51 protein-coding genes and 1 pseudogene (2 of these 52 only partly in view) are annotated in these 56,684 nt (G+C 71.0%); 31 read left to right on the top strand and 21 right to left on the bottom strand.

The annotated features are described in order from the left end of the window. Positions 1–562, bottom strand: the 5' portion of a protein-coding gene (locus Aph01nite_RS13055) for an SIS domain-containing protein (RefSeq protein ID WP_204041102.1). 395 nt of this gene lie to the left of the window's left edge; only the first 562 of its 957 coding nucleotides appear in the window; the start codon lies at positions 560–562; the stop codon falls past the left edge of the window. A 17-nt stretch (positions 563–579) separates the two neighbouring features. After that, positions 580–1,389: a hypothetical protein gene (locus Aph01nite_RS13050; RefSeq protein ID WP_204041101.1), complete on the bottom strand. Its 810-nt coding sequence runs from the start codon at positions 1,387–1,389 to the stop codon at positions 580–582. A gap of 385 nt (positions 1,390–1,774) precedes the next feature. On the opposite strand from Aph01nite_RS13050, the gene Aph01nite_RS13045 reads away from it, so the two are divergent. Genes Aph01nite_RS13045 through Aph01nite_RS13035 form a run of 3 tightly spaced genes read left to right on the top strand, consistent with a single transcriptional unit; the run spans position 1,775 to position 4,468 of the window. After that, a complete protein-coding gene (locus Aph01nite_RS13045; RefSeq protein ID WP_239161638.1) occupies positions 1,775–2,668 on the top strand; it encodes an ABC transporter permease in 894 nt (297 codons plus the stop codon). Beyond that, positions 2,661–3,437, top strand: coding sequence for an ABC transporter permease (locus Aph01nite_RS13040; protein WP_204041100.1), 777 nt, complete (start codon positions 2,661–2,663; stop codon positions 3,435–3,437). The genes Aph01nite_RS13045 and Aph01nite_RS13040 overlap by 8 nt, the downstream gene beginning before the upstream one ends. Then, positions 3,434–4,468 carry an ABC transporter ATP-binding protein gene (locus Aph01nite_RS13035; protein ID WP_204041099.1) on the top strand — a complete coding sequence of 345 codons (1,035 nt, stop codon included), beginning with the start codon at positions 3,434–3,436 and terminating at the stop codon, positions 4,466–4,468. Before Aph01nite_RS13040 ends, Aph01nite_RS13035 begins: the two co-directional genes overlap by 4 nt. Before the next feature lie 43 nt (positions 4,469–4,511). On the opposite strand, the gene Aph01nite_RS13030 is transcribed toward Aph01nite_RS13035, so the two are convergent. Then, positions 4,512–5,177: a TetR/AcrR family transcriptional regulator gene (locus Aph01nite_RS13030; RefSeq protein WP_204041098.1), complete on the bottom strand. Its 666-nt coding sequence runs from the start codon at positions 5,175–5,177 to the stop codon at positions 4,512–4,514. Between the two features lie 210 nt (positions 5,178–5,387). On the opposite strand from Aph01nite_RS13030, the gene Aph01nite_RS13025 reads away from it, so the two are divergent. The 4 genes from Aph01nite_RS13025 to Aph01nite_RS13010 all read left to right on the top strand — a co-directional run bounded on the left by Aph01nite_RS13025 (position 5,388) and on the right by Aph01nite_RS13010 (position 9,638). Beyond that, positions 5,388–6,656, top strand: a complete 1,269-nt coding sequence (locus Aph01nite_RS13025; RefSeq protein WP_239161637.1) for an NAD(P)/FAD-dependent oxidoreductase — start codon at positions 5,388–5,390, stop codon at positions 6,654–6,656. Positions 6,657–6,692: 36 nt separating this feature from the next. Continuing rightward, a complete protein-coding gene (locus Aph01nite_RS13020) occupies positions 6,693–8,090 on the top strand; it encodes an aminobutyraldehyde dehydrogenase (protein ID WP_204041096.1) in 1,398 nt (465 codons plus the stop codon). Between the two features lie 148 nt (positions 8,091–8,238). After that, entirely contained in the window at positions 8,239–8,934 is a 696-nt protein-coding gene (locus Aph01nite_RS13015; protein WP_204041095.1) for a TetR/AcrR family transcriptional regulator, read from the top strand. Further along, positions 8,931–9,638: a DNA alkylation repair protein gene (locus Aph01nite_RS13010; RefSeq protein ID WP_239161635.1), complete on the top strand. Its 708-nt coding sequence runs from the start codon at positions 8,931–8,933 to the stop codon at positions 9,636–9,638. The genes Aph01nite_RS13015 and Aph01nite_RS13010 overlap by 4 nt, the downstream gene beginning before the upstream one ends. A gap of 46 nt (positions 9,639–9,684) precedes the next feature. Here Aph01nite_RS13010 and Aph01nite_RS13005 read toward each other — a convergent pair whose 3' ends face one another. From Aph01nite_RS13005 to Aph01nite_RS12985, 5 genes are all read right to left on the bottom strand, one after another. Beyond that, the gene (locus Aph01nite_RS13005) at positions 9,685–11,103 is read right to left on the bottom strand and encodes a cellulose binding domain-containing protein (RefSeq protein ID WP_239161634.1); all 1,419 of its coding nucleotides are present in this window, start codon (positions 11,101–11,103) and stop codon (positions 9,685–9,687) included. A gap of 35 nt (positions 11,104–11,138) precedes the next feature. Further along, a complete protein-coding gene (locus Aph01nite_RS13000) occupies positions 11,139–12,428 on the bottom strand; it encodes a beta-N-acetylhexosaminidase (RefSeq protein ID WP_204041093.1) in 1,290 nt (429 codons plus the stop codon). 18 nt (positions 12,429–12,446) lie between these two features. Then, positions 12,447–13,271: a carbohydrate ABC transporter permease gene (locus tag Aph01nite_RS12995; protein WP_204041092.1), complete on the bottom strand. Its 825-nt coding sequence runs from the start codon at positions 13,269–13,271 to the stop codon at positions 12,447–12,449. Next, on the bottom strand, positions 13,268–14,236 hold the full coding sequence (locus Aph01nite_RS12990) for a carbohydrate ABC transporter permease (RefSeq protein WP_204041091.1): 969 nt from the start codon (positions 14,234–14,236) through the stop codon (positions 13,268–13,270). Before Aph01nite_RS12990 ends, Aph01nite_RS12995 begins: the two co-directional genes overlap by 4 nt. A 79-nt stretch (positions 14,237–14,315) precedes the next feature. Next, positions 14,316–15,584 (bottom strand): extracellular solute-binding protein, encoded by a 1,269-nt coding sequence (locus Aph01nite_RS12985; RefSeq protein WP_204041090.1) that lies wholly within the window; start codon positions 15,582–15,584, stop codon positions 14,316–14,318. Positions 15,585–15,718: 134 nt separating this feature from the next. Here Aph01nite_RS12985 and Aph01nite_RS12980 point away from each other — a divergent pair, with 134 nt between their 5' ends. Next, the gene (locus Aph01nite_RS12980; protein WP_239161633.1) at positions 15,719–16,453 is read left to right on the top strand and encodes a GntR family transcriptional regulator; all 735 of its coding nucleotides are present in this window, start codon (positions 15,719–15,721) and stop codon (positions 16,451–16,453) included. A gap of 11 nt (positions 16,454–16,464) precedes the next feature. Here Aph01nite_RS12980 and Aph01nite_RS12975 read toward each other — a convergent pair whose 3' ends face one another. Next, entirely contained in the window at positions 16,465–16,836 is a 372-nt protein-coding gene (locus Aph01nite_RS12975; protein ID WP_204041089.1) for a RidA family protein, read from the bottom strand. 166 nt (positions 16,837–17,002) lie between these two features. Between Aph01nite_RS12975 and Aph01nite_RS12970 the strand changes: the two genes are divergently transcribed. Beyond that, entirely contained in the window at positions 17,003–18,556 is a 1,554-nt protein-coding gene (locus tag Aph01nite_RS12970; RefSeq protein ID WP_204041088.1) for a glycosyl hydrolase family 18 protein, read from the top strand. Between the two features lie 165 nt (positions 18,557–18,721). Beyond that, positions 18,722–19,597: a LuxR C-terminal-related transcriptional regulator gene (locus Aph01nite_RS12965; RefSeq protein ID WP_204041087.1), complete on the top strand. Its 876-nt coding sequence runs from the start codon at positions 18,722–18,724 to the stop codon at positions 19,595–19,597. Between the two features lie 102 nt (positions 19,598–19,699). Here Aph01nite_RS12965 and Aph01nite_RS12960 read toward each other — a convergent pair whose 3' ends face one another. Next, positions 19,700–21,976 (bottom strand): peroxidase family protein, encoded by a 2,277-nt coding sequence (locus Aph01nite_RS12960; RefSeq protein ID WP_204041086.1) that lies wholly within the window; start codon positions 21,974–21,976, stop codon positions 19,700–19,702. Between the two features lie 233 nt (positions 21,977–22,209). On the opposite strand from Aph01nite_RS12960, the gene tmk reads away from it, so the two are divergent. Next, positions 22,210–22,806 carry a dTMP kinase gene (gene tmk, locus Aph01nite_RS12955; protein WP_204041085.1) on the top strand — a complete coding sequence of 199 codons (597 nt, stop codon included), beginning with the start codon at positions 22,210–22,212 and terminating at the stop codon, positions 22,804–22,806. A 3-nt stretch (positions 22,807–22,809) separates the two neighbouring features. Here tmk and Aph01nite_RS12950 read toward each other — a convergent pair whose 3' ends face one another. Together Aph01nite_RS12950 and Aph01nite_RS12945 are read right to left on the bottom strand one after the other, a co-directional pair. Then, on the bottom strand, positions 22,810–23,496 hold the full coding sequence (locus Aph01nite_RS12950) for a response regulator (RefSeq protein WP_204041084.1): 687 nt from the start codon (positions 23,494–23,496) through the stop codon (positions 22,810–22,812). Next, positions 23,483–25,102 (bottom strand): ATP-binding protein, encoded by a 1,620-nt coding sequence (locus tag Aph01nite_RS12945; RefSeq protein WP_204041083.1) that lies wholly within the window; start codon positions 25,100–25,102, stop codon positions 23,483–23,485. Before Aph01nite_RS12945 ends, Aph01nite_RS12950 begins: the two co-directional genes overlap by 14 nt. Positions 25,103–25,278: 176 nt before the next feature. Between Aph01nite_RS12945 and Aph01nite_RS12940 the strand changes: the two genes are divergently transcribed. The 8 genes from Aph01nite_RS12940 to Aph01nite_RS12905 all read left to right on the top strand — a co-directional run bounded on the left by Aph01nite_RS12940 (position 25,279) and on the right by Aph01nite_RS12905 (position 32,972). Further along, positions 25,279–26,247 carry a tripartite tricarboxylate transporter substrate binding protein gene (locus Aph01nite_RS12940; RefSeq protein WP_204041082.1) on the top strand — a complete coding sequence of 323 codons (969 nt, stop codon included), beginning with the start codon at positions 25,279–25,281 and terminating at the stop codon, positions 26,245–26,247. After that, entirely contained in the window at positions 26,247–26,777 is a 531-nt protein-coding gene (locus Aph01nite_RS12935) for a tripartite tricarboxylate transporter TctB family protein (RefSeq protein WP_204041081.1), read from the top strand. The genes Aph01nite_RS12940 and Aph01nite_RS12935 overlap by 1 nt, the downstream gene beginning before the upstream one ends. After that, complete coding sequence (locus Aph01nite_RS12930; protein ID WP_204041080.1) at positions 26,778–28,262, top strand: tripartite tricarboxylate transporter permease; 1,485 nt, start codon at positions 26,778–26,780, stop codon at positions 28,260–28,262. It abuts the gene before it with no gap. A gap of 57 nt (positions 28,263–28,319) precedes the next feature. Beyond that, a complete protein-coding gene (locus Aph01nite_RS12925) occupies positions 28,320–29,666 on the top strand; it encodes an alkaline phosphatase D family protein (protein WP_275419221.1) in 1,347 nt (448 codons plus the stop codon). A 73-nt stretch (positions 29,667–29,739) separates the two neighbouring features. Next, entirely contained in the window at positions 29,740–31,233 is a 1,494-nt protein-coding gene (locus tag Aph01nite_RS12920) for a glycoside hydrolase family 3 protein (RefSeq protein ID WP_204041078.1), read from the top strand. Positions 31,234–31,474: 241 nt separating this feature from the next. Beyond that, positions 31,475–31,732, top strand: coding sequence for a hypothetical protein (locus tag Aph01nite_RS12915; RefSeq protein ID WP_204041077.1), 258 nt, complete (start codon positions 31,475–31,477; stop codon positions 31,730–31,732). A gap of 59 nt (positions 31,733–31,791) precedes the next feature. After that, a complete protein-coding gene (locus Aph01nite_RS12910; protein WP_204041076.1) occupies positions 31,792–32,055 on the top strand; it encodes a hypothetical protein in 264 nt (87 codons plus the stop codon). 95 nt (positions 32,056–32,150) lie between these two features. Next, a complete protein-coding gene (locus Aph01nite_RS12905; RefSeq protein ID WP_204041075.1) occupies positions 32,151–32,972 on the top strand; it encodes an ATP-grasp domain-containing protein in 822 nt (273 codons plus the stop codon). Here the strand turns inward: Aph01nite_RS12905 and Aph01nite_RS12900 are convergent. After that, a complete protein-coding gene (locus Aph01nite_RS12900; protein ID WP_204041074.1) occupies positions 32,958–33,719 on the bottom strand; it encodes an SDR family oxidoreductase in 762 nt (253 codons plus the stop codon). The two genes, Aph01nite_RS12905 and Aph01nite_RS12900, sit on opposite strands and share 15 nt — an antisense overlap. Before the next feature lie 139 nt (positions 33,720–33,858). Here Aph01nite_RS12900 and thrS point away from each other — a divergent pair, with 139 nt between their 5' ends. From thrS to Aph01nite_RS12875, 5 genes are all read left to right on the top strand, one after another. Further along, positions 33,859–35,145: a threonine--tRNA ligase gene (thrS, locus tag Aph01nite_RS12895; RefSeq protein WP_204041073.1), complete on the top strand. Its 1,287-nt coding sequence runs from the start codon at positions 33,859–33,861 to the stop codon at positions 35,143–35,145. 89 nt (positions 35,146–35,234) lie between these two features. Next, a complete protein-coding gene (locus Aph01nite_RS12890; RefSeq protein ID WP_239161631.1) occupies positions 35,235–36,470 on the top strand; it encodes an aspartate aminotransferase type Ic in 1,236 nt (411 codons plus the stop codon). A 456-nt stretch (positions 36,471–36,926) separates the two neighbouring features. Continuing rightward, a complete protein-coding gene (locus tag Aph01nite_RS12885) occupies positions 36,927–37,682 on the top strand; it encodes a GntR family transcriptional regulator (RefSeq protein ID WP_204041071.1) in 756 nt (251 codons plus the stop codon). Positions 37,683–37,949: 267 nt separating this feature from the next. Beyond that, positions 37,950–38,567: a GNAT family N-acetyltransferase gene (locus Aph01nite_RS12880; RefSeq protein WP_204041070.1), complete on the top strand. Its 618-nt coding sequence runs from the start codon at positions 37,950–37,952 to the stop codon at positions 38,565–38,567. A 62-nt stretch (positions 38,568–38,629) separates the two neighbouring features. Further along, on the top strand, positions 38,630–39,307 hold the full coding sequence (locus tag Aph01nite_RS12875) for a copper homeostasis protein CutC (protein ID WP_204041069.1): 678 nt from the start codon (positions 38,630–38,632) through the stop codon (positions 39,305–39,307). Here the strand turns inward: Aph01nite_RS12875 and Aph01nite_RS12870 are convergent. The 5 genes from Aph01nite_RS12870 to Aph01nite_RS12850 all read right to left on the bottom strand — a co-directional run bounded on the left by Aph01nite_RS12870 (position 39,293) and on the right by Aph01nite_RS12850 (position 47,382). Further along, positions 39,293–40,444: a DUF6986 family protein gene (locus Aph01nite_RS12870; protein ID WP_204041068.1), complete on the bottom strand. Its 1,152-nt coding sequence runs from the start codon at positions 40,442–40,444 to the stop codon at positions 39,293–39,295. The genes Aph01nite_RS12875 and Aph01nite_RS12870 overlap by 15 nt on opposite strands. A 24-nt stretch (positions 40,445–40,468) precedes the next feature. Continuing rightward, complete coding sequence (locus Aph01nite_RS12865; protein ID WP_204041067.1) at positions 40,469–41,611, bottom strand: helix-turn-helix transcriptional regulator; 1,143 nt, start codon at positions 41,609–41,611, stop codon at positions 40,469–40,471. Further along, positions 41,611–42,036: a hypothetical protein gene (locus Aph01nite_RS12860; RefSeq protein WP_204041066.1), complete on the bottom strand. Its 426-nt coding sequence runs from the start codon at positions 42,034–42,036 to the stop codon at positions 41,611–41,613. Before Aph01nite_RS12860 ends, Aph01nite_RS12865 begins: the two co-directional genes overlap by 1 nt. Positions 42,037–42,103: 67 nt before the next feature. Then, entirely contained in the window at positions 42,104–46,045 is a 3,942-nt protein-coding gene (locus Aph01nite_RS12855; RefSeq protein ID WP_204041065.1) for an nSTAND1 domain-containing NTPase, read from the bottom strand. Next, complete coding sequence (locus Aph01nite_RS12850) at positions 46,042–47,382, bottom strand: FAD-dependent oxidoreductase (protein WP_204041064.1); 1,341 nt, start codon at positions 47,380–47,382, stop codon at positions 46,042–46,044. The genes Aph01nite_RS12855 and Aph01nite_RS12850 overlap by 4 nt, the downstream gene beginning before the upstream one ends. 135 nt (positions 47,383–47,517) lie before the next feature. Here Aph01nite_RS12850 and Aph01nite_RS12845 point away from each other — a divergent pair, with 135 nt between their 5' ends. The 3 genes from Aph01nite_RS12845 to Aph01nite_RS12835 all read left to right on the top strand — a co-directional run bounded on the left by Aph01nite_RS12845 (position 47,518) and on the right by Aph01nite_RS12835 (position 50,736). Continuing rightward, positions 47,518–48,030 (top strand): hypothetical protein, encoded by a 513-nt coding sequence (locus Aph01nite_RS12845; RefSeq protein ID WP_239161630.1) that lies wholly within the window; start codon positions 47,518–47,520, stop codon positions 48,028–48,030. A gap of 194 nt (positions 48,031–48,224) precedes the next feature. After that, positions 48,225–48,908: a hypothetical protein gene (locus Aph01nite_RS12840; RefSeq protein WP_204041063.1), complete on the top strand. Its 684-nt coding sequence runs from the start codon at positions 48,225–48,227 to the stop codon at positions 48,906–48,908. Positions 48,909–48,996: 88 nt separating this feature from the next. Continuing rightward, entirely contained in the window at positions 48,997–50,736 is a 1,740-nt protein-coding gene (locus Aph01nite_RS12835) for a proline--tRNA ligase (RefSeq protein ID WP_204041062.1), read from the top strand. A gap of 45 nt (positions 50,737–50,781) precedes the next feature. Here Aph01nite_RS12835 and Aph01nite_RS12830 read toward each other — a convergent pair whose 3' ends face one another. Genes Aph01nite_RS12830 through Aph01nite_RS12820 form a run of 3 tightly spaced genes read right to left on the bottom strand, consistent with a single transcriptional unit; the run spans position 50,782 to position 52,049 of the window. Next, complete coding sequence (locus tag Aph01nite_RS12830; RefSeq protein ID WP_204041061.1) at positions 50,782–50,967, bottom strand: DUF4236 domain-containing protein; 186 nt, start codon at positions 50,965–50,967, stop codon at positions 50,782–50,784. Between the two features lie 34 nt (positions 50,968–51,001). After that, on the bottom strand, positions 51,002–51,475 hold the full coding sequence (locus tag Aph01nite_RS12825; RefSeq protein WP_204041060.1) for a ferritin-like domain-containing protein: 474 nt from the start codon (positions 51,473–51,475) through the stop codon (positions 51,002–51,004). 7 nt (positions 51,476–51,482) lie between these two features. Next, positions 51,483–52,049: a hypothetical protein gene (locus tag Aph01nite_RS12820; RefSeq protein WP_204041059.1), complete on the bottom strand. Its 567-nt coding sequence runs from the start codon at positions 52,047–52,049 to the stop codon at positions 51,483–51,485. A gap of 106 nt (positions 52,050–52,155) precedes the next feature. Here Aph01nite_RS12820 and rimP point away from each other — a divergent pair. The 4 genes and pseudogenes from rimP to infB all read left to right on the top strand — a co-directional run. After that, a pseudogene (gene rimP, locus Aph01nite_RS12815) lies at positions 52,156–52,650 on the top strand (ribosome maturation factor RimP); the annotation flags it as partial. Between the two features lie 107 nt (positions 52,651–52,757). Then, a complete protein-coding gene (gene nusA, locus Aph01nite_RS12810; RefSeq protein WP_204041057.1) occupies positions 52,758–53,747 on the top strand; it encodes a transcription termination factor NusA in 990 nt (329 codons plus the stop codon). Continuing rightward, positions 53,731–54,018: a YlxR family protein gene (locus Aph01nite_RS12805; RefSeq protein ID WP_204041056.1), complete on the top strand. Its 288-nt coding sequence runs from the start codon at positions 53,731–53,733 to the stop codon at positions 54,016–54,018. Before nusA ends, Aph01nite_RS12805 begins: the two co-directional genes overlap by 17 nt. A gap of 163 nt (positions 54,019–54,181) precedes the next feature. Continuing rightward, positions 54,182–56,684, top strand: partial view of a translation initiation factor IF-2 gene (infB, locus tag Aph01nite_RS12800; protein ID WP_204041055.1) — the 5' portion only. It continues 704 nt past the right edge of the window; only the first 2,503 of its 3,207 coding nucleotides appear in the window; the start codon lies at positions 54,182–54,184; its stop codon lies beyond the right edge, outside the window.

Raw genomic sequence — 56,684 nt, 5'->3', positions numbered from 1 at the left:
CCTCCAGCCACGCGCCGCGCCGGTCGAGCAGATCGGCGCTCGCCTCCGCCGCCCGCCGCACAAGTCCCGAAATATCGGTATCTGTGCCGGTCAGGTGGTCGGCGAGCCCCAGGAGCAGGGCCAGCGTGTGCTGGAATGTCCGGCAGGCGACGCCGCCGTCCTCGGGCCCGGCCAGCATCGGCAGCACGGCGTCCGCGCCCTCGGTCACGGCGGAGCCGTCCTTGTTGGTCAGGGCGACCACCCGCGACCGGCCCCGGTACCGCTCGACCGCGTCCAGCGTCTCCCGGCTGCCCCCGGAGGCCGAGATCGCCACGACCAGGGTCTCCGGATCGGCGGGATAGCTCGCCGCCGCCGACGCGTACTCGGCCACGGCGTCGATGCCGGCCGACCGCAGCCGCAGCGCCGCCACTCCGGCCGCGTACCGCGAGCTGCCCATGCCCAGGAAGAGCACCCGCCGGGCGGTGGCGGGCACCTCGGCGTACAGGCCGTGCAGCGCGTCGGCCAGCCCGGCGAGCGCCTCCGGCTTCGCCTCCAGATCCGCCAGGTACAACGCCGCGTCCATCCCCACACCCTTTCGACTCAGAACCAGGTCCGCAGCACGCCCATGGGCGCGTACCGCCAGCGCGGCAGATGCCGGCCCGCGTAGATCAGCTCACGGCACAGCTGCTCGACCTCGAACGGCCGCAGCAGCGACCGGTCCAGCAGCTCCGAACGCCCCGCCTCCGCCAATGTCCCGACATAAGCGGCTTCGAGGGCTTCTCGCGTCGTCCACGCCCAGGCCGCCATCGCCTGCGGATCGGCCCCGCGCCGCTTCACGGCCACCTGCGCCACATGCTCCAGACTCGTGGTCAGCTGCGCGAGATCCCGAGCCGCCGGCTGGTACGGCGCCGCCCCCGGAACCGTCGGATTCCCGTCGAAGTCGATGATCGCGAAGCCGTCCCGCCACCGGAGCACCTGCCCCGCGTGGAGGTCCCCGTGAATGCGCAGCACCGGCGTGTCCCCGGCCACCTCGAGCGGCGCGAGTTCCCGCCGCAGATCCGCCTCGTGCGCCGCCAGCCAGGCGGAATCCTCGGCGTCCTCCGTGAGGCGCAGCGCCTCCGCCAGCGCCTCGGCCGCCCGGCCGCTCCACGCCGGCGCCGCCGTCCGTACGGGTTCCGGCAGCACGCGCGAGGGCGTCGCCATGGCCAGGTGCAGTTCCGCCGTCATGCGCCCGAGTTCGGCGGCGAAAGCCGTACCGCCGGAGACGGCCTCGTCGACGCACCACTGCCAGCCGTCCACGGCCTCGGGCAGGTAGGCGGTCACCAGCGCCAGCAGGTCCTCCCCGCGGAACACCGCCGCGTACGGCCGGGCGATCCGCTCGAACCCCACCTCCGCCAGGTGCGCGAACACCTCAGGAGCCGGCGAATCCCCAGAAGGCCTCTCAAACCACTTAACCACTACGGTTTCGCCTACGATCACCGAGTGGTTGGTCTGATCGGCTTCAATCACCCGTTCTCCGGCCGGAACCGGTGGAAGGGGACGCATCCTCTGTACCTTAAAGGGCTCCGGCGCGTCGGCAAGGGCGCGCAGGAGCGATTCCGAGAGCCCCGGTTCGATCGGGAGCCCCGGGATCAGGGTGGCCGTCGCCGACAGCCGCCACTGCGGAGTGTCCACGTCTACTCCTGAACGTCGCTTCAACAAGAAACACAAATGTAAAGCTCACCGTGCCCGGCAAAGTCTTGTCTAAGTTGAGTTCTCCTGCAACACTCGCGAATCATCAGGAAGGGAGCGCCGCTTGTCCGGAAACCTCACGAAGGCTTCTGAGACGTCCCGGAGGCCGCGTGGCTGGGGCAGGGCCGCGGCCGCGGCGTTCTTTCTCACGCCTGGGCTGATCGCGCTGATCGTGCTGGCCATCGTGCCCATGATCTTGATGCTCACGTACATGTTCTTCCCGCGCGGACGCTTCGGGGGGGTCGTCTACGAGTTCACCCTGGAGAACTTCGAACGCCTCAGTGACCCCCTCTACCTGGGCGTCATCGGGGACTCCTTCGTCATCGCCGGCACGGTCACCCTGCTCGCGCTGCTCATCGGCTACCCGGCCGCGTACGCGATCGCGCAGCTGCCGCCGCGCTGGAAGACCATCGCCCTGCTCGCGATCATGCTGCCGTTCTGGACCAACTTCCTGATCCGCATCTACGCCTGGATCGTGCTGCTGTCCGGCCCAGGACTGGTCAACGGCGCGCTCACCGGCATCGGCCTGATCGACGAGCCGCTCGACCTCCTCTACAACGAGGGCACGATCGTGCTCGGCCTGCTGTACGGCTACCTTTCGCTCATGATCCTGCCGATCTACTCGGCCGTGGAGAAGCTCGACCCCCGGCTGCGGGAGGCCTCCGCCAACCTGGGCGCGAGCCCGGCCCGCACGTTCTTCAGCGTGACGCTGCCGCTCACCCTGCCCAGCGCGCTGATCGGCGCGGTGCTGGTGTTCGTGCCGAGCTTCGGCAACTACGTGGTGCCCGAACTGCTGGGCGGCGGCAAGGCGATCATGCTCGGCAACATGATCAGGGACCAGTTCCTGAAGGCCCGCGACTGGCCGTTCGGCGCGACGCTCTCCCTGGTCATGATCGTGATCACGTTCATCCTGCTCATCGCCCAGGCGGTGGCCTCCAGGAGGGTGCGCAATGCGTAGGCGGAACCGGGCGATCTACGCGCCGCTCTGGCTCACGTACCTGTTCTTCTACGTGCCCATCGCGGTCATGGTGGTGATGTCGTTCAACTCCAGCGACGCGCCGTTCAGCTTCGAGGGCTTCAGCCTGAAGTGGTACGGCACGCTCGCCCAGAACGACAACGTGCTGCAGGGCCTGGTCAACACGCTGATCGTGGCCGTGTCCACCACGGTGATCGCCACCGTGGTCGGCACCATGCTCGCGGTCGGCCTGGCCCGCTACACCCGCTCCAAGATCCTGGAGGCGCTGGGCACGCTCCCCGCCATCCTGCCGGAGCTCATGCTGGCGGTCGGGCTGATCATCTTCTACTCCACCGTGCAGTTCACCCTGGGCCTGCACTCGGTGCTGCTGGCCCACCTGACGTTCGGCATCCCGCTGGTGGCCGTCGTCGTCCGGGTGCGCCTGGCCTCCATGGACATGTCCCTCGAAGAGGCCTCCCGCGACCTGGGCGCGGGCGCGGTCGCCACCTTCCTGCGGATCACGCTGCCCGGCCTGATGCCGGGCGTGGCCGCCGGAGCCCTGCTGGCCTTCACGTTCTCCCTCGACGAGTTCGTGCTGGCCTTCTTCACCGCCGAGCCGACCCAGCCCACCCTGCCGATGGTGATCTACTCGATGATCCGGTTCGGCGTGACCCCCGACATCAACGCCCTGGCGACGATCCTGCTGGTGGTCAGCTTCACCGCCGTGATCGCCGTCCAGCGGATGACCCGACTGACGGAGTCTTTCAGATGACGCTGCTTTCCATCGAGGGAGTTTCCCGGAAGTTCGGGGACGTGGTGGCCCTGGACCAGGTCAGCCTCGACATCCGGCAGGGTGAGTTCTTCGCCCTGCTCGGGCCGTCCGGCTGCGGCAAGACCACGCTGCTGCGCATCCTGGCCGGCTTCGAGTGGCCGGACCGCGGCGCCGTCCGCCTCGACGGCGCCGACCTGCTGCGCCAGCCCCCGCACCGGCGGCCGGTCAACCTGATGTTCCAGTCCTACGCCCTGTTCCCGCACATGACGGTGGCCAGGAACGTCGCGTACGGCCTGGAGCGCGAGGGCCTGCCCAAGGACGAGATCAGGACCAGGGTCGGCGAGGTGCTGGAGAAGGTCGGCCTGGACACGATGGCCGGCCGGCGGCCCGGCCAGCTGTCCGGCGGCCAGCAGCAGCGCGTCGCGCTGGCCAGGGCCATCGTCAAACGCCCCCGCATGCTGCTGCTGGACGAGCCGCTGTCCGCGCTGGACAAGAAGGTCCGGGCCGAGATGCAGTTGGAGCTCAAGCGGCTCCAGCACGAGGTCGGCATCACCTTCGTGGTCGTCACGCACGACCAGGAGGAGGCCATGTCGCTGGCCGACCGGATCGCGGTCATGGACAACGGCAGGATCGAGCAGATCGACGCCCCCATCGCCCTGTACGACCGTCCGCGCACCCGCTTCGTGGCCGACTTCATCGGGGCCAACAACCTCTTCACCGGCACGGTCACCGCGACCGGCTTCGAGGTGCCCGGCCTCGGCCCGCTGCCGTGCAAGCCCGACCTGCCGAACGGGCTCGCGGTGCTGGCCGTCCGCCCCGAGCGGGTCAGGCTCGGCGAGCCCGGCCGGGGAGCGGCCGACGGGACCGTGGTGGACGTGAGCTTCTTCGGCGGCGTCTCGCACATCGCGGTGGACGTGCCGGGGCACGACCGCAAGGTGCTGGCGGCCACCCAGGGGCCCGCCAGGATCGCCCCGGGCGCGCCCGTCGGGCTGTTCTGGAACCCCGACGACGCCGTGCTCGTGCCCGCCTGAGAAATCCCCCGGGGTCGCCTCTTCTCGGGGCGCCCCCGGGGTTTCAGGCGCTCTGGACGCGCGGCACGGACGGCCTGCGGGTCGCCGTGGTGCGGTGCGGGACGGCCGCCTTGAGCGGGTGGCCGGTGGCCATGCGGGCGTAGCCGAGGATCAGCTCCACGGCCTCGTCGGCGCCGATGGTGTGGTGCCGGGCGATGATGCGGTAGCCGTACGCGTCTTCGAGGGCGACCAGGTTGCGGCCGATGGTCTCGGAGTCCTGGGCGAGGGTGAAGGCGTTCTGGGCGGCCCCGACCTCCAGGATGGTCTGGTACATGGCCACCTGGCGGTCGTACAGGGTGGTGAGGAGTGTGCCGTAGACGCGGTTGCGGCCGGCCGCGCCGCCGAGCTCGCAGAGCAGGCGCACGCCCGCGTCGTCGGGGCCCTGGGGGAGGCCGGAGCGGATCGTCACGATGAGCTTCTGGGCCGGGTCCGCGATACCGTTGATCTTCTTCATGCGCTGCTCGTAGAAGCGCTCCATGCCCGCGTGGTGCGCCTCGATCAGCAGGTCACGAAGGTCGGGATAGTGGTAGAGGACCGCGCCCGAGGTCAGCCCCGCCTCCTCCGCGATCTGGTTCAGATGCACACCCTCCGCACCGTGCTGGATCATCGCGCGCCGCGCCGCGTCGATCAGCTCGATCCGCCGATCGGCCTTGCTCTTGCGCTGAGTCATGACACCCGCCCCGGTCTGAACGATCTCACAACTAGTCTCGCAGGTCTTGACGTAGGAACTCGATGGGTATTTGAATCACGATTCAACAAACATGGGTGGAAAGGAGACGCGGTGATCAAGGATGCGGCTCCCCGGGTCTTCTGGACGGATGGCCAAACTCCTGCGGCATACCCACCTTTGCACGGCCGTACTACTGCGGATTTGCTCATCGTGGGCGCGGGTTTTACGGGACTGTGGGCCGCGGTGCTCGCCAAGCGCGAGAACCCGGCCTGCGACGTGGTGCTGGTGGACGCGCACACGGCCGGGTTCGGGGCCAGCGGCCGCAACGGCGGCTTCATCTCCGACTCGCTGACCCACGGCCTGACCCACGGCGCGCACCGCTGGCCGGGGGAGCTGGAACTGCTGCTGGCGCTCGGCAGGGAGAACCTGGCGGAGATCGCCGCGTTCGTGGCCGAGCACGGCATCGACGCCGACCTGCGCCTGGTCGGCAAGACCAGCGTGGCCGTCGCGCCGCACCAGGTGGAGGACCTCCGCCGGGCCGAGAAGCTCCACCGCGAGTACGGCGAGGACGTCACTTTCCTCGGCCCCGAGGAGATGCGCGCCGACGTGGCCTCGCCGACGTATCTGGCGGGGCTGCGCATCCGGGGCAACGGCGGCCTGGTCGATCCGGCCGGACTCGCGTACGGCATGCGCCGGGTCGCCGGCGACCTGGGCGTACGCGTCTACGAGAACACCCCGGTGACCGGGCTGACCCAGGCCGGCGCGGCCGTACGGGTGAGCACCCCGGGCGGCGTCGTGACGGCCCGCCAGGTCCTGCTGGCCACCAACGCGTTCCCGGCCCCGCTGCGCCGGCTGCGCAACTTCGTCCTGCCGGTCTGGGACTACGTGCTCGTCACCGAACCGCTGGACGCCGGGCAGCGGGCCTCCCTGAACTGGCCGGAGGCGCAGGGCGTCACCGACGGCGGCAACCAGTTCCACTACTACCGCCTCACCCGCGACCAGCGCATCCTCTGGGGCGGCTACGACGCCGTCTACAACTTCCGCGGCGCCGGAACCGAGCAGCGCCCGGAGTCGCACCAGCTCCTGGCCCGCCACTTCTTCGACACCTTCCCCCAGCTGCGGGGCCTGCGCTTCACCCACCGCTGGGGCGGCATGATCGACTCCACCAGCCGTTTCACCCCGTTCTTCGGCACCGCGCTCGGCGGGCGGGTGGCGTACGCGCTGGGCTACACCGGCCTCGGCGTCGGGGCGTCCCGCTTCGGGGCGCTGGTCGGGCTGGACCTGCTCGCCCGCAGGGACACTCCCAGGACGGGTCTGCGCATGGTCCGGCGGCATCCCGTGCCGTTCCCGCCGGAGCCGCTGCGCTGGCCGGTGGTCGAGTTCACCCGCCGCGCGCTGGCCCGCGCCGACCAGAACGAGGGCCGCCGAGGGCCCTGGCTGCGCGTTTTGGACCGATTCGGCATCGGTTTCGACAGTTGAACGTCAGAACCTTGAACCAGGTAAGGAACCACCCGGATGACCATCCTCATCAACCCCGCCACCGGAGAACCCGTCGACGAGGTCCCTGACAGCACTCCCGCGGAAGTCTCGGCGGCGGTCCGCGCCGCCCGCGCCGCCTTCGAGGAGTGGCGGCACACCACCCCCGCCGAACGGGCCAGGCTCCTGCTGCGCCTGGCCGACCTGGTGGAGGCCGACGCCGAGGAGCTCACCCGGCTGGAGGTCGAGGAGACCGGCAAACCCGCCGCCGTCTTCCGCGACGGCGAACTCCCCTTCGCCGTCGACAACCTGCGCTTTTTCGCCGGCGCGGCCCGCTCCCTGGACGGCACCGGCGCGGGCGTGCTCAGCGCCGGCTACACCTCCGCCCTCATCCGCCGCCCGATCGGCGTGGTCGGCTCGATCGCGCCGTGGAACTTCCCGTTCATCATGGGGGTCTGGAAGGTCGGCCCCGCCCTCGCCGCCGGCAACGCCGTGGTGATCAAGCCGGCGCCCGCGACCCCGCGCACCACCCTGCGGCTGGCCGCCCTGCTGGCCGAGGCGGGCGCCCCCGGGAACCTCCTCCAGGTCGTCACCGGCGGCGCCGAGGTCGGCCAGGCCCTGGTCACCGACCCCGGCGTGGACATGGTCGGCGTGACCGGCTCCACCGCCACCGGCAAGGCCGTGATGAGCGGCGCCGTGGACGGCCTCAAGCGCGTACACCTCGAACTCGGCGGCAAGGCCCCGGCCATCGTCTTCGAGGACGCCTCCCTGGCGGACATGGCCTTCGGCGTGACCATGGGCGCCACCTACAACACCGGCCAGGACTGCACCGCCGCCACCCGCGTCTACATCGCCAGATCCCGGTACGACGAGGCCGTCGAAGCCCTCCACGCCGCCATGCGGCAGGTGCGCCCCGGCGACCCCTGGTCCGAGGAGACCGACATCGGCCCGCTCATCTCGGCCGCCCACCGGGACCGCGTGCACGGTTTCGTCAGCCGCGCCTCCGGCCGCGTCCTGCTCGGCGGCAAGCCCATCGACGGTCCCGGCTTCTTCTACCCGCCCACCCTGATCGCCGATGCCGACCAGTCCAGCGAGATCGTCCAGGGCGAGATCTTCGGCCCGGTCCTGGTCGCCCTCCCCTTCGACACCGAGGACGAGGCCGTACGCCTGGCCAACGACACCCCCTACGGCCTGGCCTCCTCCGTCTGGTCCACCGACGTGGCCCGCGCCCTCCGCGTCGCCCACCAGCTGGACGTCGGCGTCACCTGGATCAACGACCACCTGCCCATCGCCTCCGAGGCCCCCCACGGCGGCGTCAAGGGCAGCGGCTTCGGCAAGGACATGAGCCAGGAGGCCGTCCAGGAGTACTCCGTCGTCCGCCACCTGATGATCAAACACGCCGCCCCCGAGGCCCGCGACTCCTTCCGCCCGGCCTGACGTACGGAGGTCGCGCGACCGGTTCCGGGACCGGTCGCGCAGAACCTTGTTCCGTTTGTTAGCAAGCGCTTGGTCAGGCATGGAACATGGCATGAGCAGGCGACTCGTCGTTGGGTTGCGTGAACAAGCCGTTGTTCGGAGGCTCATAATGGAGGGCGTGAATCAGCGAAAGAACGCCGGCATGACCGCCCCGGTGAGGCGGCAGGGTGGTGGGCGGCGGGGGGCCGGGGCGGCGGGGTCGGCCTCGGAGCGACGGGATCATCTGGTGCGGCTCGCGGCGGAGCTGTTCGCCCGCAAGGGCTTCCAGGCCACCACCGTGCGCGAGATCGCTGAGGAGGCGGGCATCCTGTCCGGCAGCCTCTACCACCACTTCGACTCCAAGGAGTCGATCGTCGACGAGGTGCTGCGCACGTTCCTGGAGGACCTGGTCTCGCGCTACCGGGCCGCGCTCCACTCCGACGCGGACCCGCGCGCGGTGCTGTCGGAGATGGTGCGGATCGGGTTCGCCACCCTCGAACCGCACCGGGCCGCGATCACCGTCATGCAGAACGACTGGAACTACCTGCGCACCCTGCCCGGCGGCCGGTTCGACTACCTGGTGAAGGCCGAGGACGAGGTCGAGCGCATGTGGGTGGAGCAGATCAAGCGCGGCCAGGCCGTCGGCCAGTTCCGCGGCGACGTCGACCCGAAGCTGACCTACCGCATGATCCGCGACACCATCTGGGTGGCGGTGCGCTGGTTCCGCACCGGCGGGCGGCTCAACCCGGCCGGGCTGGCCGAGCACTACGTCACCGTCCTGTTCGACGGCCTCGCCACCGGGGACCGTACCAGCCAGAGAGCATGAGCGGCCAGCGCATGAGTGACCGGGGCAAGAGCCTCGTCGAGGCCGTACGGGACGCGCTGGCCGAGGTGGCGGACCCGGTCAAGGCGCCCGCGATGCGCGCGTACATGAAGTCGGAGCTGCCGTTCCTGGGGGTGCAGTCCGGCACCCGCAGGACCGTGCTGAAGAAGGTGTTCGCGGCGCACCGGCTGGGGTCGGCGCCAGAGTGGCGCAAGGCCGTGCTGACCCTGTGGCGGGAGGCCGAGTACCGCGAGGAGCGGTACGCGGCGATCGAGCTGACCGGCTCCCGCCTGTACCGCGACTGGCAGACCCTCTACACGCTGCCCATGTACGAGGAGATGATCGTCACCGGGGCCTGGTGGGACCTGGTGGACGAGCTGGCCGTGCACCGCGTCGGCACGCTGCTGCGGCTGTTCCCGGAGACGATGAAGGCCACCGTGCTGGAGTGGGCGAGCGACCCGGATCTGTGGAAGCGGCGCACCGCGATCCTGTGCCAGAACAGGTTCCGGGAGCAGACCGACCTCGGGCTGCTCTACGCCTGCATCGAGCCCAGCCTGTCCGACACCGAGTTCTTCGCCAGGAAGGCGATCGGCTGGGCGCTGCGCGAATACGCCAAGACCGACCCGCGGGAGGTCGTGCGCTACGTCGACAGCCACGGCATCAGCGGGCTGTCACGGCGGGAGGCGCTCAAGAACGTGCCGGGCTGAGGGGACGGCTCGCGCGCCCCGAATACGCGCGAGCCGTACCGGATGATCAGGCGCTGGGCACGGTGTCCACCCAGCGCGTCGAGGAGGACCGGTAGGAGTTCACCCGGTTGAGCACCTCGGCGGGCGCGACGACTTCGTTCTTGGAGTGGTAGAACCAGTCGACCTGCTGCACGTACGTGCGGGGGGTCGAGCTGCCGAGCAGGCCGCCGCTGATGAACCACAGGTTGAAGTTCACCGACTGCACGGTCTCGGGGTAGTAGATGTCACCGTGCGTCGCGAAGAGCGCGCCGTCGATGTAGTACTTGATCTGACCGCCGGAGACCTGGAGGACCAGGTCGTGCCAGCCGTCGTAGCTGATCCGGTTGGCGGTGTGGGTGTTGACGGCCAGCCAGGGCTCGTTGCGGTAGGTCTCCCAGGACGTGGCGTACATGATGTTGGCCGGCTCGCCCCAGCCGCCGTTGGGCAGGTACTCGAAGTCCTGCTCGCTGTAGTTGGGGTCGAGGTCCTGGTTGAGCGGGGTGATCGTGAAGAAGGTCTGCACGATGTGGTCGCCGTCGGGGCCGCTGACGGGCGCGTCCGAGAACTTGACTCGGGCCGCGTACGTGCCCTCCAGGAACTTGCGCTGGTGCAGCACTTCGGACTGCTGGGTGCCCGCCGAGGTGCCGTCGGTGACCGACTTGAGCTGGAGCGCCTTGTTCGTGCCCGAGACGACCGGGAAGGAGATGTTGCCCTGCGGCCAGGTCGCGCCGGGGATGCCGGGGCCGCCCTGGTTGGTGCGGATGGTCCAGTGGTGCGCGGTGATCGTGCTGTCGTTGGCGTCGGCGTAGTTGAAGTCGTCGAAGACGACGCCGGAGCCGCCCGGCGGGGGACCGCTGGGGGAGGGCGACGGCGAGCCGCCCGTCGGCGACGGGGACGGCGACGGGTTGCCGCCGCTCGGCGCGGTGCCCCAGAGCAGGGTGCCGTTCTGGTAGACGGTCACCTTGGTCCAGTCGAGGTAGGAGGTGTTGGTGCCGAAGGAGTAGTCGTCGCTCTGGGTGACGCGCTGCCAGTCGGCCCGGTAGAAGCGCAGCTGCATGTCACTGGTCTGCGCGCCGGTGGCCAGGGTGCCGGAGGTGAAGCCGATCTCCAGGTACCGGTCGGCGGTGGCCGTGCCGGGGGAGATCGTGCCGAAGGTGCCGGTGATCGTGGAGCACGACACGACCGCCCAGGAGCAGGCGAAGCGGTACTGCTGGGAGGCCGAGTCCGCCTTGAAGTAGTAGCGGAGCTTGACGCCGCTCAGCGGGATCGCCGTGGTGCCGTTGTTGATCAGGTTGAACCACGGTTCCACCTGGTCGGCGGTCGCGCCGGAGGCGCTCGTCTTGTACTGCAGGCGGACCGATGTCGCGGCGCTGGCCGGCAGTGCGACCAGGCCGATGAGGACGAGGGCGGACACCAGTCCGCCGGCTAACCACTTCTTTCTGGACAACATTCTTTCCTTTCGATCTGAGAGTCCCCCGAGGTCTAAGGAATGAGCGGCCCGACGTGCACGCCCTGGGCCGCCAGCCGGGCCAGGTGCGGGTCGAGTCGCCGGAGGAAACCGGCGTAGTCCCCGGACGAGCCCCAGGCCACCTCCGCGAAGGCGCACAGGCGCGGGAAGGCCTGCCGCTCGACGTCCGCCGGGGTGGGCATGTACTCGGTCCAAAGCTGGGCCTGCACGCCGAGGATCCGGCCCTCCGCGCCGGGCGGGGCGGGGGGCGGGTCGAAGCGGTAGGTGTGGGACAGGCTGAGGACGCGGTCGGGGGCGAACGGGCCGGGCTCCGGTTCGACCGGGTAGTCGAGGTAGGTCCGGGTGTGCGGGGCCAGCACGACGTCGCGGCCCTCCAGCGCGGCGAGCGGGCCGCTCTGCTCGTCGAGCCAGGTCATCGTGGTCGCGCCCCGGGGGCCGTCCGCCTTCTCGTGCCAGTAGACGAGGCGGCGTCCGCGCCTGCGCAGATGCTCGGCCATCCGCGTGGTGATCCAGGTCCGGGCCGCGTGCGCGCCGGGGAGCCCGAGTTCGCGGATGCGCTCCTGGGCGCGCGGCGTGCGCTCCCACTCGCCGGGACGGCATTCGTCCCCGCCCACATGCACGTACTCATCCGGAAATATCTCGATTACTTCGTCCAGGACCTCCTCGAAGAAGGTGATCGTGGACTCTTCGAGGTTGAGGGTGTGCGGGCTGATGCCCCACGTGTCCCAGACCGCGAGCTGCCGGCCCGGATCGTTGCCCAGATGCGGGTACGCGGCCAGCGCCGCCTGCACATGCCCCGGCAGCCCGATCTCCGGGACGATCCGCACGAACCTCTCCGCCGCGTACGCGACGAGCTCCCGGACGTCGTCGTGCGTGTAATGCTCGCCGGACACCTCGGTGAGCCGGGGATGCCGTTTGATCTCCAGCCGCCAGCCCTGGTCGTCGGTCAGGTGCAGCTGGAGCACGTTGAGCTTGTGCAGGGCCAGCAGGTCGATCAGCCGCCGGACGAAGTCCACGGGCATGAAGTGCCGGGAGACGTCGAGCATGAGGCCGCGCCAGGGGAACTTCGGCCGGTCCTCGATGGTGCCGAGGGGGAGCGCTTCGCCGTACAGGGCGAGGGTCTGGCGGGCGTAGAAGAGGCCGGCGTCGCCGCCGGGGGTGAGGTCGACGGCGGTGGGGGAGACGTCCAGACGGTAGCCCTCGGGTCCGAGGTCCGGGTCTGGCGGTGCGAGCCGGACGCGCTCAGGGTCGTACGCGACAGTGCCCCCGAGAACGGCGAGTTTCCTCGGCCGCGGAATTATCACGTGGAGATCCCTTTCAGGTCAGCCCTTGATCGCGCCGGCCGTGAACCCGGAGGTCACGCGGCGCTGCAGGACGAGGAAGATGAGCAGGACAGGCAGCATGAAGAGGGTGGCGGCGGCCATCGTGGCGCCCCAGTCCGTGCCGAAGATGTTGCTGAAGGAGGACAGCCAGACGGGGAGCGTGCGGTCGTCCTGGTTCTTGATGATCAGCGCGTTGGCGAAGGCGAACTCGTTCCACGCCGTGATGAAGCCGAACAGGGAGGTGGACATCAGGCCGGGCGCGAGCAGCGGGAAGACGACCCGCCGGAAGGCGACCACCCGGCTGGCGCCGTCCATCTGGGCGGCTTCCTCCAGCTCCGGCGGGATCGCCGCGAGGAAGCCCCGCAGCGTGACGATGGTGAACGGCAGCGTCGCCATGAAGTAGATCAGGCTGAGCATGGACAGCTTGTCGAGCATGCCGGTGTCGCGGGCGATGATGAACATCGAGATCAGCAGCGCCTCCCAGGGCGCCATCTGGGCGATGAAGACCATCAGGATGAACCCGCGCCGCCCCCGCCACCGCATCCGCGCCACCGCGAACGCGGCGAGCAGCGCCACGACCAGCGCCGCCAGCACCGCGCTGACGGTGACCAGCAGGCTGTTGCGCCAGAACAGGCCGAACCCGTCCGCGTTCACGGCGGTGGCGAAATGGTCGAGCGTCGGGTGGGACGGCCAGAACGTCGGGGTGTCGGCCTGGATGTCCCTGGTCGGCTTGAACGCCGTCACCACCATCCAGTAGACGGGGAAGACCGAGACGACCAGGACCGACAGGGCGGCCAGGGTGAGGGGGAGGCGTCGCAGGCTCACAGCTGCTCTCCTTCGTGCCGGAGCATCCGCCGCAGGTGCGTGACCAGGCAGGCGACCAGGATCAGGACGGTGAGCGTGGAGATGGCCGCGCCCAAGTCGTATTTGTGGAGGGATTGGGCGACCTGGAAGGCGTACACGGGGAGGGTGGTGGTCGCGCCGTCGGGGCCGCCGCGGCTGATCGCCCAGATCTGGGCGAAGCACTTGAACACCCAGATCACCTCGAGGGAGGTGATCAGCCCGAACAGCGGCCGCAGGATCGGGAAGGTGACGTTCCTGAAGATCTGCCAGCCGGTCGCGCCGTCGATCCTGGCCGACTCGTACAGTTCCGCCGGGATCGTGGTGAGGCCGGCGTAGAGGGTCAGCGCCGCGAACGGCACCGACTGCCAGACGACGAGGGCCACCAGGATGACGAACGTGGACGTGCCGTCCGCGAACCAGGTGTAGCCCCGGAAGGACTCGAAGCCGAGCGTGGCCAGCAGCCAGTTGACCACGCCCAGCCTCGACTGGAACAACCACTGGAAGATGGTGGTCGCCGCCAGGACCGGCGTCGCCCAGGTGAGCACCAGCGCACTCATCACGGCCAGCTGCAGGCGTTTACGCAGCCGGGCGATCATCAACGCGACGAGGGTGGAGATCACCATGATCAGGACGACGTTCACGGCCGTCCACAGGACGGTCCGCCCGACCACCGACCAGAACTCGTCGCTGCCGAGGACCTCCTGGTAGTTCTCCAGACCGACGAAGGCCGCCCCGCCACGGATCAGCTCGCCGGTCCGGAAGTGCTGGAAGGAGATCACCACACTGCGCAGCAGCGGGTAGAGCAGGAGGTACGCGGCCCCGAGCACGGTCGGGGCGACGAGCAGGTACGGCCAGACTCCGGCCAGCCGGGACCGTCGCGGCCGCCGGTGCACGACGGGCGGCGCGGGACTGTCCTGACGGGAGGCGACCACGGGCGGTGCGGACACGGCGTTCCTCGGAGGTCGTGGGGTTCGGACAGGAGGGACCGGCCCACCCGGGGGGATGGACGGGCCGGAGTTCTCCTCGTCAGGACTTGGTGTTGAGGATGTCCGTGATGACCTGGGACGCCGCGGCGCCCTCGGTCGCGGGGTCGCCACCGGTGAGGATCTTCGTCATGTATTCCTTGATGACGTTCTTGGCCTCGACCGCCGCCCAGTTGGCGGAGTTCGGGGTGGCGTGGCCGTTGGTGGCGCCGATCGCCATGGCCGCCGCGCCCTCGCTGCCGGCCAGCACGTTCGCGAAGGACGCCTTGTTCGGCACGTACGACATCTCCTTGGCCATGTCGAGCTGGAACTTCTCGCCGGCCAGCGCCTTCACGACCTCGTAGGCGGCGTCGGGGTTCTTGGACGCCTCCGGGATGATCAGGTCCGAGCCGCCGGTGAAGACCGCGCCCGGCTTGTCGGCCGTCTTGCCGGGGATCGGGAAGAAGCCGAGCTTCCCGGCCAGCGCCGGGTTGGCCTTCTCGATGGCGGTGGCGCCGCCGGGGGAGGAGATCAGCTGCGCCACGTCGCCCTTGGCGAAGACGTCGGCCTGCGGCGGCTTGGCCTCGTCGGAGTCACGCGGGCCCTCGCCGAGCGCCTGGAGCTTCTGGTAGAAGCCGATGCCGGCGATGGCCTGCGGCGTGTCCAGGGTGCCCTTCCACTGGTCGCCCTCCTTCACCGCCAGGTCGCCGCCCTCGTCCCAGATGAAGCCGGCCAGGGTGTACCAGTTCTGGCCGGGCAGGTAGATGCCCTGGGTGCCGCCCTTGTTGAGCTTGGTGGTGATGTCGATCCACTCGTCCCGGGTCTTCGGCGCCGCGGCGACCCCGGCCTTCTCGAACAGCTCCTTGTTGTAGATCACGACCCGGTTGGCCGCGTACCACGGGATCCCGTACTGCCGGCCGTCGATCTTGCCGGGTTCGGCCAGGCCGGGGATCCAGTCCGTGCCGCCCAGTTCGGCGACCTTGTCGGTGAGGTCCCTGACGCCGCCGCTGGCCGCGTACTCGGCCACCTGGGTGTTCCCGACCTCGATCACGTCGGGCGCGTCGTTGCTGGCCAGCGCGCTGGTCACCTTCTGCCCGATGCCGTCCCACTCCTGGATCTGGATGTCCAGGGTGGTGCCCTGGTGAGTCGCCTCGAAGTCGGTCTTGAAGCGGTTGACGACCCCGTCGGTGAAGCTGTCCCGCATGACCCAGACGGTCAGTTTGACCGGGCCCGCGTCGGCGTTAGGAGTGGTGGGTTCTGACGTGGATCCGCACGCGGTCAGGCCGGCGGCGAGCGCCAGCACCGCCGAAGCGGTAAGGAAGCGGGACCTCATTGGTACTCCCGGTGGTCAGATATTGGTAAGAAATCTGCCTGCTCCGAGTAGAGTGGTCTTAACCAGTTGGCCAGTCAAGACCCGTTATCAACCGTTAACACAGCCAACTGGTCAGAAGCTGGTAAGGTCAGATTGTGACTCTGAACATGCGGGCCGGGCTGAAACGCGACCGAGTGCGCGACTTCCTGCTCGACTTCATCGCGGACAAGAAGCCGGGCGAGGCCATCCCCTCGGAACGCGACCTGTGCAAGGAGCTCGGCGTCTCGCGTCCCACCCTCCGCGCCGCCATCGACGACCTGGTCCGCTCCGGCCAGCTCGTCCGCGAGCACGGCCGAGGCACCTTCACCGGCCCCCACCGCGTCACCCAGGCCCTCGCCGCCACCCCCAGTGGATCGTTCTACGCCCCGCCCGCCGAGGGCCACTGGGCCAGCCGCATCCTCGAGTTCGGCTCCGCCCCCGCCGGCCCCCAGCTGGCCAGCCGCCTCCAGCTCGCCCCCGCCGCCCCCGTCCTCCGTGTCGTACGGCTCCGCGTGGTCGACGACGAGCCCATGGCCATCGAACGCCTCCACCTCCCCCACGCCCTCGTGGACGGCTTGGCCCCCGCCGACATGGAATCCGGCTCCTTCTACCGCTTCCTCCGCGAACGCTTCGGCGTCGACGTCCGCAGCGCCGTCCAGACCATCGAGGCCACCGTCACCGACGAGACCGAAGCCGAACTCCTCCACGTCCCCGAACACTTCCCGGCCCTCATGGTCGAACGCACCACCCGAGACGTGAACGGCAGAATCGTCGAATTCACCCGCTCCATCTACCGCGGCGACCGCTACCGCGTCACCTCCGAACTCAACTTCGACGCCGACTCCGGCTGACCTGGCCGCCGTCAGCCTGCGGCGATGGCTTCGATTTCCAGGAGCCAGGCGTCGTCGAAGATGTCGGCGATGATCACGGTCAGGGCGGGGGTGTGGCCGTTCAGGACTTCGCGGCGGATGGTGGAGTTCTCCGCGCGGTGGGCGCGGTCGGACAGGAATGTGGTGACCTTCACGAGGTTGGAGAGGTCCATTTCGTGCTGAGCAAGCGCGTGGGCCAGGTTCGCCCAGGTTTGGCGGCATTGGGTGGCGAAGTCGGTGGGGAGGGTGCCGTCGGGGGCGACGGGGATCTGGCCGGAGACGAAGACGAGGCGGGTGGGTGGGGTGATCTCGTAGGAGTGGCGGTAGCCGCCGCCGTCGGGGACCAGGGGGCCGGGGATGATCATGCCCTCCATGGTCTCAGGGCGTGAGTTCGTTATGGACATTAACCATGATCTTGGAAGATAATTCGGGCAACTGTTGCTCGCGAGCCTTAGTCACCGTGGCCTCGCAACCTCATCGCTATGTCGATGCCCGGTGACGTGTGCTGTCCGGGCGACAGAAGGGTCCTCCATGAAGCGAACCCCCCGACTGCTGGCCTCTCTCGCCGCGTTACTCCTGGCCGCGCTGGGTGTGCTGGTGTCGCAGACCTCGGCGTACGCGGCCAATCTGCTGGTGAATCCGGGATTCGAGACCGGCGCGCTCTCGCCGTGGTCGTGCACCGGTGGACTCGGGTCGGTGGTCACGACCCCGGTCCGTTCCGGCACGCGGGCGCTCTCCGGCGCGGCGAGCGCGTCGGACAACGCCAAATGCTCCCAGACGGTGAGCGTGCGGCCGAGCACCGCGTACACGGTGTCCGCGTGGGTGCGCGGGAACTACGTCTACCTGGGCGTGAACGGCGGGCCGTCCACGTGGACCTCGTCGGCGGCGTATCAGCAGCTGACGCTCTCGTTCACCACTGCGGCGGGCCAGACCTCCGCCGTGGTCTACCTGCACGGCTGGTACGGCCAGGGCACCTACTACGCCGACGACGTCAACTTCGACGGCCCGGGCGGCACGGCCTCACCGTCACCGTCTCCCAGCCCGAGCCCGAGTCCCAGCCCTAGTCCCAGCCGGAGTCCGAGTCCCAGCCCGAGCGTGAGCCCGAGTCCGTCGCCCTCGCCGACGGGGGGCACCTGCGCGGTGAAGTCCCGGCCGGCCGGCAAGGTCCTGCAGGGCTACTGGGAGAACTGGGACGGCGCGATCAACGGCGTGCACCCGCCGCTCGGGTGGATCCCGATCACGGACGCCCGCATCAAGGCGCACGGCTACAACGTCATCAACGCCGCGTTCCCGGTCATCCGCTCCGACGGCACGGTCCTCTGGCAGGACGGCATGGACGCCAACGTCAAGGTCGCCACCCCGGCCGAGATGTGCGCGGCCAAGGCGGCAGGCGCGACGATCCTGATGTCCATCGGCGGCGCGACCGCGGGCATCGACCTCAGTTCGAGCACGGTGGCCGACCGCTTCGTGGCCACGATCGTGCCGATCCTCAGGACGTACAACTTCGACGGCATCGACATCGACATCGAGACCGGCCTGACCGGCAGCGGCAACATCAACCAGCTGTCGGCCTCCCAGGCCAACCTGATCCGCATCATCGACGGCGTGCTCGCCCAGATGCCGTCCAACTTCGGCCTCACCATGGCCCCCGAGACCGCGTACGTCACCGGCGGCAGCGTCACCTACGGCTCCATCTGGGGCGCCTACCTGCCGATCATCAAGAAGTACGCCGACAACGGCCGCCTCTGGTGGCTCAACATGCAGTACTACAACGGCAGCATGTACGGATGCTCCGGCGACTCCTACTCCGCCGGCACCGTCCAGGGCTTCACCGCCCAGACCACCTGTCTCAACAACGGCCTGGTCATCCAGGGGACGACCATCCGGGTGCCGTACGACAAGCAGGTGCCCGGACTGCCCGCCCAGTCGGGGGCCGGCGGCGGCTACATGACGCCGTCGCTGGTGTCCCAGAGCTGGAACGCCTTCAACGGCGGCCTGAAGGGTCTGATGACCTGGTCGATCAACTGGGACGGCTCCAGGAACTGGACCTTCGGCGACAACGTGAAGTCGCTCCAGGGCCGATGAGGTAAGCGGCCGGGCCGCCGGAGAGGCGGCCCGGCCGTACCCCATGATTGTGAAGCGTTCATGGATCTTCGCAGGTCGATGTTGCACAATGACATCATGTCTTGACATAAGTCGTCATAAGCGTCATTTTCCAGCTGGTCGCATCCCAGGGGTCGGGACGTGCTCATGGACAAGACGTTGGAGAAACCGGGAGCCGAGGTCGCGATGACCTCCCCGGAGCTGGCGGTGCTCAACCTGCTCGGGTCCGGGTTGAGCACGGCGCGGATCGCGGAGACGCTGGGCGTCACCACCTGCGCCGTCGAGGCGAGCAAACGCGGCATCTACCGCAAGCTAGGCGTAGTCAGTCAGGCGCACGCGGTGGCCAGAGCCATCGAGCTGGGATTCTTCGACCATCATCGGCCGGTGCCGGACAGCGTCCGTACCCGGCCTGAAGTGGTGGTCGTGCACGCGCGGCCGAGTCCGTGCCGGGACCGGGTGTCGGAGACGCTGGTCGCCTCCGGGCAGTCGTTCGCGGTGCTGCGGGACTTCGCGGGCGCGCACTGGCTCCAGTGGCGGCGCGGCACGGTCGCCGTCGTGCTGATCGATCCGGAGCCGGAGGACTGGCGCCTGCCGGCCGGCATCGGCGCGCCCACCCTCGTGGTCTGCTCCGCCCCGCCCGACGTGGCGGCCGTCGGCCAGGCGGTACGGCACGGCGCCCGCGCCCTGGTCTGGCGGGAGGACGTGACCGAGGACCTGTCCGGGATGTTGTCGCTGATGTGCCGCGGCTACTTCACCATGACGGCGCTCTGCCTGGACGCCTTCACGGCGGGCATCACCGCCCACCCGCCCGAGCTGACCGCCCGCGAGCGGGACGTGCTGAACTCGATCGCGCTCGGCCACACCATCGGGCAGACCGCGCGGCGGCTGGGCATCACCGCCAAGACCGTCGAGAGCGTGCAGGCCAGGCTCTTTCTCCGGCTGGGCGCGAGGACGAGGTCGGAAGCTCTGATCATTTCGCATCGGCTCGGCCTGGTGGACTGGTCGCGGGACGAGAGCTCCTGACCGGCCGGGACCGGCCACGCGTCGTGGCCGGCCCCGGGTCCGTCAGCGGGTCCGTCAGCGGGTCCGTCAGCGGGTCCGTCAGCGGGTCCGTCAGCGGGTCTGTCAGACGGTCGCGCAGCGGCGGTTGTTGAGCGTGAAGTTGGGCGGTCTCGCGTTGGTGAAATTGTCCCGCTGGGCGTTGAAGCCGATGCCGCCCCGGCTGGCTCCCGGCGCGATCGTGGCGTTGGCGGCCGTGTTCGTGACCGTCACGTTCCGGCCGCTCTGGCTGACCACCCCGTTCCAGAGCTCGCTGACGGTCTGGCCGTTGGCCCACTCCCAGCGCAGCGCCCACCCGTTGACGGGGGTCGCGCCCGTGTTGGTGATGGTCATGTTGACCTGGAAGTTCCCCGGCCACTCGGTCGTCTGGGTGAAGGCGACCGTACAGGCCGGCGCGGGCAGGTCGGCCTCGGGCACCAGGAACACGTTGTGGTTGAGGTCGGCCGCGGTCAGGTCCGTGTTGAGGTCGATGATCTGGCCGAGCGTGCGCCGGTAGTCGATCCCGTAGGTGTTCCTGATGTACGTGAGCCCCTGGTCGTTGCCGTAGAAGAACCGGTCGCCGTCCCGCAGGGCCTGGAACTGCCGGGCCCACATGGCCAGCTGGAGCTCGCCGAAGTCGCTGCCGGGCACGTGCTGCTCGGCGACCATGCCGACGAACGCGTCCACGTTCGCGACGTCGCCGTAGATCGCGCGCAGCCGCGCGGCCAGCGTGGTCCTGCGTACCTCGCGGGTGGCGGTGCCCTCGACGGCGTCCTCGTCGTTCAGGTCGACCGCGTTGCCGTCGATGTCGAACAGCTGGAGCGTGTCCAGGCTGTCCGGGTCGTTGATCTCGTTGCCGGCGGTCAGCTGCGGGTCGGCGGGGAAGGCGTCGGTGGCCTCGCCCGTGATCGCGGTGAAGGAGGCCTTCGGCGGCAGCCCGAACGCCTGCCGCATCTGGTTGTAGGTCGGCATGCCGTGGTCGCGCCCGCGCTCGATGTCGACCGCGCCCAGGTCCACGACGCCGTTGAAGCACTCCGGCAGGCCGGGCCCGTCCAGGCACTCGGGGTTGCCGGACACCGGGATCTGGAAGAGCACGCTGCGCAGCTGGTTGTCGATCTGCTCGTCGTTCTTGTACTGCGACTCCAGGCCGAGCCCGAGCAGCATCGGGCCGAGCTGCACCTGCTCCAGCAGGTCCGGGTTGAAGAACGCCAGGTTCAGCGGGATCGCGATCTCCGCGTCGTCGCCGTCCACGGCGACCTCGACGCCCTGCGCCGCCAGCGCGTCCAGGGTGGCCTGCGAGTAGCGGGAGGCGTTGGTCTCCAGCTCGAACTCGCCGTGGATCATGCTGTGCGCGCGGTAGCCGACGGTGGCGAACTCGTTGCCAAGGTTCGCGTTGACGGCCGGGTTGTAGCCCGTGTAGCGCGGCAGGGCGACGCCGAGCGCGGGCAGGAACTCGTTGTAGGTGATGTACTGCTGCTCGGCCATGACCACCCGGCGGGCGATCTGGAACTTGTCCTCCTCGCTCAGCGCGCCGGGCAGGAGCGCGACGATCCGGTTGTGCTCACGGGCGAACAGCGTCTGGGTCGCGGTGAGGGACAGGTTCTCGTTCGCCCGTACGTCTCCGGCCACCATCGCCCGGCCCGGCTGCCCGATCAGTCGGCCGTTGAGCTCCATGACCGGCGCGGCGCCGGCGTTTCCGCGGGCGTCCCGGCGCGGCAGGTACCCGTTGGACAGCAGCAGCGTGGCGCCGTTGTTGGCCAGGTTGCCGTCCACCGGTCCGGTGCGCAGCCATTCCAGCCGCGTGTTGTCGGGGCCGTACACGGGGAATCCGTTGAGGTATGAACTGTTGGTGTTGGTCTGCTGGCGGGCGTTGCTCACGCCCGTGCCCGGCGCCGGATTCGACCGTACGAAGGGGATGTAGCCGAGGGTGTTGGTGAATTCCTCCAGGGGGTCGGAGGTGCTGAACGGAATATTGGCGGTTTCCCCTTGGGGGTCGCCGGGTTCCCTTCCGTCGCGCAGGCCGAAGGTGTGGTCGATGAACTGCCCCCAGGTGAATCCCCATTGGGTGACGCGCCGTTCGGAGAACAGGTTCTGGTTCGCGTCGTTGTGGACGCGGTTGCTGATGTTCCGTACGTTCGGCCCGCCGAACGGCTGGCTCAGCCCGTTCACGTAACGGGCGGCCCCGACCCGGCTGTACGGCGTGTTCGCCTGCCCCCACGTGGGGTTGGCGACGTTGTTGCCGCTGCCGTTGAGGCTCGCGACCGGGAACGGCACCACCGCGTGGGCGGCCGGAGTCCCGGTCAGCGTGACGGCTCCCGCGGCCACGAGCGCGGCGCCCAGCCGCGCGGCACGAGGAAATGGCATTGTCTGCTCCTGTCCGCCGGATAAGGCCCGTGTACGCCCGGCGTGTGGCGCCAGACTCGTCCTGGGCCGAATTACCGTCAATGGAGCAGATGCGACGTATACCCCTTAATGGAAAAGAACCCCTAAGGGGTATCCGGGAGGATCGCCGCTTAATTTCTGAAAGAAAGGGAAATGTGAGGCGGTGTTTTTCCCGGGACTCTTTCGAGCATATTCGTGGTCTGCGGCAGAGAATCATGGACGGGATCAGAGGATTGTTCATCGTCGTGGAAGGACCCAACGGGGTGGGGAAATCCACCGCGGTCCTGGGCCTGGCCGCGCGGCTGCGGGAACGCGGCCTCGCCGTGCACACGACGACCGAGCCGACGGACTCGCCGCTGGGCCGGCTCGTCCGGGAGGGCGAGGACCGCTGGAGCGGCCGGGCCTTCGCGCTGGCGGTGGCCGCCGACCGCACGCTCCACCTCGACCAGGAGATCCGGCCCGCGCTGGCCGCCGGCCAGATCGTGATCAGCGACCGGTACGCGCAGTCCTCCCTCGCCCTCCAGCAACTGGACGGCATCCCGCTCGGCGAACTCTGGCACTACAACGCGCACGTGCCCGCGCCGACCCTGTCCTGCTACCTGCGCGACCACCCCGCCGTCCTGGAGCGCCGGCTGCGCGAACGCCCCCGCCTCTCCCGCCTGGAACGCCTGGGCTCACCCGCCCGCGAACTCGCCCTGTACGACGACGTCCACCGCTTCCTGGAACCCCGCGGCTGGCCCCAGGCCCTGATCGACTGCCACGACCGCGACCCGGACGCCGTGGTCACCCAGATCCTCCGCGAACTGGGATGAACGTCACCCCGTCCAGCGGTACCGGTGCTCCGGCCGCCCCGCCGTCCCGTAGCGGGGCCGGAGCTCCGCCCGTCCGGTCGCGCAGAGATGCTCCAGATACCGCCGCGCGCTGACCCGCGAGAGCCCGGTGAGGTCGGCGGTCTCCGTCGCCGACAAGTCGGTCCCGGTACGGCGAAGAGTCTCCACGACCAGCGCGCACGTGGTGGCCGACAACCCCTTGGGCAGCGGTGCGCTGTCCAGGGCCGAGCCGAAGAGACGGTCCACGTCCTCCTGGCGGGCGTGCGACCCGAGCTGGGCGAGCCGCCGATGGGTGTCGGCGTAACGGGCGAGCCGGTCGGCGAGCGCGCCCGCGGTGAACGGTTTGATCAGGTAGTTGACGGCGCCCCCGTGCAGGGCGGCGCGTACGGTGCCGATGTCGCGGGCGGCGGTGATGACGAGCACGTCCACCGGCCGGGCCAGCCCGCGGATCGTGCGTAACACGTCGAGCCCCGACATGTCGGGAAGGTAGATGTCGAGCAGCACCAGGTCCGGGGCGTGCTCGGCGACGGCGGCGATGGCGGCCCGGCCGGTGTGCGCGGTGCTGACGACGGTGAAGCCGGGCGTCCTGGCCACGTAGCCGCCGTGGATGCGGGCCACCATGAAGTCGTCGTCCACGACGAGCACCTTCTTGCGCAGGTCAGTCTTGATCATCTCGCCTCCCGCCGCTAGCCGCCGCCATCGGCAGCAGGGCCGTGAAGACCGCGCCGCCCGTTCCGTCCGTGCCGTCCGTGTTGTGCAGGCGCACCCAGCCGCCCCGCCGCAGGCAGGTCTGGCGGGTCAGCGCGAGCCCGAGCCCGCGCGCCCCCGAATGGGCGATCTTGGTGGTGAAGCCCTCCCGGAAGACCTCCTCGGCCAGGTCCGGGGTGATGCCGGGACCGGAGTCGCGGACCCGCACGTGCAGCCCCGCCGGGTCGGTGCGGACCAGCACCTCGACGGTGCCGCCGGTGCCCTCCAGCGCGTCGATCGCGTTGGCCACCAGGTTGCCGACCACGAGCACGGCGTCCCGCGGGTCCGCCAGGTCCTCCACCCGCGACTCCTCGGCCACCACCAGCGACGCGCCCCGCTCGGCGGCCTCCGCCGCCTTGGCCAGCAGCAGTGCCGCCAGCGTGGGATCGGCCACCCGCTCCCTGATGCCCTGCGCGTACTGGCTGTAGGCCTCGGTCGTCTGCGTGATGTACCGCACGGCCGTCTCGTGCTCGCCCAGCTCCAGCAGGCCGACGACGGTGTGCATGCGGTTGGCGAACTCGTGCGCCTGGGCGCGGAGCGCCTCCGTGGTCGTGCTGGCGTCGTCGAGTTCGCGGGCCAGCCGTACGAGTTCGGTGCGGTCCCGCAGGGTCACCACCCAGCCGCGGTGCTGCCCGCGTACGGAGACCGGGGTGCGGTTGAGCACGAGGACGCCGCCGCGGTGGAGCACGATCCGGTCCTCGCCGGGGTCGCCGCCGCCGAGCACGTCCCTGACCCGGTCCGAGACCGGCATCTCGGTCAGGTCGCGCCCGACCACGTCGGAGGACAGGTCGAGCAGGTCCCTGGCGGCGTCGTTGGCCAGCGTCACCTTGCCGGACAGGTCGAGCGCCAGCACGCCTTCCTTGACGCCGTGCAGTACGCCTTCGCGCTGTTCCAGCAGGGCGGCGATCTCCTTGGGCTCCAGGCCGAAGGTCTGCCGCCGGACCCGGCGCGAGATCAGCGCCGCCGCCAGGGAGCCGGCGACGAGCACGGCGAGCACCGTCCAGAACAGCGGCGGGAGGGCCGCCCCGAGCTGTTCGGCGACGGTCTGCTCCAGCACGCCCACCGAGGTGAGGCCGATGACCTGGCCCGACGCGTCGAAGATGGGCGCCTTGCCGCGGACCGAGCGGCCGAGGGTGCCGGTCTGGAAGCCGCTCCAGGTCTGGCCGGTCTCCAGCACCTCCGAGCCGTCGGTGGACAGCCGTTTGCCGATGAGGCCGGGGTTGGGGTGGGCGTACCTGATCTGGTCGCGGTTGGCGATGACGACGTAGTCCGCGCCGGTGGCCTGCTGCACGCCCGCCGCGATCGGCTGGAGCAGCACCTCGGGGCGCGGGTACCGGAAGGCGTCGCGCACCTGGGGCAGGCCGGCGACGGACTGGGCGATGGCGAGGGCGCGCTGGCCGTACTGGTCGTCGAGCTGGCGGCGGGTGTGCTGGGCCCAGACGGTCGCGGTGCCGCCGACGGCGAGCAGGACGATGACCATCTGGAGCACGAAGAGCTGGGTGCCCAGGGAGGCGTTGGTCACCCGTCGCACGGCCTCTCACCTCCGGGATCAATGTCTGCGAAATATACGCAGCGGCGGATAACGGCCGGGTCGCGGGCACTGTGACCAATACCACCAATACGACGGCAAGCACATGAAGCATCGACTTCGTTCCCGCGGCCGCCCACCATCCTCACCACGTTCTCTCTCACGGTGTTGGAGTGGTTATGCGTATGCGCAGGCTGGCCGTCCTGGCGGCGGTGATCGCGGCGGTATCCGCGTGCGGATCGGGATCGGACACGGGTGCCGCGGCGAACGCGCTGCGCATCATGGCCCCGGCCGCGCCGGGCGGTGGCTGGGACCAGACCTCCCGTACGGCCGAGCAGGCCATCAAGTCGGTGGACCCCGCCAGGAAGGTCGAGGTCTTCAACGTGCCCGGCGCGGGCGGCACCATCGGCCTGGCCCAGCTCGCCGGCGACAAGGGCGACGGCGGGCTGCTGATGACCATGGGCCTGGTCATGGTCGGCGCGGTCGAGCAGAACAAGTCCCAGGTCACCCTGGCCGAGGTCACCCCCATTGCCCGGCTGACCGAGGAGTACGAGATCGTCGTGGTGCCGGCCGAGTCGCCGTTCCAGACCCTGAACGACCTGGTCGCCGCCTGGAAGGCGGACCCGGCGAAGGTCTCGGTGGCGGGCGGCTCCGCGGGCGGCACCGACCACATCGTGGCGGGCCTGATGGCCAAGGCGGCGGGCGTCGACCCCAAGCAGGTCAACTACATCGCCCACTCCGGCGGCGGCGAGGCGCTCAACGCGCTGCTCGGCAACAAGGTGTCGATCGGCATCTCCGGCATCGGCGAGTTCGCCGAGCACGTCAAGTCCGGCAAGCTGCGCTCCCTCGGCATCACCGCCCCGGCCCGCGTCCCCGGCCTCGAATCCCCGACGCTGAAGGAGGGCGGCCTGGACGTCGAGCTGGCCAACTGGCGCGGCTTCGTCGCCCCGCCCGGCCTCGACGACGCGGCCAGGAAGAACCTCACCGACCTGGTCACCAAGATGCACGACGGCCAGGCCTGGAAGGACGCGGTCGCCAAGAACGGGTGGATCGACTCGTTCCAGACCGGCCAGCCGTTCGCGGACTTCCTGGCCGCCGAGCAGAGCCGGGTCAAGGGCATCATCGCCGAAATGGGACTCGTGTCCTGATGTCCACCCCAGACGAACGGGACGGCGTCGTCACCCGTGACGCCGTCCCCGCCTGGCGCCGGCCCGAACTGGGGCTCGCCCTGACCGTGCTCGGGCTCGGCGTCTTCGTGATCGTTGGCACCGCCGGCGTGACGGCGGCGGCCTCCACCCTCGGACTCGGCCCCCGGTTCTTCCCGCTGCTGGTCGGGTCGGCCATGATCCTGATCGGCGTCTGCTACGTGCTCGACGTGCTGCGCGGCGGGCACGGCGACCCGGAGGAGAGCGAGGACGTGGACGCGGCCGCCCCGGCGGACTGGCGCGGCGTCGGCCTGGTCAGCGTCATCTTCCTGCTCTTCGCCGGGCTGCTCGACCTGCTCGGCTGGGTGGTCGCGGCGGCGCTGCTCTTCTTCGGCCTGGCGCTGGCGCTGGGCGCGCGGGAGCGGCTGCGGGCCGCCGCGGTGGCGGTCGTGCTGTCCGTCGCGACGTACCTGGCGTTCGTGAAGGGCCTCGGGGTCACCCTCCCCGCGGGCCTGCTGGACGGGGTGATCTGAGTGGACTCGCTCACCCTGCTCCTGGACGGCTTCGCCACCGCCCTCACCCCCGTCAACCTGCTGTACGCGCTGCTGGGCGTCACCCTCGGCACCCTCGTCGGCGTGCTGCCCGGCATCGGCCCCGCCATGACCGTGGCGCTGCTCCTGCCGATCACCTTCAACGTGCCCCCGGCCAGCGCGTTCATCATGTTCGCCGGCATCTACTACGGCGGCATGTACGGCGGCTCCACCACCTCGATCCTGCTCAACACGCCCGGCGAGAGCTCCTCCATGATCACCGCCCTGGAGGGCAACAAGATGGCCAGGCGCGGCCGGGCCGCCCAGGCCCTGGCCACGGCCGCCATCGGCTCGTTCGTGGCCGGCACGATCGCCACCGCGCTGCTGGTGGTGGCCGCGCCCCTGGTGGTGGACTTCGCGATCTCCTTCGGGCCCGAGGACTACTTCGCGCTGGCGATCCTGGCCTTCACCGCGGTCTCCTCGGTGCTGTCCCGCTCGGTCGTCCGCGGCCTGGCCTCGCTCGGCCTGGGCCTGGTCATCGGCCTGGTCGGCATCGACCAGCAGACCGGGCAGGCCAGGCTCACGCTGGGCGTCCCGCAACTGCTCGACGGCATCGACGTGGTGATCGTCGCGGTCGGCCTGTTCGCCCTCGGCGAGGCGCTCTACGTGGCCTCCCGCCTGCGCCACGCGCCGCCCGAGGTGGTGCCGGTGGGCCGCGCCTGGATGGGCCGCCCGGACTGGGCCCGCTCCTGGCGGCCCTGGCTGCGCGGCACCGCGCTCGGCTTCCCCTTCGGCGCACTGCCCGGCGGCGGTGCCGAGATCCCCACCTTCCTCTCGTACGCGGTGGAGAAACGCCTGGCCAAAGGCCCCGCCAAGGAGGAGTACGGCAAGGGCGCCATCGAGGGCGTGGCCGGTCCCGAGGCGGCCAACAACGCCTCGGCCGCGGGCACCCTGGTGCCGCTGCTCACCCTCGGCCTGCCCACCTCCGCCACGGCCGCCATCATGCTGGCCGCCTTCCAGCAGTACGGCCTGCAGCCAGGACCCCAGCTCTTCGACCACAACCCGGCCCTGGTGTGGGGCATGGTGGCGTCCCTGTTCATCGGCAACACCATGCTGCTGGTGCTCAACCTGCCACTCGCCCCGGTGTGGGCGCGGGTGCTGCGGGTGCCCCGGCCGTACCTGTACGCCGGGATCGTGCTGTTCGCCGCGCTGGGCGTGTACGCGCTGAACAACTCCTGGGTGGACCTGGTGGTGCTCTACCTGCTCGGGCTGCTCGGCTTCGCGATGCGGCGGTTCGGCCTGCCGGTGGCGCCCGCCGTGATCGGCCTGATCCTGGGACCGATGGCCGAGATCCAGCTGCGCCGCGCGCTCGCCATCGGCGCGGGCGACGTGAGCACGCTGGTGGCCAGCCCGGTCGCCGCCGTACTGCTGGCGCTGGCCGCGCTCGCCCTGCTGACTCCGCTGCTCCGGAGACTCTTCGCCCGCTGACCCGTTTCTCTGTCGAATCGGTACGCACTCGTCACCGGGCTCGACAAAGATCCCACTATGGCCAAATTAGGGTTTCCGTTCACTCTTGGAGTTGGTTCGGGGGAACCGTCCCCCGATGGGGTGATCTTGTGGACGCGGCTCGCGGTGGAGCCGCTGCACGCGAGCAAGCCCGGCGGCATGCCGAACCAGACGTTCACCGTGCGCTGGGAACTGGCCGAGGACGAGGCGTTCACCCGTGTCGTCCAGTCCGGGAACGCTCCCGCGCAGCCGGACTGGGCGCACAGCGTGCACGTGCGGGTCAGCGGGCTGCGGGCGTGGACGGAGTACTTCTACCGGTTCAGCGTGGACGGGCACACCAGTCCCGTCGGGCGTACCAAGACGGCCCCCGCGGCGGACTCCACCGAGACGATCAAGATCGGGGTCGTCTCCTGCCAGCGGTACGAGCACGGGTTCTTCACCGTGCTCCGGCACCTGGCCAACGAGCGGCCGGACGTCATCTTCCATCTGGGCGACTACGTCTACGAGTACGGCAAGCCCGCCAACCCGCAGCCGGGGCGGTACATCCGGCCGCTGGAGTCGACGGAGGAGTGCAGGACGCTGGCCGCCTACCGGCGCAGGTACGCCCGCTACCAGATGGACAAGGACCTCCAGGCCGCCCACGCCGCCGCGCCGTGGATCACCATGCCGGACGACCACGAGGTGCGGGACAACTACGCGGGCCTCTCGCCGGGGGACGGGTCGAGCGCGTCCGCGTTCCTGAAACGGCGGAACGCCGCGTACAAGGCGTACTACGAGCACCTGCCGCTGCGGGTGCGGCCGGTCGGGAACAACCTGCAGTTCTACCGCTGGCGGCCGTACGGCAGGGTGGCGGACTTCATGTTCGTGGACGCGCGGCAGTACCGGCGGGGCCGGGACATGCTGGGGGCCGAGCAGCAGGAGTGGCTGACCACCCGGCTGCGCACCTCGACGGCGCGGTGGAAGGTGATCGCGCAGGCGCTCTTCTTCGCGCCGCGCAAGTTCCCGCTGGAACCGCCCAGCACCGACGCCTGGGACGGCTTCCCGGAGAGCCGGGCCAAGGTGCTGGCGGCGGTCACCGGCGATCTGGTGGTGCTGAGCGGGGACGTGCACAACGCCTGGGCGGGGGAGTTCGCCGGCGGGGTGGAGTTCGTCACGAGCTCGGTCACCAGCCGCCCGCCGGCCACGGACGGGAACGCGATGCTGGCGCTCAACCCGCACCTCAAGTATTTCGACGGCAGGCGCGGCTACCTGGTGGTCACGGCCGGGATGTCGGACTTCACGGTGGACTACCGGACGGTCGCGTTCGTGGACCAGCCCGCCGCGCCGGTGGTCACGGCCGCGGGGTTTCGTGTCCTCGGCAACAAACTTCAACGAACCGATCTGTGAAATGGGAGGTCAGCCCACTAGCGAATAGGAAAGTTTCCTATTAGATTTCGGGCATGTCCAAGTGCGGTGCCGCATGACGCGAAGCACGGAGCTGTTGCGTCTGGCAGACACGGTCCTGTTCCCCGGCTTCCTGGGAACCACGCCCCCCGACTGGCTGCGGCGTCGCCTCGGCGACGGCCTGGCCGGGGCGGTCCTCTTCTCCCGCAATGTGGACACGCCCGCCCAGCTGGCCGAGCTGACGGCCGCGCTGCGCGCGGAGAACCCCGACATCGTCGTCGGCATCGACGAGGAGGCCGGGGAGGTGACCCGCCTGGAGGCCCGTACGGGCAGCTCCCGGCCCGGCAACTACGCGCTCGGCGTCGTGGACGACGAGGCCCTGACCGAGGCGGTCGCCCGGGACATCGGCTGGGACCTGGCGGCGGCGGGGGTCACCATCGACTTCGCGCCCGCCGCGGACGTGAACTCCAACGCGGACAACCCGGTGATCGGCCTGCGCTCCTTCGGGGCGGACCCCGCCCTGGTGGCCCGGCACACCGCGGCGTGGGTGCGCGGCCTCCAGTCGGCGGGCGTGGCCGCGTGCGCCAAGCACTTCCCCGGGCACGGGGACACCTCGGTCGACTCCCACTACAGCGTGCCGGTGGTGGCGGGCAGCCGCGAGGACCTGGACGAGGTCGAGCTCCGGCCGTTCCGGGCCGCGATCGCCGAGGGCGTGCGCTCGATCATGACCGGCCACCTGCTCGTGTCCGCGTACGACCGGGAGCTGGCGGCCACGCTGAGCCCGCACATCCTGACCGACCTGCTCCGGCGCGACCTCGGCTTCGAGGGGCTGATCATCACCGACGGCATCGAGATGGCGGCGGTCTCCGGCCCGTACGGCATCGGCGGGGCCAGCGCGCGGGCCATCGCGGCCGGGGCCGACGCCATCTGCGTGGGCGGCGAGAACTCCGACGAGGCCGTCGTCGAGCTGATCAGGGACGCGATCGTGGACGCGGTGTTCGAGGGCTGGCTGCCGGAGGAGCGGCTGGCCGACGCCGCCGCGCGGGTCAGGACGCTGGCCGCCTGGCGTCCCGAGCGGGCGGCGCCGGCGACCCGGGAGCCGGTGGGGCTGGCCGCGGCGCGCCGGGCCGTCCGGGTGCGCCGGGACGACGGCACCCTGCTGCCGCTGGTGGTGGCGCCGCACGTGGTGGAGCTGTCGCCGGAGATGAACCTAGCGATCGACAAGGGCATGCCGTGGGGCGTCGGGGAGCCGCTGGGCAAGCTGCTGCCGGGGACCACCGTGACCCGGCTGCACGAGCCCGAGCTGGCCGACGGCCTGCCCGCCGACGTGCTCGCGCAGGCCGTGGACCGGCCGCTGGTGATCGTGGTCAGGGACGCGCACCGGCACGCCTGGCAGATGGACGCCCTGGCGCACCTGCTCTCCCGGCGGCCGGACGGCATCGTGGTGGAGATGGGCCTGCCGGGGCGTACCGACCTGGGCGCGGCGCACATCGCCACGCACGGCGCGGCGCGGGTCTGCGGGCAGGCGGCGGCCGAGACGCTGACGGGTCAGGTGGACGCCTTCTCCTGACGGGGATACGCCCTGACATTTCCAGACCTCAGGGACCACGCCCAGGTGGAGGGCGTGGTCCCTGAGCCTTTCCCGACACGCCCGATCAAGATTTGACTACTCAGAGCTATCAATCGGCAACGCTCAGCTATATGCTCGCTATTGCTTTGACCGGCCAGATCAACCGGGAGTCAACGAATGCGGACGGCTGGGCCCGTCGTCCCCGTTCTGCTCGCGGCTCTGGCGTACCCCAAGGAGCGAGATGTTCAAGAAGATCGCCGTGACCGGCGCCTTGCTCACCGCCGCCTGCGGCGCGAGCCTGATCGCCGCCCCGGCGCACGCCGACAGCTGGACCGACAACTGGAGCTCCAACCGGGACTCCGCGCAGTCGGGCAACAACTTCGGCTGGGTGGTCGCCCGGAACGCCGGCTCCGGCAGCTCCACCAACGTCAACAACATCAATGGCGTCGCCGCTACCGCGTCCGGCGGCAGCATCACGGTCACCTACATCTTCCACTAGGCCCCCGACGCGTCATCGCACGGCCGAGCAACCCTCTCAGAACTGACTAAGGAGACGAGATGTTCAAGAAGATCGCCGCGACCGGAGCCGTCCTCGCCGCCACCTGTGGCGCCGTCCTGCTGGCGGCCCCCGCCCAGGCCGACACCTGGACGAAGAACACCAGCCGGAACAGCGACTCCGCCCAGTCCGGCAACAACTTCGGCCACATCGCCGCCACCAACGTGGGCAGCAGGGGTGCCACCAACGTGATCAACATCAACGGCATCGCGGGCACCGCGACCCGCGGGGGCAGCGTCGGCCTCTCCTACCGGTTCGACGACTGACGACTGACCGGTGGGACGTGCGCGCCGGGACCCGGAAGGGCCCGGCGCGCGCCGCTGTTGTACACATGAGCATCGTGAGTACAACAAGGAGAGCCATGAAGGTCGCGTACGTCACCTGGGACGGCCCCGACGACGAGAGGGAGCCGGTGCTCGCGGCCTGGCTGGGCGCCGACATCGAGGGCGCTCCGGTGCGCTGGGACGATCCCGCCGCGGACTGGTCCTCCTTCGACGCGGCGGTGGTCCGCTCGACCTGGGACTACACCCACCGGCGGGACGAGTTCACGGCCTGGGCCCGGCGGGCGGGCGCGGCCACCCGGCTGCTCAACCCGGCCACCGTGCTGACCTGGAACACCGACAAGACCTACCTGCGCGACCTGGGCGTGCCGATCGTGCCGACCCACTGGACCGCCGTGGACATCCCGGTCTGGGACGAGTACGTGGTGAAGCCCGCCATCTCCGCGGGCGCGCGGGACACGATCAGGACGCGGGACCGGCAGCAGGCCGAGGCCTTCGCCGTCGAACTGGAGAGCCAGGGGCGCACGATCATGGTGCAGCCCTACCTGCCGACCGTCGAGCACGAGGGCGAGCTGTCGCTCCTCTACTTCAACGGCCAGTTCAGCCACGCGGTGCGGCGCAACCCGATGCTCCCGCCCCAGGGTGTGAGCGCGTCCGCTACGGAGCTCACCAGGTACTCGCTGCGCGACCCCGACGACGACCAGTTCGAGCTGGCCGAGCAGGTGCTGGGCCAGGTCGCCGAGGAGCTGCTCTACGCGCGGGTGGACCTGGTGCGGATGCCGGACGGGGAGCCGGTGCTGATCGAGCTGGAGCTGACCGAGCCGTACCTCTACCTGGAGGCCGAGCTGGACGCGCCCGACATGTTCGCCAAGGCGCTGGCCGACATGCTAGCCACCGGTTGAGAGGCCGCCGTCGACCGGGATGACGGCCCCGGTGAGGTAGGCGCCGGCCCGGCTGGCCAGGAAGACGGCCGCGCCTGCCATGTCGTCGGGGCGGCCGATCCGGCCGAGCGGGACGTGGCTCTCGATGGCGCCGCGGGTGGCCGGGTCGTCGAGCGCGAAGGCCATCATCTTCGACTCGAACGGGCCGGGGGCGATCGCGTTGACGGTGATCGACTCGCGGGCCAGTCGCTGGGCGAGGTGGCGGGTGAGCATGTGCACGCCCGCCTTCGCCGCCGAGTAGGCGTAGTTCTCCATGGCGGGCACGCGCAGGCCGTCCACCGAGCCGATGTTGATCACGCGGGCCGGGTCCTCCGGCCCGGCGGCGGCCCGCAGCAGCGGCAGGAACTGCTGGGTCAGGTAGAAGACGCCCTTCACGTTGATGTTCCAGAGCTTGTCGAAGGCGCTCTCCGGGTATTCGGCCAGCGGCGCTCCCCAGGTCGCGCCCGCGTTGTTGACCAGCACGTCCAGCCTGGACTCCCGGGCCGAGACCGCCTCCACCAGCGCGGCCACCCCCTCGGCCGTGGACAGGTCGGCCTGGACCGCCACGCAGCCGAGCTCCTCCGCCGCCGCGTCCAGCTCGGACTTCTTCCTGGCCGAGATGTAGACCGTGGCCCCCGCGTCCAGGAAACCCGACGCGATCATGCGGCCGATGCCGCGCGAGCCCCCGGTCACCACGACCGTCTTGCCCGCCACCGAGAACAGAGTCATGACGGAAGCATACCGACCAGTCGGTCAGGCGCGGGAAATACGCTCGCGGGGAGCGGATGTTGTCGCTAAGGTGAGCCGCATGATCAGACGAGCCGCCATGACGACGACGCCGGAGGTTGTCCCGGCGCGCTGATTCCTGATGTGCCAAGCCCGGGGCGACGCCCCGGGCTTTCGTGTTCCCCGGTCGCTCGCCCCCTTCCGCGAGGAGACCGTCATGTACGACCACCGCAAGCTCGGCCGCGAGCTGGACCTGTTCGACACCGACCCGCTGATCGGTTCCGGGCTGCCGTACTGGCTGCCCGACGGCGCCGCCGTACGGCTGGCGCTGGAGGAGTACGTCAGGGACGTGGAACGCCGGGCCGGATACCGGCACGTGTACTCGCCCGTCCTGGGCAAACGCGAGCTGTACGAAATATCAGGACACTGGGCGCACTACCACGAGGACATGTTCCCGCCCATGGACCTCGGCGGGGAGCAGGTGGTGCTGCGGCCCAGCCTCTGCCCGCACCACGCGCTGATGTTCCGCGCCCGCGGCCACAGCTACCGCGAGCTGCCGCTGCGGCTGGCCGAGCTCGGCGGCATGCACCGCGCCGAACTCTCCGGCGTGCTCGGCGGGCTCACCCGGGTGCGGGCCATCCAGCTCAACGACGCCCACATCTTCTGCGCCCCCGGCCAGGCCGTGGACGAGGCCCGCGCCGCGCTCGACCTGATCGCCGCCGCGTACCGCGCCATGGACATCCGGCCGGTGCGGTACCGCCTGTCCCTGCCGGGGCCGGGCGGGAAGTACGTGGCCGACCCCGGGCTGTGGGAGCGGGCGAGCGCGCTGCTGGAGGAGGTGCTGAAGGAGGCCGGCCTGCCGTACGAGGCGGAGGAGGGGGAGGCGGCGTTCTACGGGCCCAAGATCGATGTTCAGATCGCCGACCACGCCGGGCGCGAGTCCACCCTGTCCACCGTGCAGATCGACTTCTACCAGCCGGAGCGCTTCGACCTGCACTACACCGGCCCGGACGGCGGCCGGCACCGGCCGGTCATGGTGCACCGCAGCATCGTCGGCAGCGTGGAGCGCGCGGTCGCCCACCTCATCGAGGTGCACGGCGGAGCCTTCCCGGCCTGGCTGGCGCCGCGCCAGGTGGTCGTGCTGCCGGTCTCGGAGGCGGAGATCCCGGCGGCCGAGGCGCTCGCCGGGCGCTGCCGCGAACTCGGGCTGCGCGCCGACGTGTCGGCCCAGGGTTCGCTGTCGGCGCGCATCCGGGCGGCGCACCTGACCCCGTACCAGGCGGTCGTCGGGTCCCGGGAGGCCGCCGACGGGAGCGTCTCGCTGCGCCTGCGCGGGTCCCGGAGTCTGCCGCCGATGCCGGTCGGCGAGGCGCTCGGCAAGATCGCGGCTCTGGCCGGGACGCGCCGGCCCGAGCTGTGGGAGGAATGAGCCGTCCGGGCGGCAGTGCTTTCCCGGCTTTACGAACGAGAGGTCTATTCTTCGTAGCGAATCAGCGGCTACGGGTGGAGGCGGAAGCGGTGGAGATCGAGCAGGCGCGGCGGGAGTACGAGGAGCTGCGGGGGAAGGGCCTCAAGCTGGACCTCACCCGCGGGAAGCCGTCGTCGGCGCAGCTGGATCTGTCGGCGGAGCTGTTGCGGCTGCCGGGGGACGCGTACACGGCGGCGGACGGCAGCGACACCCGCAACTACGGCGGGCTCCAGGGGCTCGCGGAGCTGCGGGCGCTGTTCAGCGGCGCCCTGCAGGTCCCGGCGGACCAGCTGATCGTGGGCGGGAACTCCAGCCTGGCGATGATGCACGACACGCTCGTGTACAGCCTGCTCGGCGTCCCGGTCGGCGGCGAGCGCCGGTGGGCGGACGAGGAGCGCGTGACGTTCCTCTGCCCGGTGCCCGGCTACGACCGGCACTTCGCGCTGTGCGAGCGGTTCGGCATCGAGCTGATCCCGGTCGCGATGACCCCGGCGGGCCCCGACATGGACGAGGTCGAGCGGCTGGTCGCGGCCGACGCGGGCGTCAAGGGCATCTGGTGCGTGCCCAAGTACAGCAACCCGGACGGGGTCAGCTACAGCGCGGAGACCGTGGCCCGGCTGGCCGCGATGCCGGCCGCCGCCCCCGACTTCCGGATCTTCTGGGACAACGCGTACGCGGTGCACCACCTCACCGACCAGCCGGTGGAGATCGCCGACGTGCTGGCGCTGGCGGCCGAGGCGGGCCACCCCGACCGGGTCTTCGTCTTCGGGTCCACCTCGAAGGTGACGCTGGCCGGCAGCGGGGTGTCGTTCTTCGGCTCCTCGCCCGCCAACGTCGCCTGGTACCTGGGCTACCTGGGCAAGGGCACGATCGGCGCGGACAAGGTCAACCAGCTGCGGCACGTGCGCTTCCTGCGGGACGAGAACGGGCTGGCCGAGCACATGCGCAAGCACGCGGAGCTGATCCGGCCGAAGTTCGAGGCGGTGGACCGCATCCTGGCCAAGGAGCTCGGCGGGACCGGCCTGGCCACCTGGTCGAGCCCGGTCGGGGGCTACTTCATCAGTCTTGAGGTGCCGGAGGGGTGCGCCAAGGAGGTCGTGCGGAAGGCCGCGGAGGCGGGGATCGCGCTGACGCCGGCGGGAGCCACCCATCCGTACGGGGACGACCCGGCCGACCGGACGATCCGGATCGCGCCCACGTACCCGGATCTGGAGGAGCTGGAGGCGGCCATCACCGGTCTGGCCACGTGTGTGCGGCTGGTCGGCGCGGAGAAGGCGCGCGGCTGATTCCGAGAGCCGAAACGGCTTCCTTCCCGTTCGGGGAGGGAGCCGTTTTTCTTTCTACGGTTACGTGTCCTGGCGGGCGTGGGGGACCCGCCAGGACACGTACCGCCCCGGCGTGGCGCGTACGACCCCGGCGAGGGATGGGGTCGTCCGTGCCGTTAGTCGCGCGGAGTCAGCGGGATCCGGCCGCCTTCGGCAGATTCGACCGGACCTCGAATGTGGCGTTGGCAGTGGTGCCGGCCCAGGTGCTGTAACGCGTAGCGCAGTAAACGCGTTGCCTCACCGGGGTGGCGCGACGACGAGTGACGCGCACGGACCGCCGACACCGGGCACCCCCATTGGATGGATTTGTACCAACGTTTGGATAATGCGCGGATCGCACCGTCAGGTCAAGTGGTTGTTCCAAGTCAGACCGAGATCGTCTAGATTTGTTGGCACAAAAGGGTGGATTGAGGGAAAATGGCACGATCGTCGCTCTACCAGCAGGTGGCCTCCGAACTCCGGCGGGCGATCTACTCGGGCGAATTCGGGCCCGGCGATCAGATCCCCACCGAGACCGAGCTCATGGACGGTCACCAGGTCAGCCGCAACACGGTACGCCTGGCGTTAGGCGAGCTCGAGAACGAGGGACTCATCCTCCGGATGCGCCGGCGCGGCACCTTCGTCCGGGAACGGCGCCCCCTGCTCATGCGCCCGCAGGACGAGCTGTTGCCGCGCGGCGACAGCCGGCCCCGCTTCGACTCGTTCGTGTACGCGGTCACCTCCGAGGGCCGCCAGGCCGATCAGAACATCGAGGTTCAGATCGTCCAGCCGCCGGAGGACATCGCCACGCGGCTGGAGCTCGTGGAGGAACGGGCCCTCGCCGTGGTGCGGCGTCGGCTGCGGTTCGTGGACGGGCAGCCGTACAACACCAACGACTCCTACTTCCCGCTGAAGCTGGTGAGCGACTCCGAGATCGTGCGCCCCGGCGACATCAAGCGGGGCGCGAACCGGGTGCTGGAGGAGCTCGGGCACCCCCAAGTCCGCGTTATCGACGATATTTCGGCACGTATGCCGACACCCGATGAATCCGCCCGGTTGCAGCTGGAGCCGGGCACCCCCGTTGTGGTCTATGTCCGAGTTGGGTACGACGAGGAGGACGTGCCCGTCCGTGTCGCCGTATCCGTGTTACCCGCCGACAAACATCTGATCAGGTACGAGCTGGAACGTCATTGACCGAACACGGGCCGCCCCGATAGGGCGGCCTTTCGCGTGGTGCCGCCGCGAGCGACCCCCTGGCCGCGCTCGGGGCAGCGGTGACGTGTGCCAGAAACGGCGTAACCGCCGATATCACGCCCGCCTTCTCGCGCGCGGGCGCTCTTTCCGGTCGCCCCTAACGACCTCGTGAACCCCTCTCGCCGCCATCTGGGCTGGAAGCCGTGCGGCGTCGAACCGTGACTCTACGTAATCACAACGACACCCGTAGCAACGAAAGGACCTGTCATGCGCTCTGACACCCTCAATCTCTCTGGAGAACTCACGCTCCGCAGGGCTACCCCGGGCGACCTTTCGGGCGTGCTCGCACTGCTGGCCAGCGCCGCCAGCTGGCTCAACGCGCTCGGCGTGCGGCAGTGGCCGGCGAACGGCTTCCCGGCCGAGCGCATCGAGCCGCTCATCGGCGACGGCGTGCTGTACGTGCTCGACGCCCAGAGCGCCGAGGGAACGGACCTGGCCGGGGTGATGGCGCTGGACGACAATGCCGACGCCGAGTTCTGGATGCCGGGCGACCGTCCGGAGGCCGCGCTGTACGTGCACAAGCTGGCCGTCAACCGGGCCTTCTCCGGAATCGGCGTGGGCGAGGCGTTACTGGACTGGGCGGGGCTGCGCGCCCTGGCCGCCGGCTGCCGCCACGTCCGGCTGGACTGCTCCAAGGACAACGACCGCCTCCAGCGCTACTACCTGGGGCAGCGCTTCCGGCACGTGCGCACCGTGGACCTGCCGCACCGGGCCTCCGGCGCCCTGTTCGAACGCCCGGCGGGGGTGCGCGGCGGCTTCATGCCGGCCCGTCTGCACGATCTGACCGCGTATGTCCCCAAGCAAAAGGCCCTGCTATCACACTGACTCGGGGCTGAACAGGGCGGATGCCGTACGGCCCCGCAAACGGACCCGATAATGTTCGGTCCATGACCGGATCGCTGCTTGAAGTGATCGCGCTGGACGTGCGCGATGCCGTGGCCGCCGAGGAAGGCGGCGCGGACCGCTTGGAGATCGTGGCGGACATGTCCGCGGACGGGCTCACCCCCGCCCCGGAGACGGTCGCCGCGATCTCCAAGGAGTGCACGCTTCCGCAGATGGTCATGCTGCGGTCCAACGCGGGCTTCACGGTCGGCCCCGACGAGCTGGACCGGTTGCGCCGGTCCGCCAAGGAGTTGTCCGAGGCGGGCGCGGCCGGCTTCGTCTTCGGCTTCCTCGACGGCGAGGGGGCCGTGGACCGGGGCGCCACCGAGGCGCTGATCCACGCGGTCGCGCCGCTGCCGTGGACCTTCCACCGCGCGGTGGACCACGCCGCCGACGTGCAGGCGGGGTGGCGGGCGGTCCGGCTGCTGCCCAACCTGGCCACCGTGCTGTCGGCGGGATCGCCGAAGGGCGTGGGCGGCGGGCTGCCGATCCTGCGCACCCGCGCCGAGGCCGGGGACGGCGCCCTGATCATGGCGGGCGGCGGCCTGCGGCGTGAGCACGTGCCGGTGCTGCACGACTACGGCGTCAAGGCCTTCCACGTGGGCGGCGCGGTGCGGGAGTCCTGGGAGTCGCCCGTGCAGCGCGCCCGGGTCGCGGAGTGGCGGCGGCTACTCGACGCCTAGCCCGCCCAGGCAGTGGTCGGCGCGGACCAGCGCCGCGGTCATGGTCTTCACGGTGGCGGGTTCGTCCATCACCCCGCCCTCCTGGCGACGCTCCCGCCAGGCCCGGACGCGGGACCGGTATTCCTCGTAGTGGCGCAGGTGGAAGGCGTAGCTGGTGGCGTAGCGGCTGACCAGGTGGGACGGGTGCATGTCCCAGCCCTGGTAGAAGCCGTGCGTGAGCGAGTGCCGTACCAGCCGGGAGTGGCGCAGCCAGAGGTCGCGCACGTCGTCGCCGTCGTCGGAGGCGGGCGAGGCGGCCAGCGAGCCGTCGGAGAGCTCGACGCCCTCCGGGAGCAGCGTGGTCTGCATGAGATGCCGGGCGTGGTCGCAGGCCGGATGGTCGAGACGCTGCTCGTGCGGGGACAGCCCGCAGGCGGCCGTGTAGTCGAAGACCCCGAAATGCGCGGCCCTGAGCCTGCCGCCGGAGAGCGCGGTGGCCTCGCCGAGGAACAGCAGCGTCTGCGGCGCCTCCACCTGCATCTCAAAACCCAGACTCTGGTACGGCAAGCCCAGCCCTTGCTCTAATTCATCCAGAAATGTCGCGAATTGCCCGAGATATGCGGACATAAGCACTTTTGGGAAGGTGACGGTGAAGCCCGCCGGGAGATGGCCGACATGGCGGATGACGGTGGTGAGGAAACCGTCCAGCGTGCGGGTCGAGCGGGCCGGGTCGCCGTCGGCGAAGGACTTCACCCGCAGGCCCCAGCGGCGGGGGAGGGCTCCCGCCGCGTGCATGGCGGCGATCGCCTCGGCCGCCCGCACGGTGTCGGCGTCCTCATCGGGCCGCACGCCGTAGCCGTCCTCGAAGTCCACGCGCAGGTCCTCGATCGGCTCGGTCGCCAGCTTGGCCGTCACCCTGGGCAGGCCGTCGTGGCCGAACAGGGCGGCGAAGGACTCGGGGGTGGGGAGGTGGCGGGCCAGCAGGTCCGCGGCGGCGCGGCCCCAGTCGGCCGGGGTCGCCGGGGTCAGCCGGTCGGCCGGCACGTAGACGGTGTGCACGGGCTGCCAGGAGAGGTTCGGCGCCGGGTAGCGGGCTTGCTGTTCTCCGTGGGTCTCGGCGAATCCCGCGATCTCCACCGGGCCCAGGGTGGTGTCCATCCGGCGATCCTGGCAGATCGCGGGTCAGCGGGGAAACGCGGAGACCCCGGGCGGCATGTCGGCGCTCAGGCCGTTCAGGAGGTTCAGGACGCCGGCCAGGTGGGTGCGGTCGTTGACGCCGACCTTGGCGTACAGGCGGTGCAGGTGGTTGCCGACCGTACGGTGGGACAGGCCGAGCCAGTCGGCGATCTCGCGGTTGGTCAGGCCCCAGGAGGCGAGCTGCCCGACCTGCTGCTCGCGGCCGGTCACGGGGGTGTCGCCGGGGGCGAGGCGGTGGATGTGGTGGCGGGCGCGGAGCGGGCCCACCCATTCGCGGATCACGGCCTGGTACATGGGGTGCGCGAGCCGTACGAGCAGGGCGCCGCCGCGCGGGCGGGTGGTGATGAGGCCGCGGCGTTCGACCCGGTGGACCGCGTCGGGGTGATCCCCGGCGAGCAGGATCCCGGCATCGACCGACTCGTGCACGGCGACGAGCTCGAGCACGTCGCGCTCCTCCTCGTCCAGGTCGCCGATCTCGGCGCTGACCAGCTCGCGCAGGCTCAGGCTGAGCGGCAGCCCGCCGCGCGAGCACCAGACCCCGTCCACCAGGGCCAGCGCCCCCGCGGCCACGGCGGCGCTGACGAGCTCGCGCAGGAAACGCAGGTTTCCGGCGGCGGCGCGCCAGAACGTGCGCACGGTCTCGCCGTCCACCCGGTCGCCGAGCGCGGCCGTGAGCAGGCGGCCGGCGTGCTCCTGGCGGAGGGGCGACAGCTCCAGGCGGGGCAGGCCGAGCGCGCGCAGCGGCGCGGGCAGATCGGCGCCCGATCGGGTCACCGCGATGACCGTGGCCCGCTCGGACCGCTCGCGGGTCGCCAGGTGGTGCAGGAGCGCGGCCGAGGTCTCGTCCAGCAGGTGCGCGTCGTCGGCGATCAGCAGCGGGCGCGGGCCGAGCCGCTCGGCCGCCCAGGCGAACAGGTTCGCGGCGGGCGGGCCGGCGGGCAGCAGATGGGCGAAGGCCCCCAGCGGCACGGCGGAACCCGTGCCGCTCAGGCGCAGGCCGTGCAGGCAGGCCGCGAGGGCGCTCTTGCCGACCCCGGGCGGGCCGGTGAGCAGCGCCCCGCCCGTCCGCGCGGCGGCTCCCAGAGCGGCGCGCTCCTCGTCACGGCCGACGAAAGGCCACCTGATCATCAGCCCACCACGGTCTTCCAGGCGCCGCAGCCGGGCCGGCTGGCCGTCTGCACCTTGTCGCAGACCCGCACCTTGACCGACCGGGGGGAGTTGAACTCCACGGTCACGTGCGTGCTGCCCGGCGCGTGGACGCGGGACTCGCCCGGGTGGAAGGCGACCCAGCTCTCGCGCGGGCTCCAGGAGATGTACAGGTACGCGCTGGAGCCCTCGCCGTGGCGGTCCCTGAGCGTGCCGTCCAGGACGCGGCGCGAGCCCTGCCTGGTCAGCGTGTAGGTGAAGGTGTCGCGCTTGGGCGCGCTTCCGGAGGGAACGGCGACCCAGGCGGAGTGGACGGTGACCGCGCGCCGGGCCTGCGCGGCGGCCGCCGGCGGCGCGAGGGCCGCGATCATCAGCAGGCCGAGGGCTGTACCGAGAATCGTTCGCATGGCTCCAGTGCAGCCGCACCGGCTCGCGGATCGCTCACCGATCGCTTGTGAAGCGCTTGCCCCCAGGTCAGCCGCACTGCCGCTGGTACGGATACCCGCGCAGGAACACATCCCACTCCGCCGGGCTGAGATCGCGCCCGGCCACCGCGCACACCCGCCGCCGGGCGGACTCCAGGCCGAGGTCCCAGCGGTGCACGGACCGGTCGCTGGACACGCTCACCAGCGCGCCGTCCCGGAAGGTGAGGAACCTCGACGTGTTGTCGTACGGCCCCGGCGTTGTGCCGATGAGGAGCCCGGTGGCCTGCTCGTGCAGCGCGATCCGGCCGTCCTCCTGGCTGCTGGCCACGAACCGTCCGTCGGGGGAGAGCGCGACGCTCCGGTACGCCCCCGGCCGGGTCCGCGCCAGCACCCGGCGCGACGCCCACGTCCCCGGCTCCCACAGCGACAGCTGCCCGTCGTCGGCGCCGAACGCGACCAGCCCGTCCCGGCCGAAGCCGATCGCCGTGACCTCGGCGTCGCCGCGCGCCACCGCCAGCGGCGGCCGGACCGGCTTCCCGCCCGCGTCCAGCACGGCCACCGTCCCGTTCACCATCCCGACCAGCAGATTCGCGCCGTCCGGCGTGTACGCGAGGACCGACGCCTTGGCCGGCAACCCGGCCGTGGCCAGCGTCGCGCCCGACCCGGTGTCGACGATCTCGACCACCGGCCGGTCGGCGATCGTGTCGTGCGGCGCGGTGGTGATCGCCAACCGGCCGCCGTCGGAGGAGAGCGCCGCCAGCGGATTGAAGATCCTGCGCCTGACCCCTCCGATCACCTCCACGCCGTCCACGGTGGCCACCGCGATCTTCCCCCCGCCCGCCCCCGCCACGACGCCGCCCTCCCCCTCGAAGGGGGCCACCGCGCGCTCGGCCGACCCCGGCGTGAGGCCGACCTGCCAGACCTGCCCGTCCCTGGCGTAGAGCGCGTCGGGATTCCAGGCCGTACGGAACTCGTCGAGGCGGTCGCCGGAGCCGAGCCGTACGGGGGCGCCGAAGCCGCGTTCGCCGGTCAGGTCCCAGGTGAGGACGACGCCGTCCAGGGCCACGCTGACCAGGGTGCGGCCGTCCTCGGCGACCTCCGCGCCGGCCACCCGTCCGGCGGCGGGGAAGTCGCGCAGGAGCTGGCGGGTGGCCGCGTCCCAGACGCGTACCCGGCCCTGGCCGTCGCCGGAGATCACCTCGTCCGCCCCGGCCGACCAGGAGGCCCAGGTGATGTCCGTGTCGTACGTGATCGGGCCCTCCGGCCGGCCGCCGGCCACGTCCCACAGGACGATCTGGTCGATCGCGGTGGTCAGCAGAGCGGTGCCGTCGCGGTTGAGGGACAGGGTCTCGGCGGAGGTGGCCGGCAGGTCGCCGAGCAGCCGGCCGCGCAGGTCGAGCACGCGGATCCGGCCGGACACCGTGGTCACGGCCAGGTGGGCGAGGTCGCCGCTGACGACCAGGCCGCTGTTGGTCTCCGAGTTGGGCAGCACCCGCTCCGCGCCGTCCGCCCAGATCTCCACGTGCTCCCCGACCACGGCGGCGATCGCGTCGCCGGCGACGAACAGGGCCGTGTCGGGGACCTGGCCGGCGCGGGAGGTCAGGTCGCGGGGGGTGGCCGTGGCGACGTCCCAGATCCTGACCGGGGTGCTGGGCTGGTTCATGGTGATCAGGCGGCGGCCCTCGCGGTCCAGGGAGACGCGGCGGATCATGGTGGGGCCGGCGTCGATGGGCGGGCCGACGGGGGCCAGCGTGGCGATGTCGTACACCTGGATCCGGCCGAGCTGGGAGGAGACGGCCAGGCGGCGGCCGTCGCCGCTGAGCGTGGTCGCGCCGACCAGTTCGGGTAAGGGCGGCGTGCCGCGCAGCAGGCGCGGGCCGGCGAGCAGCAGGGCCAGCAGATTGCGCTGGGCCAGCGGGGACGGGTACATGCGCACGGCCTGCGCGGCCAGCAGCCCGCCCCTGGCCGGGTCGGGGTCGCTGACGGCCTGGGCGCTGAGCCGCTCCGCGTCGGCGATCAGCCGGGCCTCGTCCGAGCCGGTCTTCTGGGTCCAGCCCATGGCGGCGATGATCAGCACGGCCACCAGGGAGACCGCCATCGCGCGCAGCCGCCGGGTGGACCTGGTCCGCGACTCCCGCTCCGCCTCGGCCGCCGAGGTGTCCAGGAATTCGCGCTCGACGCCGGTGAGCAGGTCGCGGTGGGCGGCGGCCCAGTCGAGCGCGCCGGAGAGCCGCGCGCCCCGGTAGAGCTCGGCGGGGTCGCGCCCGCGCTCGGCCCAGTCCGCGGCGGCCGGGGCCAGGTGGCGGCGGAGCGCGCGGCCGTCCGCGTCGGACTCCAGCCAGCCGCGCAGCCGCGGCCATTCGGTCAGCAGCGCCTCGTGGGCGACCTCCACGGCGTCCTGGTCGGTGATCAGCAGCCGCCGGTCCAGCAGCAGCGCCAGCACCCGGCGCGCCTCCGGATCGGCCAGCTCGCCGACGGGCAGCCGCCGCCGGACGAACCGGTCGCCGCCCTCGGCCAGGCGCAGGAAGACCGACCGGGCGACCAGCCGCTCCGCCTCGGTCAGCGACGCGTACGCCCGCTCGGCCATCCGCTCGATGGCCCCGCGCACCCCGCCCGAGCGCTGGTAGGCGGCCAGGGTGAGGCGGCGGCCCTCGCGGTGCTCCCACAGGTCCAGCAGCGCGGTGGACAGCAGCGGCAGCGCCCCCGGCTGGTCCCGCACGTCGGCCAGCAGGGCGCCGACCAGGCCGTCCTCCAGGGTGAGGCCCACCTGCGCGGCGGGCGACTCGATGGCCTCGGCCAGTTCCGCCTCGCTCATCGGGCCGACCAGCACCTGCGCGTCCACGACCAGCCTGGCCAGCTCGTCGTGCTCGGCGCAGCCGCCGTAGTAGTCGGCCCGCAGGGTGAGCACGACCTTGTGCGGGCAGGAGACCAGCGTGTCCAGGAACGCCCGCCGCCGCTCGGCCGTGAGGACGGTGAAGACCTCCTCGAACTGGTCCACGAAGACGACCGCCCGCTCCCGCGCCTCCGCCAGCGATTTGGCCAGGTCGGCGGTGGTCGCGGGGGTCAGCACGATCTGCTGCCAGCCGCGCGACCCCGGCAGCGCCTCCTCCGCCAGCCGCGGCAGCAGCCCCGCCCGTACGGCCGAGGACTTGCCGCTGCCCGACGGGCCGACCACGGCCACCAGCGGCGCCCGCGACAGATGCGCGACCAGTTTGGCGACCAGTCTGCTGCGGCCGTGGAAGTAGCGCGCGTCGTCCTTCTCGAACCGCGCCAGCCCCTTGTACGGGCAGGTGTCCCCCTGAACCAGGCGCGAGTCGTGGGCGAGCACGTCCCGCTGGATCTCCGCCAGCTCGGGACCCGGCTCCAGGCCCTCCTCGCGCAGCGCCTCCCTGGCCCGCTGGAAGGCCCGCGCCGCCTCGGCCACCCGCCCCGAGCGGTAGAGCGCCCGCATCAGCTGCCCCCACAGGCGCTCCCTGGTCGGATGCCGGAGCAGCAGCTCCTCCAGGTCCGCGACCAGCTCGGGACCCTCCCCGGCGGCCAGCCGCGCCTCGTTGCGGCGCTCCACCGCCTCCCCGTGCAGCGCCGCGAGCCGCGCCCGCTCCGCGGCCAGGAACCCGAAGTCCGGGTACGGCTCGCCCCGCCACAACTCCAGCGCCTCGGCCAGCAGCGGAGCCGGGTCGTCGGCCGTCCTGGCGCGCACCACCAGGGCCGCGAACCTGACCGCGTCCACCTCGGCGGCCAGCGCGTACCCGTGCGGAACGGTCAGCACCGCCTCGCCGGGCAGCGCGCGCCGCAGGCGGGACACCGACGACTGCAGGTTGCCCTTGGAGGCGAAGTCGAGCCGGCGCAGGATCGTCTCGGTACGCACCGGGCGGCCCGCCTCCGCCGCCAGCAGGGCCAAAACCTCGCGCGGACGCCCGTCCAGGGGCACCGGAGCTCCGCCCGACAGGACCTCGAACGGGCCCAGCACGCGGATCTCCAGCCCGGTCACCCCTGGCCGATCCGCCCGAGCGCGTCGAGCATGGCGGCGCGGCCGACCAGCTTCACCTTCTCCCCGCGGTCCAGCGTCCTGGCCAGCTTCTCCTCGGCCGCCTCGATGGCCAGCCAGTCCGTGTACGTCACGGGGGTCACGCCCCGGGCGGCCAGCAACTCGTCCAGCGCGGGCCGATCCGGCCGGGCCACCACCTCGGCCAGCAGGGTGCGCACGGTCTCGGCGGCGTCGGACTTGTTGGTGCCGATCACGCCGGTCGGGCCGCGCTTGAGCCAGCCCGCCACGTACTCCCGGTCGCGGATCCGGCCGGCCTCGTTGGGCACGGTCATGGTCTGCTCGGAGAACGGCACGCCGGGGAGCGGGACGCTGCGGTAGCCGACCGAGCGCAGCACCATGTCGGCGGGGATCGTCTCGAACTCGCCGGTGCCGACCACGCGGCCGTCCTCCAGGCGGGTGCGCTCCAGGCGGATGCCCTCGACGCGGGAGACGCCGAGGATCTCCACCGGGCGCAGCCAGAACCGGACCTCCAGGCGGCGGGGACGGTCCTGCGGGGCGCGGGCGGCCCAGGACTGGAGCACGTCCACGTTGCCGCGGATCTGGCGGGACAGCGAGGTCAGATCCTCGACCGCCACCTCGGCCGGGAAGGTCAGGATGTCGGCGTTGAGCAGCTCGCCGAGTTCGCGGAGCTCCTTGAGGGTGAACTTGGCGTGCGCCGCGCCGCGGCGGCCGATCATGTGGATGCGCTTCACCCGGGACTCGGCCAGCGCGGTCAGCACCTGCTCGGGCACGTCCGTGGCGCGCAGCTCGTCGGCGTGCTTGGCCAGGATCCTGACCACGTCCACGGCGACGTTGCCGACCCCGACGACGGCCACCTCCTCCACGTCCAGCGTGAACTCGGGGGCGTCGGGATGGCCGCAGTACCAGTTCACGAAGTCGGTGGCGGCCACGCTGCCCGGCAGGTCCTCGCCGGGGATGCCCATCGTCCGGTCGACCATCGCGCCCGTGCAGTAGACCACCGCGTCGTAGCAGGTGAGCAGGTCCGCCACGGACAGGTCCGCGCCCAGCTCCACGCCGCCGAGGAAGCGCACGCCGGGGGTCTCCAGGACGCGTCTGAGGTAGTGGGCGATGGACTTGATGGAGGTGTGGTCGGGGGCGACGCCGTACCGGACCAGGCCGTACGGGGTCGGCAGGCGTTCCAGCACGTCCACTTCGACCGGCCCGGCGGACTGTTTGGTCAACGCCTCCGCGGTGTAGATCCCGGCGGGTCCTGAGCCCACGATCGCCACACGCAACGTCACTAGAGCCTCCAAGAACGGATGCTTAGATTCTTCACCCATCCGATGTCGCGGGGCCAGAGGCGTCTCGCGGCGGCGCGCCGATCTTTTCCGCCCGGCGGACTTGCCGTTCCGTGGCCGAGTACGGAGGGAATTGGGGGTTGCGTGGGGTACCGCGCGCGATCACAGTAGTCTCCCGTGAGCTCTGGGGCGAAGAGGCGGCGGCAACCCTCCCGAAACCCGCGCGGCGGCGCCGCCGAGGGGCCCGGAGACGTCTCCAGGCCCGGCGTCGTCCCGCGCCCTTCGGACGTTGACAACGAGGAGAGCGACGCCCTGCGGTACGAGGCGTTCGGCCGGGTGATGGCCGCGCTGGCCGCCGAGGCCGACGCCGTGGAGTCCTGCCGCGACCTCAGCTGGTGGCTCGGCGCCGACGACGCCTGGAACATCGAGTGGCGCGACGGCCCGTACGCCCACGAGCTGGCCGCGCTCCTGGTGACCCGGCTCACCGAGTCCGGGCTCGACGACCTGTCCCACTACCCGGGCCACCACACCCTGGAGGTCCTGGGCGTCTCCGTCGTCCTGCACGCCGTGGACCCGCTCGGCCTGCACCGGTCCGCCGCCCGCCCCGGCCTCTGGCGCCTCTCCCAGGCCCTCGATCCCCTCCACCACACCTCCGCCCGCCGCCCCTGGGAAGAGCTCCTCGGCGGCTGACCTCGGCATGTGACATATCGCCCTTTTTGCGATGTTTGCACCGAGTTGGAATGGCTTCGACCAGTTCGTTGTTAAAAGTAGGAAGTGCGGAGTGGTGGCCTCCTCTCGGGTCGATACGACAGTGTCGCTATTTGTAGCCAAATGGTGACCGAATACAATCGACCTGCCACGCGTGTATCGATCGGGGGATAGGAGTGGCCTGGGCTTTCGGCAAGATGAACCGCGACCGCGGGACCGGTGAATTCGGTCCCGATCAGGAGTACCTGGCCCTGGACCGGCGGGAGCGGCGGATTCAGTGGTACATGCTGGCGTCGCTGTTCATGGGCGCCTTCCTCGGCGGGATCGGCGGCGGCGTCGCGGACGCGGTGCCCGGCTGGGTGCTGTCGATCTACGATCCGTACATCTTCATGGCGCTGGCCGTGATCGTCGGCTGGCACGCCGCGAGCATCGGATGGTCGCTGGTGAACGGCACGCTGGCCGCGTTCGGAAGCCTGGTCGGCCAGCTCATCTCCAGCGTGGCCGTCCACGGGATCTCGCCCTTCGAAGGGCTCGCCGGGGGAGCCTCGGGGCTCAACATCCTGGTCGTCGCCCTGGTCGCGCTCGGGCCGCTGTCCTATCTGGGCAGGCGGCAGGACCGGTGGGGCGTCCTCGCCACCGGCATGACCGCCGGGGTCATCCTCGGTGAGGCCGCCGAGGAGATCGTGCAGCTCGTGGAGGGCCAGCCGTACCAGGGCTGGCAGGCCGCGGTGAGCACGGCGGCGCTGCTCGCGCTCACCGTCGTGGCCGTCTTCCGCCGCCAGGCGCTGCACCGCCTCTGGGCGCTCACGGTCGCGGTCACCTACTCCGGCTCGTACGGCGCGCTCGTCCTCGCGCTCTAATCTCGCGCGACAATCGATAACCTGTACGTCATCCTGTACGTCATCGAACGCGACGATCCCGATGATCACGACGAGCCGAGGAGTAGCCGTGCTACTGCGTATGTCGACCCTGTTCCTGCGCACCCTGCGTGAGGACCCGGCGGACGCGGAAGTGCCGAGCCACAAGCTGCTCGTGCGCGCCGGCTACGTCCGCAGGGTGGCCCCCGGGATCTACTCCTGGCTGCCCCTCGGCAAGATCGTGCTGGAGAACGTGGCCAGGATCGTGCGCGAGGAGATGAACCGGATGGGCGCCCAGGAGGTGCTCTTCCCGGCGCTGCTGCCCCGCGACTACTACCAGGCCACCGGCCGCTGGACCGAGTACGGCGACACCCTGTTCCGCCTCAAGGACCGCAAGGGCGCCGACTACCTGCTCGGCCCCACCCACGAGGAGATGTTCACCGACATGGTCAAGGGGGAGTACTCCTCCTACAAGGACTATCCGGTCACGCTCTACCAGATCCAGACCAAGTACCGCGATGAGGCGCGTCCCCGGGCGGGCATCCTGCGCGGGCGCGAGTTCGTGATGAAGGACTCCTACTCCTTCGACCTCGACGACGACGGCCTCAAGCGCTCCTACGAGCAGCACCGCGAGGCGTACATCAGGACGTTCGAGCGGCTCGGCATCGACGTCAAGATCTGCTTCGCCACCTCGGGCGCGATGGGCGGCTCGGCCTCCGAGGAGTTCCTGGCCCCCAGCGCCACCGGCGAGGACACCTTCGTGGCCTGCCACAACTGCGGCTACGCGGCCAACGCCGAGGCGGTCACCACGCCCGCGCCCGCCGTGGCCGCCACCGAGCGGGCCCCGCTCGAAGTGCTCGACACCCCGAACACGCCCACCATCGAGACGCTGGTCAACCACCTCAACGAGGCGCACGGCCTGGGCATCACCGCCGCCGACACGCTCAAGAACGTGGTCGTCAAGGTCGTCACGCCCGGCGGCAAGGAGCCGGAGACCCTGATCATCGGGGTGCCCGGCGACCGCGAGGTGGACTTCAAGCGGCTGGAGGCGTCCGTCGCGCCGGGCGAGCCCGCCATCTTCGAGGCCGAGGACTTCGCCAGGCACCCCGGCCTGGTGCGCGGCTACATCGGCCCGCAGGTGCTCAAGGAACTCGGCATCCGCTACCTGGTCGACCCGCGCGTCGTGGCCGGCACCGAGTGGGTGACCGGCGCCAACGAGCCCGGCAAGCACGCGGTGCACGTGGTCGCCGGGCGCGACTTCGAGCCCGACGGCACGATCGAGGCCGCCGAGATCAGGGCCGGGGACTCCTGCCCGGTCTGCGGCTCAGGCCTGTCCATCGACCGCGGCATCGAGATCGGCCACATCTTCCAGCTCGGCCGCAAGTACGCCGACGCCGCCCAGCTCGACGCCCTCGGCCCCGACGGCAAGCCGATCCGGATCACCATGGGCTCCTACGGCATCGGCGTCTCCCGCGCGGTGGCCGTCCTGGCCGAGCAGCGCCACGACGAGCTCGGCCTGGTCTGGCCGCGCGAGGTGGCCCCCGCCGACGTGCACATCGTCGGCACCGGCAAGGAGAACCAGATCGAGGTGGCCACCCGGCTCGCCGAGGAACTGGAGGCCCAGGGCCTCCGCGTCCTCCTCGACGACCGCCCCGGCGTGTCCCCCGGCGTCAAGTTCAAGGACTCCGAACTCCTCGGCCTGCCCACGGTCCTGATCGTCGGCCGCGGCGTCTCCCAGGGCATCGTCGAACTCCGCGACCGCGCCACCGGCACCAAGTCCGAAATCCCCCTCACCGAAGCCGTCACCCACGTCCTCACCGCCACCCGCTAGACCACTTCTCGCCGGATGACGGCGAGGACTTGGTGATCAGGCGGGTCAGCGGCGGCGTAACGCCTTGCGCCAGGAGAAGCCGCCCGGCAGGTCGACGCTGACCTGCCGGCCGCCGTCGGCGCGTTTGGTGTAGCGCACGCCGCCCTTGCCGACGCTGTGCCCCACGCCGCCACGGGAGAAGTTGATCCGGAACGGCCCGATCTTGATGGTCTTGCGGAATCCGAAGCTCATGACGGTTTCCACTACCCGTGGGACCGTGTCGAAACTACTGGCCGATCGTGGCGGGCGGCACGGGCGTCGGGTCGGTCACGCCCGGAGTCGGACCGCCCTGGGCGGCGGCGGGCATGCCGGGGAAGGCCGGGATCGCGGGACGCCAGCCGTACCCGCGGAGGGCGCATTCCTGCATGGCCTGGGCGGCGAGCTGGCGGAGGCCGGGGTCGGGGTCGGCGGCCAGTTCCAGGTAGGCGGCCAGCACCCCGTCCTCGATCTGGGCGGCCAGCCGGACCGCCTGCGCGGGCGTGGCCACCTCGAAGGGCAGCTGGTAGGTGGGGGCGGGCTCCTCCGGCTTCTCGCCGCGCTGGATGATCAGCGTGCGGAGCTGGTCCCGCCGGGCCCGGTGGGCGTCGAAGCCGGCGTTCGCGCGCAGCCGCAGGTTGCCGGAGGTCCTGGCGCCGATCACGCCGTAGGCGTACACGGCGGCGTATTCGGCGGCGAGCGCCCGGGCCAGTGCCTTACTCACTTCACGCTCACTTCAGCCGCCCGAGCGCGGCGACGTGCAGCGCCTCGCAGGCGCCGATGCTGCTCAGCAGCTGGGACAGGACCGGCGAGGCGGCGGTCAGCTCCCGGGGCCGGCCGGCGGCGGCCTTGCGCTCGGCGTCCCGCAGGAAGGCCACCGACACTCCCGGGGCCGTGCTGGTCACCGGGGCCGGCGAGCCGGGCGGGACGGACGGCGTGTCCTCGGGCAGGTGGCGGCGGAGCGCCGCCAGGTGGGCCAGATGCCGCTGCTGGAAGGGCTGCAGCGCGGGCGCCAGCCGGGCGTCCGACAGGGTCGCCTGCTGGTAGAGGGAGACCATCTGCTCCTTGGCCGCGATCACCCCGGTGAGCAGCGCCACCTGCGGGTCGGGCGGCTCGGCGGCGGGCGCCTCCGTGGCGGGCGTGGCCGCGCAGCCCACGAGCGCCAGCCCGGCGGAGACGCCGAGCAGGGCCCGCCGGGAAATCACCGCGGTGGCCACCGCCGGAATCTCCGCGAAAACGCCCGCGGAAATCGCCTCGGGAACCACCGGCGCCCCATCGGCGCCGCTCCTACCCCTCACGAAGTCTCATCGTACGGCTCGGACGGCAGTGCTGCTCTTTCCGTGCCCTTGTGTCGATAGGCTGTGGGCACGTTGGGCGAGGTACGCCCGTGAATGGGAGGTCGGCATGGGCAGCGACGCTCGACGCGACCGCCTTGTGGAGCTTCTCAGCCCGGTGGTCGCCGCCGAGGGGCTCGATCTGGAGGACGTGACGATCACCCCGGCGGGCAAGCGCAGGCTCGTCCGCGTGGTGGTGGACCGCGACGGGGGCATCAGTCTCGACGACGTCTCCGAGGTGAGCCGGTCGGTCTCCGACGAGCTTGACGGCACAGACCTGCTGGGCGGCAGTCCGTACGTGCTGGAGGTCACTTCGCCCGGGGTGGACCGCCCGCTCACCCAGCCCCGCCACTGGCGGCGCGCGCGGGGGCGGCTGGTCAAGGCCGAGCTGCGGGACGGGGCCGTGGCGGAGGGCCGGATCGTCCTGGTGGACGACGACGGCGTGGAGATCGAGGGCGCGGGGCGGTTCGGGTACGGGGACCTGCTCAAGGGCAGGGTTCAGGTGGAGTTCCGTCGGCTGGACGACGAGGATGAAACCGACGTGGAAGACATTGAAGATGCAGACCACATCGACGACGAAGACGACGAAATCGACGACGAGGACGACCTCGGAGCCGACCATGCCATCGCACGCCGCGATGAGGGCTAAGGGGGAGCCTTGTGGACATTGACATGAGCGTCCTGCGCAGCCTGGAGCGGGAGAAGGACATCTCGTTCGACCTCGTCGTCAAGGCGATCGAGGACGCGCTGCTGATCGCCTACTTCCGGACCGAGGGCGCCGCGCAGAAGGCCCGCGCCGAGCTCGACCGGACCTCGGGCCACGTCTCGATCCTGGCGGCCGAGCTGGACGAGGAGGGCACGGTCGTCCGGGAGTACGACGACACCCCGGGCAACTTCAGCCGCATCGCCGCCACCACCGCCAAGCAGGTCATCCTGCAGCAGCTGCGGGACGCCGAGGACGAGATCAACTTCGGCGAGTTCGCCAGCCGCGAGGGCGAGCTGGTGGCCGGGATCATCCAGCAGGGCAAGGACCCCAGGGTCGTCCTGGTGGACCTGGGCAAGATCGAGGCCATCCTGCCCCACAACGAGCAGGTGCCCGGCGAGGAGTACGTGCACGGCGAGCGCATCCGCTGCTTCGTGGTGCAGGTCAAGAAGGGCAACAAGGGACCCTCGGTCACGCTCAGCCGTACGCACCCGAACCTGGTGAAGAAGCTGTTCGCGCTGGAGGTCCCGGAGATCGCCGACGGCTCGGTGGAGATCGCCGCCATCGCCCGGGAGGCCGGGCACCGCACGAAGATCGCGGTGCGCTCCCGGAAGAGCGGGGTCAACGCGAAGGGCGCCTGCATCGGCCCGATGGGCTCGCGGGTGCGCAACGTGATGACCGAGCTGCACGGCGAGAAGATCGACATCATCGACTGGTCCGAGGACCCGGCCGAGTTCGTGGGGAATGCGCTGTCACCCGCGCGTGTTTCCCGCGTTGAGGTCGTGGACGCCGACGGCCGGGTGGCCCGCGTCACCGTGCCCGACTACCAGCTCTCGCTGGCGATCGGCAAGGAGGGCCAGAACGCCCGGCTGGCCGCGCGGCTGACCGGGTGGCGCATCGACATCAGGCCGGACACTCAAGAGGCACCGGCCGATCCCGCTGATGCGTCGGCAAGGTAAGCTGGAATATGGTGGCCAGGCCGCTCCACTGAGAACATGTGTGGGCTGCCGGGTTCGCACGGCCAAGTCCGAGCTACTCCGACTGGTAGTGGTCGAGGGTGTTATTACCCCTGACCTGCAAGGACGGCTTCCGGGCCGGGGCGCGTCACTGCACCCGGCCGTTGGCTGTCTGGAGCTCGCAGAACGTCGCCGGGCGTTCACTCGCGCTTTTCGCGCAGAGGGAACGCTCGATGTCACGCGTCTGCGGAATTACCTGGCGGAACGGTCTTGACGCGAGAAAGCGGCCGGGTGAATGGTTACCAACTGTCATGTAGGACGCCGAGTTGATGGGCGGAGTCAGATTGCTATGAGCGCCTGATGAGCACGCGGCAATGAGTACGTCCAGGTAGCGACGGTCCGGCGGCACAGCCTCCCGGGCCGAGTTAGGGAGTGCAGTGGCGAAGGTCCGGGTATACGAGCTCGCCAAGGAGTTCGGCGTTGAGAGCAAGGTCGTGATGGCCAAGCTCACCGAAATGGGCGAGTTCGTGCGATCGGCTTCTTCAACGATAGAAGCGCCGGTCGTCCGTAAACTGACGGAGGCGTTCGGTAAGGGCGACTCCAGGGGCGGGAAGCCGACCCCACGGCCGCAGCCGAGGCCGCAGCCCCGGCCGGCTGACAGCCAGGCTTCGAGCCAGGCAGGCCAGACCGGAAACGGCGCCGCGGCGGCGCCCGTTTCCCCGATTCCATCCGCTCCGGCTCCGGAGGGCGGCATCCGCCCCGGGCCGAAGCCGGGACCGCGGCCGATGCCGCGTCCCGTTCCGATGCCGCACCCGGCTCCGCAGCCCGCGCCCCAGGCCGAGGCTCCGCGTCCGGCGGCTCCGGAACAGCCCCGCCCGGAGGTCCGTCCCGAGGCGCCGCGTCCCGCGGCGGCCGCGCCGGGCCCTCGTCCCGGCGCGCCCTCGGGTGGCCCGAAGCCCGGCCCCCGGCCGACTCCGGCTCCCCGTCCCGGCGTTCCCGGGGCTCCGTCCGGCGGTGCCCGCGGTGAGCGCCCGTCGGGTCCCGGCGGCCCGAAGCCGGGTCCGCGTGGCCCGCGTCCGGGCAACAACCCGTTCTCTTCCAACGCCAGCGGCATGGGCCAGCGCCCGGCGCGTCCGGGTGCTCCCGGTGGCGACCGTCCGGACCGTCCCGACCGGGGCGAGCACCGCGGCGACCGTCCCGACCGCGGTCCGCGTGAGGACCGTGGCCCGCGCGAGGACCGCGGTCCCCGCGAGCCGCGCCGCGACGGCGACCGTGGTCCGCGTCCCGGCGGTCCGCGTCCCGGTCCGGGTGCGGGCGGTCCCCGTCCCGGTCCGGTCGGCGCGGGTGGCCCGCGTCCCGGCCCCGGTGCCGGTGGTCCGCGTCCGCCCGCGCCCGCGGGCGCGGGTGGTCCGCGTCCGGGCGGTCCGCGTCCGAACCCGTCGATGATGCCGCAGGGCCGGCCTTCCGGTCCGGGTGGCGGCGGTGGCGGCGCAGGTCGTCCCGGTGGCGGCGGGCGTCCCGGCGGTGGCGGCGGTGGCCGTCCCAGTGGTGTCGGCGGCGGTGGCCGTCCGGGTGGCGGCGGCGGTTTCGCCGGTCGTCCCGGTGGCGGCGGTGGCGGCGGCGCCGGTCGTCCCGGTGGTCCCGGTGGCGGTCCCGGTGGCGGTGGCGGCGGTTTCGCCGGTCGTCCCGGTGGCGGCGGCCGTGGCCGCGGCGGCGGCACGGCGGGCGCGTTCGGCCGTCCGGGCGGGCGTCCCACGCGTGGCCGCAAGTCCAAGCGCCAGCGGCGTCAAGAGTTCGACAACATGTCGGCTCCGGCGATCGGCGGCGTGCAGGCTCCCCGTGGCGGCGGTCAGACGATCCGCCTCCCGCGCGGCGCCTCGCTGTCGGACTTCGCCGACCGGATCGGCGCCAACCCGGCCGCGCTGGTGCAGATCATGCTGCACCTCGGCGAGATGGTGACCGCGACCCAGTCGGTCAACGAGGAGACCCTGCAGCTGCTCGGCGCGGAGCTGGACTACGTCGTCCAGGTCGTCAGCCCCGAGGAGGAGGACCGCGAGCTGCTGGAGTCCTTCAAGATCGAGTTCGGTGAGGACGAGGGCGACGAGGCCGACCTCGCGCCGCGTCCGCCGGTCGTGACCGTCATGGGTCACGTCGACCACGGTAAGACCAAGCTGCTGGACGCCATCCGCAACACCAACGTGGTGGCCCGTGAGGCCGGTGGCATCACCCAGCACATCGGCGCCTACCAGGTCTCCACCGAGCACGAGGGCGAAGACCGGAAGATCACCTTCATCGACACCCCGGGTCACGAGGCGTTCACCGCCATGCGTGCCCGAGGCGCGCAGGCCACCGACATCGCCGTCCTGGTGGTCGCGGCCGACGACGGTGTGAAGCCGCAGACCATCGAGGCGCTCAACCACGCCCAGGCGGCCGACGTGCCGATCGTGGTCGCGGTCAACAAGGTCGACAAGGAGGGCGCGGACCCGACCAAGGTCAGGGCCCAGCTCACCGAGTACGGCCTGGTCGCCGAGGAGTTCGGTGGCGCCACGATGTTCGTCGACATCTCGGCCAAGCAGGGCACCGGCATCGACAACCTGCTCGAGGCGATCCTGCTGACCGCCGACGCCGAGCTGGACCTCCGGGCCAACCCGGACATGGACGCGCAGGGCCTGGCCATCGAAGCCCACCTGGACAAGGGCCGCGGCCCCGTGGCGACCGTGCTCGTGCAGCGCGGCACCCTGCGGGTCGGCGACTCGATCGTCTGTGGCGAGGCGTTCGGCCGCGTCCGGGCCATGCTGGACGACAACCTCGACACCGTCGAGGAAGCCGACCCGTCCCGTCCGGTCCAGGTGCTCGGCCTCACGGCCGTGCCCCGCGCCGGTGACAACTTCCTGGTCGTCAACGACGACCGGATGGCCCGGCAGATCGCCCAGCAGCGGG

This window comes from Acrocarpospora phusangensis (assembly GCF_016862995.1).
Lineage (GTDB): Bacteria > Actinomycetota > Actinomycetes > Streptosporangiales > Streptosporangiaceae > Acrocarpospora > Acrocarpospora phusangensis.
The sequence above is the reverse complement of the archived record's forward strand: the minus strand, read 5'-3'. Positions and strand labels throughout refer to the sequence as shown.

Coding starts and splice junctions, on each gene's coding strand:
- Aph01nite_RS12875 (WP_204041069.1), top strand. CDS start 38,630: ATGACCGGATCGCTGCTTGAAGTGATCGCGCTGGACGTGCGCGATGCC.
- Aph01nite_RS12975 (WP_204041089.1), bottom strand. CDS start 16,836: ATGATCATCCCCGGCCCCCTGGTCCCCGACGGCGGCGGCTACCGCCAC.
- Aph01nite_RS12935 (WP_204041081.1), top strand. CDS start 26,247: ATGTCCACCCCAGACGAACGGGACGGCGTCGTCACCCGTGACGCCGTC.
- Aph01nite_RS12805 (WP_204041056.1), top strand. CDS start 53,731: ATGCGTCGGCAAGGTAAGCTGGAATATGGTGGCCAGGCCGCTCCACTG.
- Aph01nite_RS12965 (WP_204041087.1), top strand. CDS start 18,722: ATGGACAAGACGTTGGAGAAACCGGGAGCCGAGGTCGCGATGACCTCC.
- Aph01nite_RS12915 (WP_204041077.1), top strand. CDS start 31,475: ATGTTCAAGAAGATCGCCGTGACCGGCGCCTTGCTCACCGCCGCCTGC.
- Aph01nite_RS12970 (WP_204041088.1), top strand. CDS start 17,003: ATGAAGCGAACCCCCCGACTGCTGGCCTCTCTCGCCGCGTTACTCCTG.
- Aph01nite_RS13035 (WP_204041099.1), top strand. CDS start 3,434: ATGACGCTGCTTTCCATCGAGGGAGTTTCCCGGAAGTTCGGGGACGTG.
- Aph01nite_RS13030 (WP_204041098.1), bottom strand. CDS start 5,177: ATGACTCAGCGCAAGAGCAAGGCCGATCGGCGGATCGAGCTGATCGAC.
- Aph01nite_RS13010 (WP_239161635.1), top strand. CDS start 8,931: ATGAGCGGCCAGCGCATGAGTGACCGGGGCAAGAGCCTCGTCGAGGCC.
- thrS (WP_204041073.1), top strand. CDS start 33,859: ATGTGCCAAGCCCGGGGCGACGCCCCGGGCTTTCGTGTTCCCCGGTCG.
- Aph01nite_RS12905 (WP_204041075.1), top strand. CDS start 32,151: ATGAAGGTCGCGTACGTCACCTGGGACGGCCCCGACGACGAGAGGGAG.
- Aph01nite_RS12925 (WP_275419221.1), top strand. CDS start 28,320: ATGGCCAAATTAGGGTTTCCGTTCACTCTTGGAGTTGGTTCGGGGGAA.
- tmk (WP_204041085.1), top strand. CDS start 22,210: ATGGACGGGATCAGAGGATTGTTCATCGTCGTGGAAGGACCCAACGGG.
- Aph01nite_RS12885 (WP_204041071.1), top strand. CDS start 36,927: ATGGCACGATCGTCGCTCTACCAGCAGGTGGCCTCCGAACTCCGGCGG.
- Aph01nite_RS12865 (WP_204041067.1), bottom strand. CDS start 41,611: ATGATCAGGTGGCCTTTCGTCGGCCGTGACGAGGAGCGCGCCGCTCTG.
- Aph01nite_RS12830 (WP_204041061.1), bottom strand. CDS start 50,967: ATGAGCTTCGGATTCCGCAAGACCATCAAGATCGGGCCGTTCCGGATC.
- Aph01nite_RS13020 (WP_204041096.1), top strand. CDS start 6,693: ATGACCATCCTCATCAACCCCGCCACCGGAGAACCCGTCGACGAGGTC.
- Aph01nite_RS13040 (WP_204041100.1), top strand. CDS start 2,661: ATGCGTAGGCGGAACCGGGCGATCTACGCGCCGCTCTGGCTCACGTAC.
- Aph01nite_RS12850 (WP_204041064.1), bottom strand. CDS start 47,382: ATGGGTGAAGAATCTAAGCATCCGTTCTTGGAGGCTCTAGTGACGTTG.
- Aph01nite_RS13015 (WP_204041095.1), top strand. CDS start 8,239: ATGGAGGGCGTGAATCAGCGAAAGAACGCCGGCATGACCGCCCCGGTG.
- Aph01nite_RS12950 (WP_204041084.1), bottom strand. CDS start 23,496: ATGATCAAGACTGACCTGCGCAAGAAGGTGCTCGTCGTGGACGACGAC.
- Aph01nite_RS12900 (WP_204041074.1), bottom strand. CDS start 33,719: ATGACTCTGTTCTCGGTGGCGGGCAAGACGGTCGTGGTGACCGGGGGC.
- Aph01nite_RS12985 (WP_204041090.1), bottom strand. CDS start 15,584: ATGAGGTCCCGCTTCCTTACCGCTTCGGCGGTGCTGGCGCTCGCCGCC.
- Aph01nite_RS12880 (WP_204041070.1), top strand. CDS start 37,950: ATGCGCTCTGACACCCTCAATCTCTCTGGAGAACTCACGCTCCGCAGG.
- Aph01nite_RS12860 (WP_204041066.1), bottom strand. CDS start 42,036: ATGCGAACGATTCTCGGTACAGCCCTCGGCCTGCTGATGATCGCGGCC.
- Aph01nite_RS12910 (WP_204041076.1), top strand. CDS start 31,792: ATGTTCAAGAAGATCGCCGCGACCGGAGCCGTCCTCGCCGCCACCTGT.
- Aph01nite_RS12870 (WP_204041068.1), bottom strand. CDS start 40,444: ATGGACACCACCCTGGGCCCGGTGGAGATCGCGGGATTCGCCGAGACC.
- Aph01nite_RS12960 (WP_204041086.1), bottom strand. CDS start 21,976: ATGCCATTTCCTCGTGCCGCGCGGCTGGGCGCCGCGCTCGTGGCCGCG.
- nusA (WP_204041057.1), top strand. CDS start 52,758: ATGAGCGTCCTGCGCAGCCTGGAGCGGGAGAAGGACATCTCGTTCGAC.
- Aph01nite_RS12920 (WP_204041078.1), top strand. CDS start 29,740: ATGACGCGAAGCACGGAGCTGTTGCGTCTGGCAGACACGGTCCTGTTC.
- Aph01nite_RS12940 (WP_204041082.1), top strand. CDS start 25,279: ATGCGTATGCGCAGGCTGGCCGTCCTGGCGGCGGTGATCGCGGCGGTA.